Below are 56,525 nucleotides of genomic sequence, written 5' to 3' on the forward strand. Positions count from 1 at the left end.
GGCGCCCGCGAGGGTGCCCACCCGGACCCGGGCGTCCCCGGGTCCGGGTGAGGGACCCTCAGGCCGACAGCTCGGCGACGACCTTCGGCAGCTCGTCCGCGAGCTCGCGGGCGAGGTAGCCGAACGCGCCCACCGCCGAGGTGAGTCTGTCGCCCGCGACGGCGTGCGCGTGGGTGCCCCACGCCGTCGCACGGTCGGGAGCGACCCCGCGCGCGCAGATGCCCGCGACGGCTCCGGCGAGGACGTCGCCGGAGCCCGACGTCGCGAGCCCGCCGGTGCCCGTCGTCAGCTCCCACCCGGCACCCTCCGGGGGGACGACGAGGCCCTGGCACGAGACGACCGCGCCGTATCCGTCCGCCACGCCGCGCAGCGCGCGGTGCAGGGCGGCGGGGTCGTCGAGGTCGGCGTCGTCCTCCTCGAGGAGGCGAGCGGCCTCGGACGGGTTGGGGGTGAGGATGAGGCGCCCGCGCAGTCCGCTCGCCGCGTCGCGCACCCGCGGGAGCACCCCGAGCGCGAACGCGTCGAGGACCACGCGGGTCTGCTCGCCCAGGAGCGGCAGGACCGTCTCGAGCAGAGCCACCGCCTCCTCGGGGTCGTCGAGACCCGGACCGACGACGACGACGTCGGACGAGCCGAGACTGTCGGCGAGCACGTCGCCACCGGACCCCCGGACGCTGCCGGAGCTCGTCTCCGCCAGACCGACCACGCCGGCCTCCGGGACCGCGACAGCCAACGCCGGAGCGACGGACTCCGCGACCGCCATCGTCAGCCGGCCCGCCCCGACCCGTAGGGCGGCCACCCCCGCGAGGAGGACCGCGCCGGGCGTGCCACGGGCGCCCCCGACGACGAGCACCTGACCGCGGTCGTACTTGGACGCCACCTGCGTCGGCAGGCCCCAGTCGCGCAGGAGCGCGGGGGTGAGCGGAGCGGGGCCGGTCTGCGGCGCGGCGGGATCAGGCGACATCGGTGCTGCCCTTCTGGTCGGTGTGCGCGGCGCCGTGCTCGGTGAGGTGGTCCTCGTCGTTCACGAGGTCAGCGGTCCACCGGAACGGGTCGCCCCCCTCCTCGCGGCGCAGCCGGGTGACCGAGGCGTTGGCCACGCCCCGGGTGCGTCCGAGCTCGAGGACCTCCTGCTCGTTCATGCCCTCGCAGACGTACCGGAACACCATGATGACGGCGTCGTGGCACGTGATGAGGATGCGGCGCGGGGACTGCGGGCCGAGCCGGTCGAGGTCGGCGAGGAACGTCCGTACGCGCAGGGCGACGTCGGTCCAGGACTCCCCGCCCGGCGGCCGGTAGTAGAACTTCCCGTGCCACTGCCGGCGCTCGGCCTCGTCGGGGAACTCCTCGCGGATCCCCGCGAGCGACAGTCGGTCGAGGACTCCCAGGTCCCGGTCCCGCAGGCGTTCGTCGAGCCGCAGGGGCAACGCCATCCCCGCCTCGTCGAGCGCCAGGCGCGCGGTCTCCTGCGCGCGCACGAACGGTGAGGACCACACCGCCTGGGGTGACTCGTCCTCGGGCAGGTCCCGTAACCAGCGGCCGAGCGCACGGGCCTGCTGCTCGCCCGTGGCGGACAGGGGGACGTCGGCGTCCCGGAGGTCGATCGCGATCCGCGGGAGGCCGTCACGGTCGGCGGACGCGCTCGCCACGTTCCCTGTGCTCTGACCGTGCCGGACCAGCACCAGCTCGAGGGGTCCACAGTGCTCAGACATGCTTGCCACTATCCGACGAACAGCCGCGTTCCGCATCCGAAGCCGCGTGGAACCCGTGCCCGGACGCGACGAAGGCCCCGGTCGCACGCGACCGGGGCCTTCGGGAGGTCATCACGTCAGCGACGTGACTCGCATCAGATGGGGCGGATGTTCTCCGCCTGCGGGCCCTTGGGGCCCTGCGTGATGTCGAACTCGACCTTCTGGTTCTCGTCCAGCGAGCGGTAGCCCGAGCTCTGGATCGCCGAGTAGTGCGCGAAGACGTCAGCACTGCCGTCCTCGGGTGCGATGAAGCCGAAGCCCTTTTCCGCGTTGAACCACTTCACGGTTCCAACTGCCATGGTGATACTCCTCCAAGAGTACGTCGGACGACCCCCCCTGTGAGGGCCGCTCGTCACGGTGCCGTCGTCCACTCCTGAAGAGGACCACCCCAGCTCGCGCCGGTGCGGGTGAGACGTGCGAGTCACTGCAACTTCGCGGCTAACTCTAGCCATATCGGGGCCATCGTCGCTAGATCCACAGGAGGAAAGTGTGACGTGGCCCACGAGGGCGCCCGGCGGGGGTCAGCGGTAGGTCTCGGTGCCCTCCCAGGCCCGCCGTCGCTCACGCCCCGGGTCGCTGATGACGCGGTCCCGGGAGTCGAAGATCATCGTCGGGCGGTCGTCGGAGTCGTATGCGGGCCAGCGCCCACCGGGAGCGCCGTGACGGGCGAAGGTGAGCCACTCGTCCTGCATCCGCTCGCGCAGCGCAGCGAGCTCCTCGGCGCCACCCAGCCATGTCGCCGAGCGGGTCTCCGGCGAGGACGGCGCGACGAGCACGGGGAGCAGGTCCGTGCCGTGCGCACCGCCGAGCCCGCGGAGGTTGAGGGCATGCGTCGTGAAGTCGTAGCGGTAGACGAACGTCGGTGCCTGTGCCGCGTGGGCCTGGGCGGCGCGGACCGCCGGGATCCAGAAGAGCGCGTCCCCGCCCAGCTGGGCGCGGGCGCGCGGCGACGGGTAGCCCGGGTAGGCGGACAGGACGCGCAGCTGGGCGGCGGGGTCCGTGATCTCGAACATGAGGTCGATCGCCGCGGCGCTCGTGGGCACCTCCGAGTGGCGCCGTCCGAGGAAGGCGAGGCCCTCGTGCTTCGTCGACCCGACGAGCAACGGCACCGGGTGCGCACGCCCGGCCGCGAAGACGTCGGCGGGGTGCTCGGGCAGGAAGTCGCCGTCGACCACGGGGCTCATGCACCGTGCGCCCGGGGCCTCCCGTGCGGCGAGCGCGCTCAGCCGTGTCCCGGCGGCGACGAGCTCCGCCGGTGGAGCTGCGAGGAGCGCGTCGACGGCGAGGCTCTCCGTCGTGTGCAGCCAGGTGATGAAGTCGCTCGCCCACCCCGCGGCGCGCTCGCGACCGTTGACGCTCGCGACGGCCGGGCTCTGGGCGATCACCCGGTGGAACAGGCCGGCTGCGCTGGGCACGCACATGAGGGTCGTGGCGGCCGTCGCCCCGGCGGAGTGGCCCATGAGGGTGACGTTGCCGGGGTCGCCGCCGAAGCCGGCCACGTTGTCCCGGACCCACTCCAGCGCGGCGACGACGTCCCGGAGCCCGACGTTGCTGTCGAACGTGCGACGAGGCGAGGAGAAGCGCGAGAAGTCGAGGAACCCGAGCGCCCCCAGACGGTAGTTCACGGTGACGACGACGACGTCACCCCGTGCCGCGAGGGTCTCGGGCGACAGGGCGGGCATCGAGCCGGCCCCCGAGACGAACCCGCCCCCGTGGATCCAGACGATCACGGGCCGGGCGTCACCGACGGCGGCTGGGTCCTCCGGGGCGTGCGGGGCGGCAGGTGTGCCCGGGGTGAGGACGCTGAGGGTGAGGCAGTCCTCGGACTGCTCGACGTCTGCCCCCACCCGCCACGGCGAGTGGGCGGGGCGCTGCGGTGCGACGGGGCCCTCGTGCACGCACGTGCGGGTGCCCGTCCACGGCGTGGCGGGCCGGGGCGCACGGAACCGGAGGTTGCCGACGGGCGGCGCTGCGTAGGGGATCCCCCGGAAGACGTGCACGCCGTCACGGGCGACTGCCCCGCGGACCATGCCTGCCAGGGTGCGGACCTCGGGTCCCGGGCGCAGCGGTGCGCTCGTCGGGGCCTGCGGGGTGGTGGGGCCGGGTGTCACGGTGAGCTCCTGACGGTCGACGGCACGGTGAGGGGGTTCACTCATGAGGCTAGCCCGCGACGAGCGCCCGCGGGGCGGACCTGCGTCCTGTCGGGTATGAAAGACGGATGAGCACACACGTTCCCACCATCACCCTCAACAACGGCGTCGAGATCCCTCAGGTGGGGTTCGGCACCTTCCAGATCTCCGAGGAGGACACGCAGCGCGCCGTCGAGTCGGCGTTCGAGGCCGGGTACCGCCACATCGACACGGCGGCCGGCTACTACAACGAGGCCGGCGTCGGCGCAGCGGTGCGGGCGAGCGGGCTCGCCCGCGAGGACGTCTTCGTCACCACGAAGCTCCGCAACGGCGACCAGGGCTACGACGCGACGCTCAAGGCGTTCGAGGCGAGCCGGTCCGAGCTGGGTCTCGACTACGTCGACCTGTACCTCATCCACTGGCCGGTGCCGAGCAAGGACCTGTACGTCGAGACGTGGCGGGCGTTCGAGAAGCTCTACGCGGACGGCCTCGTGCGGTCCATCGGCGTGTCGAACTTCCTCACCGAGCACCTCGACCGGTTGCTCTCCGAGACGGAGGTCGTCCCGGTGGTCAACCAGATCGAGGTGCACCCGACGTTCCAGCAGGCCGAGCTCGCGGACGCGTGCGTCGCGGCGTCCGTGGCGGTCGAGGCGTACAGCCCGCTCGGGCGGGGCGACGACCTCCGGGCGCCCGAGGTCGTGTCGATCGCCGAGGCCCACGGCGTGACGCCGGCGCAGGTCGTCCTGCGGTGGCACGTGCAGAGCGGGCACATCGTCATCCCGAAGTCCGCCACCCCGGAGCGCATCGTCGCGAACCTCGACGTCTTCGGGTTCGAGCTCGACTCGGACGAGATGGCTCGGGTGACCGGCCTCGAGCGGGGCGGCCGCACGGGGGCCGACCCCGCGACGGCGTCGTTCACGCAGTTCCGCTGAGCGGATCTCCGCAGACGCACAGCCGCGGACGCGCAGGACTGCAGACGCGCAGAACTGCAGACGCGCAGGACTGGAGACGCAGTGAGAGCCCGAGACGCACAGACGCCCGCCGCCAGGGATGGCGACGGGCGTCTGTGCGTGAGGACGATCCGCTGGCGGCGTCCGGCCGGAGGTCAGCGGTACGCGGCGACCAGCGGGCAGGTGAACGTGTCACGGTCACCGAGGCCGACGCGGTTGAGGTAGCGGATGACGATGCCGTAGCTCTGGAAGAGCCCCGTCTCGGTGTACGTCACGCCCTTCTCGGCGCAGAACTCCGAGACGATCGGCTGGGCGTGGCGCAGGCTGATGCGCGGCATGCTCGGGAAGAGGTGGTGCTCCACCTGGTAGTTGAGCCCGCCGAGCGCGACGTCGATGAACCGGCCGCCGGTGACGTTGCGGCTCATGAGCACCTGGCGGCGCAGGAAGTCGATCTTCATGTCCTTGGGGACGATCGGCATGCCCTTGTGGTTGGGCGCGAAGGACCCGCCCATGTAGAGGCCGAAGAGGGCGAGGTGCAGCGCCATGAATGCGACGGCCTTGCCGGGGGAGAGGACGAGGAAGACGAGGGCGACGTAACCACCGAGGCGGGAGCCGAGGAAGAGGATCTCGGTGCCACGACGCGCGATGGGCTCGCGACCGAGCACGCGCTTGAGGCCCTGGTAGTGCAGGTCGAGGCCTTCGAGGAGGAGCAGGGGGAAGAAGAACCAGCCCTGGTGCGCGGCGAACCAGCGTGTCACGGGGTTGCGGCGCGAGGCGGCCTGCTCGTGCGTGAACGCGAGGATGGGGAGGTCGATGTCGGGGTCGACGGTGTCCTTGTTGGGGTTGCCGTGGTGCTTGGTGTGCTTGTGCTGCCACCAGCCGTAGCTCAGGCCGACGAAGAGGTTCGCGACGACGAGGCTGACCCACTCGTTCCACTTGCCGGACTTGAACATCTGGCGGTGCGCTGCGTCGTGACCGAGGAACGCGGCCTGCGTCATGACGACGGCGGCGACGACGGCGGTGACGAGCTGCCACCAGGAGTCACCGATCATGATGAACGCGGTGATGAGGGCCGCGTAGACGGCGACCATGCCGACGAGCTTGGCCCAGTAGTACCCGTAGCGGCGGCGCATGAGGCCGGCTTCCTGGATACGGCGGCTGAGCTCCGCGAAGTCGCTCACGGCGCGGACGCGCGGGGACTGTGCGGACGGGCTGGGCGGGGTGAGCGTTGCGCTCATGGAGTCTCCGGGGGGAGTCGGTGAGCGCAGGGTGGTGCGTGTTCAGCCAACCGGTGAGTTTCGCTCGGGCTCAAGGGTGGTCGGCGTACGGCTTCGTGGAGCCGGGAGGATACACAAATGCCCCGGGCATGGCGCCCGGGGCATCTGTGGAGGACTCAGATTGCGATCACGTGGTCGAGACCGCCGTGATCAGCGAATCAGAATCAGAGGGGGCGGATGTTCTCAGCCTGCGGGCCCTTGGGGCCCTGCGTGACGTCGAACTCAACCTTCTGGTTCTCGTCGAGGGAACGGTATCCGCTCGAGGCGATCGCGGAGTAGTGCGCGAACACGTCGGCGCTGCCGTCCTCGGGTGCGATAAAGCCGAAGCCCTTTTCGGCGTTGAACCACTTCACGGTTCCAACAGTCATGGTGATCTCCTTCAAGAGTGATCAGTCGACCCCGCCTGTCGGGGCCGTACGTCACGGTGTTCCGTCGTCAACTCTTGAAGAACAAGATCCGCGGGCATTGGCCCGTGTGCGGCAAAGACATAAGAGGCACTGCAACTTCGGTCCTGACACTACACAGGATCGGGCGACAGCGCTAGTGCTCGGCCGCAGGAGTTTCACCAGAGGTCAGAGCCCGTCACCGCCGGGTCACGGAACCGGTGCCGGGTCGGCGCCGGTCCGTGCACCCCGGCCGGCCGCGCACAGCCCGATGAAGGCGCCGAGCTGGCACAGGTCCTCGGGCGTCGCGGGCAGGTAGTCGGTGAGCCGCGGGGACCGCACGACGACGGACGCCCACTGCCCGCGTGACACAGCGACGTTGATCCTGTTGCGGGAGAGCAGGAACCCCATGCCCCGTGGGACCTCCGCGACGTCGGACGCGGCCATGCTCACGATGACCACGGGCGCCTCCTTGCCCTGGAACTTGTCCACGGTCCCGACGCGGACGCCACCCAGCCGCGCCGCGCGCAGGGCGCTCTCGATGAGCGCACGCTGGGCGTTGTAGGCGACGACGACGAGGATGTCGTCCTGGGTGAGCGGCCGCGCTCCCGCGTCGGGTCCGCCGGTCCACGGCAGCCCGAGGAACCGTCGTACCTGCTCGACGACCTCCTCGGCCTCCTCCACGGACTCGACGGAGTTCCCGGTGTGCTCCACCTCGACGAGGTGCACCCCGGGCGGCACACCCTCGAGGTGGCGCGCAGCGGTGACGGTCTCCTGCGGCTGCAGCGCGCCGTCGTAGGACAGGCGGGAGACGGGTCCGCAGAGGTCGGGGTGCATGCGCCACGTGCGCTCGAGGAAGTAGCCGCGGTCCGCGGGCAGGGCGTCGTGCCCTTCGGCGACCCAGCCCAGCGCGGACCCGTCGACGGGCTCCGGGTGGCTGCCCTGGCTCACCTGGGGCAGCTGCTGGGGGTCGCCGAGGAGCAGGAGGTTGTGTGCCGCGACGGACACCGCGAGGGTGTTGGCGAGCGAGAACTGGCCGGCCTCGTCGACGACGAGGAGGTCGAGCTCTCCGCGCTCGACCTTCTTGAGGTTCGTGAAGTCCCAGGCGGTCCCTCCGACGACGAACCCGTGGCCGCGGTGGTCGGCGATGAACTTCGCCTGCTTCTTGGCGCCGATCACGGTCCACGTGCGGGGGTCGTCGTCGCGGATCTCCTTGCCGACCCGGTACGGCGGCACCCCGGCCTCGACGACCTTGTCGAGGAGGTGCTCCACCGCGGAGTGGGACGGCGCGACGACGCCGACGCGCCACCCCTTCTTCACGAGGCGCTCGATGACGCGCGCCCCCACGTACGTCTTGCCGGTGCCGGGGGGACCCTGGACCGCGAGGTAGGAGCGGTCGAGGTCGAGGACCGCGTCGGTGATCGCGCTGATGTATGCGCTCGGACCCTCGCCGACGGCGGGCAGCGGCGCGTCGACCTTGAGCTGCGGTGGCAGGCGCCGCAGGATGTCCAGCCCGGGGTGCGCGGTGAGAGCATGCGCGTCCCGCTCCCCGGTGTGGCCGAGACGCCGGACGACGTCGGAGGCGATCTCGCGCACGGCGACCTCGAGCGGCCCGGTGGGCACGGGGCTGCCCGGCCCGATCGCCATCGGGAGCTCGGAGTAGGGCTCGAGGCCCTTCTTGAGGACCTCGGCCACCACGACGACGTCGCGGCCCTGCTCGTCGGTCTCCACGACGACGACGGTCGAGGACCCGGTCACCTGCCGGACGGCGCCCGGCGGCACCTCGAGGCCGTCGGGGACGGGCGCGTCGTAGATGCACCAGACGCTCGCGCCCGGCCCGATGGTGCTGCCGGTCGCGAGCCTGCCGACCATCCGCAGCTCACGGCGCAACGACCGCTGCGAGCCCTCCTTGAACCAGTCGCGGCTCACGCTCGCGTCCTCGGCGAGCAGCACGTCCCGGGTCTGCGCCCACTCGTCCGGCGGTGCCGTGAGCCGGTCGAAGTGGGCCCACCAGAACGGCTTGTCCTCGCGCCGGTGGTAGCCCAGGGCGGCCTCGAGCATCGCGAACGCCTGCTGGTCGTAGGTCCGGGCGCCGTCGTCCCGGGTGGGCGCGGCTGCGGCGAGGAGCGCGGTGCTCACCGGGTCGGGCTCTTCCACGGCGACGGGCTCGGCGCCCGTGTCAGTCACCCCGACGGTGATCCCGTGCGCCACGGCCTGCTCGAGGAGCCAGTCCCGCAGGCCCCGCGTGGACCGGCAGTCGTAGGCGTTGTACTCGGCGATGAGGTCGAGCACCTCGCGGTACTCGGTCTCCCTGCCGCGGTCGCGCAGGTCGCAGGCCCGTGCGTACTCGGTGATGGAGTCGGCGGCCGTCGCGAGCTCGGCGTTGCGCAGGTCGTCGCCCATGTACAACGGCTCGAGCTTCTTGAGGGAGTACGACGGCTGGGACACCCTGATGCCCTGCCGGACGGTCGAGTAGAGGTCGACGAGCACCCCGTGGCGCAGCAGGTCGTCGAGGTCCGTCTCGCCCACGCCGTACCGGCCCACGAGGCGGCCGAGCGCCGTCTTCTCGTAGGGCGCGTAGTGGTAGACGTGCATCCCCGGGTGCGCGGCCCGGCGCTCGCGGACGTACGCGAAGAAGTCGAGCAGCGCCTTCTCCTCCTCCACGCGGTCGTGCGCCCAGAACGCCCGGAACTCCCCGGTGTCGCCCTCGACGAGCCCGAAGAGGTACTCGAGCCCCCACTCCCCGGACCCGGGCGCAGCCCACAGGGGGTCGCCCTCGAAGTCGAAGAAGATGTCGCCCGGGTCGGGTGCCGGCAGGGCGGCGAGCGGGACCGTGCTCACGACGACGGCGCGGACGTCCGGGGTGCCGTCGGGGTGGGGTGGCCGGCCGTCCTGCGCGACCTGCAGCTGCGCCTGCCGGCGCAGGGTCGCGAGCGTCCGGGAGGGGATGCCCGCGACCTCCAGGTCGCTCGCGGCGAGGTCCTCGATCGTCCGGAGGCCCGGGATCAGGGTGCCGTCCGGCGTGACGACGTCGGCACGCAACCGTGTGCGCTGCACCGTGGTCAGCCCCGCGACGAGCAGCAGGTCCCGGTGGGCCTCGACCTCGACCTGGCACACCTCGCACCGCCCGCAGGCCAGATAGCGCGGGTCGTCCCAGCGCACGGGTCCGCTCGCGGCACGGTGCTCGTCGAGCAGGGCCTCGAGGCGGGCGCGGCGCTCGCGGTAGACGGGGACGACGTCGGCGAGGGCGTGCTCGGACACGCTCGTGTCACCGAGCACGAGCCGCACGTGCGGCGAGACCTCGATGCCGGCGGCGCCGAGCTGCTCGGCGTACGCGGCGATCTGCAGGAGCGCGGTGACCTTGGCGCGGCGCGCGAGCTTCGTGTCCTCGACGGTGTACGAGCCGTCGGGCTCCCGGACGAGGAAGTCGGGCCGGCCCATGAAGCGGCCGTCGAACAGGAGTCCCTGGTAGACGACGTCGGCGCCGTCGTGCAGCAGCGCGACGGTGCGCTCGTGCGCACGGTGCAGGGCCGCGACGGACTCCGGCGCGCCACCGCTCTCGAGGACGACGACCCCACGGCCTGCGACCACGCCACGCCCAGCGCCGGCGTCCCCGGCCGGTTCGACGACGGCCTCGCCGGGCACGTGCGGACCGAACGTCTCGAGGTGGCGCTGCAGCACGCGCTTCTCGTGCGCGAAACCCAGCGCCGCGGTGCGCTCGAGCATCGCGTCCACCGCGCGGACCGTGGCGTCGGTCGACCGTCCCAACCGCTCGTCGAGGGTGCGCAGCAGCGCGAACTCGCACGTGGCGGCGAGCGCCAGGTCGGTCGCGCTGCACACGAGGACGTCATCCAGAACGAACACGAAAGGGCCTCTCAGGTCGGCGGGCTGCCGTTCCCCGAACCATACGGGGGCGGTCCGACACCGCTGTACCGGCACCGCTGCGCCCGCCCCTCGGCGCCTACGGCCCGAGCGCCGGCCCGAGCCGAGCGCCTACGGCCCGAGCCGAGCGCCTACGGCCCGAGCGCCAGGCCGAGCAGCGCCCCGTCCACGTCGGACTCGAGGACCTCGAACCCGACCCGCTCGTAGAAGCGCACCGCGCGCGGGTTGCGGGCCGAGACACCGAGGTGCACGCCGGGCACGCCGAGCCCGCGCAGCGCGTCGAACAGCGCCGTGAGCAACCGGTACCCGTGACCGCCGCCCTGTGCGGCGGGGAGGAGGTCGATGTGCAGGTGCGCCGGGTAGCGGTCGAGAACCGTGGGCGGCGGCTCGTCGCGGTGCAGGGTCGCGACGAGGTCCGCGTCGAAGGCGGTCCAGGTGCCCGACGCCGGGTAGCGCTCGCGGACGCCCGGCCACCATCGCTCGACCAGGAGGTCGTGGAAGGCCGCCGAGTCCCGCGCGCCGACGACGTACCCCAGGACCTGGTCGCGCCCGCCCCGCTGGGCGACGAGCACGAACGCCAGGTCGGGCTCGAGCGCGAGGTACTGCCCGAGGTAGACGTCGCCGACGAGCCGCGGGTGCTCGGTGAGTGCAGTCGCGTCACCGCCGTGGGCGCCGGTGCGCAGGCAGATCTCGTACAGCCGGTCGACCTCGGCGGGGTCGCTCGTGCGGGCGGGCCGGATGGCCAGGTCACGTGTGGAGGAGGGCACGTGTCCAGGGTAGGTGCGCCGGGGTGGCGACACGCAGGCCGGCCGCTGCCCCGTCGTCGCGCTGCCTCGTCGTCGCGCTGCCTCGTCGTCGCACTGTCCCGTCGTCCCCCTGCCAGACGCTGCTCACCCTGCGTTCATCCACGCGTCGTTCGTCTGGGTTTGTCTGGTCCGGGCCCCAGATGCGGCCGCTACGACCACGCTTCGGAAGGAATCATGGCTATTACTGCTGGCAAGAGGGGGCGGGCCGTCCGGCTCTCCCTCGTCGCCGTGAGCGCGCTGAGCCTCGTGTCCGTGCCGTCCCTCGCCCTCGCCGCCGAGAGCGACCACGGAGGTGCCGTGCGCAACGACGGGGACAAGACCGACGCGGTCCGGGCCGCGCTGCTCGACGGCCCCGCCAAGAACGTCATCCTCATCATCGGTGACGGCATGGGTGCGTCGGAGATCACCGTCGCCCGCAACTACGCCCGGGGTGCGGCAGGGACGCTGCCCGGTCTCGACCCGCTGCTGGTCACGGGTCAGAAGACGACGTTCGACCTCACGCCCGAGGGCGACGTCCACTACGTGCCGGACTCCGCCTCCACGGCCAGCGGCTGGGCGACGGGGACGAAGACGTACACGGGCGCGCTGTCCGTCGACGTCGCGAACACACCCCAGGACACGCTCCTCGAGATCGCGAAGGCGAACGGGCTGCGGACCGGGAACGTGTCGACCTCCGAGATCCAGGACGCGACGCCCGCCGCGCTCTTCGCGCACGTGAACAAGCGCGGGTGCTACGGGCCGACCGCCACGACGAAGAACTGCCCCTCCTTCGCGAAGGAGAACGGGGGCCTCGGCTCGATCACGGAGCAGCTCCTCGACGCACGTGCCGACGTCGTGCTCGGTGGCGGCAACGCCACGATGAGCGAGACCGCCGCGGGCGGCCCGTGGACCGGGCAGACCCTCGAGGCGCAGGCGGCCGACCGTGGCTATACGTACCTCACCGACCCGGCGGCGCTCGCCGGCGTGACGGCCGCCGACCAGACGGCTCCCGTCCTCGGCCTCTTCACGGGGGGCAACTTCCCCGTGCGCTACGTCGGACCCGCCGCCACCGAGGGCGGCGGCGACCTGCCCGCCGTGAGCTGCACCGAGAATCCCGACTGGAACCCGGCGACGGCGCTCGGGACCATGACCGACAAGGCCATCGACCTGCTCGACGCCGGCGACGAGGGCTTCTTCCTCCAGGTCGAGAGCGCGAGCATCGACAAGCGCGACCACGCCGCGGACGCGTGCGGGCAGATCGGCGAGACGCTCGAGCTCGACGAGGCCGTCCAGGCAGCGATCGCGTTCGCTGAGGCCGACGGCGAGACGCTCGTCGTCATCACCGCCGACCACTCGCACTCGAGCCAGATCGTCGGCTCCACCCCGCCCGGGCTCAGCACCCACCTGCTCACCGAGGAGGGCCAGGAGATGATCGTGGCCTACGGCACCTCGCCCGAGGGCGGCTCGCAGCAGCACACCGGCGCCTCGGTGCCGATCGCGGCGTACGGGCCCGGGGCTGCGAACGTCGCCGGCCTCACGGACGACACGGACACGTTCTTCACGACGATGAACGCTCTGGGGCTCGACGGCGACCTCGCGGCGCTGAGTGCAGCGGCGACGATCGCGGTCGACCCGTCGCCTGCCGCCCCCGGCCAGGCCGTGACCGCGTCGACGTCCGCGCTCAACGGTGACCGGCAGGTGGTTGCGACGATCGGTGGCGAGCCGATCGGGCAGGCCGACGTCATCGACGGCGTCGCCACGTTCGACCTCACGGCGCCGGGCGTTGCCGGGGAGTACCCGGTGGTGCTCACGGGCCTGCAGACGGGGACGCAGCTCACCGCGTCGCTCGTCGTCTCCGAGACGCCGGTCGCCCCGGCTCCCGGCACGGGCGGCGGCACCGACGGTGGCGCAGGCGCTGCCCCCGGCGCGGACGTCGACGCCCCCCTCGGCGCGGGCGTCGGTGCCTCACCGGTCACCTCGGACGGCGGGTTCCTCGCGTTCACCGGCGCCGAGGCAGCACAGGCCGCGCTGCTGGCGCTGCTGCTGACCGGTGGCGGCGCGGCGCTCGTCGCCCGGCACCGCCGGCGGTCCGCGACGCTGTAGTCGCCTGGGAACAGCACGAGACACAGCACGAGGCCGTCGCCCGGAGGGGCGGCGGCCTCGTGCTGTGTCCGGCGGCCGCTGGTGCGAGACCGTCGACCGGGGACTGGAAGCGCCTCCGGTTATATCCATGGGCGATTTTTGCTGTTAGCGTGCAGATGTTCTGTTCTCCGCCGTGCGACGATGCCCGGCCTGGGAGCGCTCTCATCATCGTTTGGAGACATCGTGGTTTCCCTGCCCCAGGCGCTTCGCGCGCACCCCGCCCGGATCGGGGGTGCCTCCCTCGCTGCACTCGTGCTCGCGACGCTGACGACCCCCTCAGCCCTCGCGAGCCCCGTCGAGTCGGTCCACGACTTCGCAGGTGGTGACGCCCAGGGGTGGTTCACGTACGCGAACTCCGGGTCCGCGCAGGCGTCCGTCGTCGACGAGGAGCTCTGCGTCGACGTCGCGGGCGGTGAGAACCCGTGGGACATCGCCGCCCAGCACGACGGCGTGACCTACGACCGCGACCTCACCTACACGGTCTCGTTCGACGCCCACGCGAGCGCCGCCGTGACCATCCCGCTGCAGGGTGGCCCGGCGTACCCCGCCGTGTTCCAGAGCCAGGTCGTCCTCGACGGAACGCCGACCCCGCAGCCCGTCGAGGTGACCTTCTCGCCCGCGGACTGGCCGGTGGCGAGCGAGGACGCACAGTCGCCGCTCGCCGACGACTGGACGACCACGACGGGGAACGTGGCTCTCCAGCTCGGTGCGCAGGCCCAGCCGTACACCCTCTGCATCGACAACTTCTCGATCACGAGCGCGTCCACCGAGCAGGTCGTCGGTGGTGACTTCGAGGACGGGACAGCCGAGCCGTTCTACGTGACCGGCACCGGCGCGACGAGCCGCGGTGTCGTCGACGGCGCCCTGTGCGTCGACCTCGAGCCCGGCACGACGAACCGGTGGGACCAGATCGTCGGTGTCAGCGGCATCACCATCGAGCCGGGCACCACCTACACGGTGTCCTTCGACGCAAGCTCGTCCACGGGACGGCCCGTCCGGGTCGTCGTCGGTGACGACGACCCGCCGTACGACATCATCAACGAGCAGAACCCCACGCTCACCGACGAGCTGACGTCGTACGAGTACACGTTCACCGCCGCGGCCGGTTTCCCGGAGGCGGAGGGTGAGGACCCGCCGACGGGCGAGGTGGCCTTCCAGGTGGGCGGCGCATCGGCGCCGTGGACGTTCTGCCTCGACAACGTCTCCCTGCGCAGCGGGACCGTGGCGGAGCCCTACACGCCCGAGACCGGGCTGCGCGTGCGCGTCAACCAGGTCGGCTACCTCCCCGAGGGGCCCAAGCATGCGACGCTCGTCACCGACGCGACCGAGGCGCTCGCGTGGGAGCTTCGCGACGACGCCGGAGACCTCGCCGGGTCCGGCACGTCGACGCCGGCCGGCGTCGACGAGACCGCGGGCCTCAACGTCCACGAGATCGACTTCAGTGCGATCAGCGCTCCCGGCACGTACACGCTCGTCGCGGACGGCGAGGAGAGCTACCCGTTCGTCATCGACGCGGACATCTACCAGCAGCTGCGGTACGACGCGCTCAACTACTTCTACCCCGCGCGCAGCGGGATCGCGATCGACGGCTCGGTCATGGTCGGGCAGCCGGACGCCGAGGAGTACACCCGCCCCGCGGGTCACGTGGGTGCACTGGGCGCGGGCAGCGCCAACCAGGGCGACGTCGGCGTCCCCTGCCTCACGCCCGCCACCGAGGGTGAGTACTGGATGTACGGGGACTGGACGTGCAACTACGTCGCGGACGTCACGGGCGGCTGGTACGACGCGGGCGACCACGGCAAGTACGTCGTCAACGGCGGCATCGCCGTCGCCCAGGTGCTCAGCACGTACGAGCGCACCCTCTACAGCCCGACCGGGGCTGATGCCGACCTCGGCGACGGCACCCTGAACATCCCGCTCGACGAGAGCAGCAACGGCGTCCCGGACCCCCTCGACGAGGCCCGCTGGGAGCTCGAGTGGATGATGAAGATGCAGGTCCCCGCGGACGCCACGATGTACGCCGGGATGGTGCACCACAAGGTCGCCGACGCCGACTGGACGGGCCTGCCGCTCCTGCCGTCCGACGACCCGCAGGCGCGCTACCTGCACCGCCCGTCGACCGCAGCGACGCTCAACTTCGCCGCCGTCGCCGCGCACGGTGCGCGGCTCTGGGCGGACTACGACGCACAGTTCGCGGCGGACCTCCTCGCCGCGGGCGAGGTCGCGTGGGACGCAGCGCTGGCGGCCCCGGACCTGTTCGCGCCCGCGCCCAACGCGGACCCGAGCCCCGGGAGCGGCCCGTACGACGACGACTCCGTCGGTGACGAGTTCTACTGGGCCGCAGCCGAGCTGTTCCTCACCACCGGTGACCAGGAGTTCGAGGACCACGTGCTCGCCAGCGAGCACAACACCGCGGACATCTGGACGGCGGGCGGGTTCAACTGGTTCGAGACCGCGGCGCTCGGGCGCCTCGACCTCGCGACGGTCGAGTCCGACATCCCGGGACGCACCGAGATCCGCCAGAGCGTCGTCGACGCAGCCGAGCGGTACCTCGCCTGGCAGCAGGACGAGCCGTTCGGGACGGCGTACCCGGGCGTGGACGGGATCTACGACTGGGGCTCCAACAGCGCGATCCTCAACAACCAGGTGGTCCTGGGTACCGCGTTCGACCTCACGAGCGACCAGCGGTTCGCCGACGGCGTGCTCGAGGCCATGGACTACCTCCTCGGGCGCAACGCCCTGAACACGTCGTACATCACGGGCTACGGAGACGTGTACTCCCAGAACCAGCACAGCCGGTGGTTCTCCCACTCGCTCGAGCCGTCCCTGCCGAACCCGCCTCGCGGGTCCGTGTCCGGTGGGCCGAACTCGAACGCCGGGACGTGGGACCCGGTGATCAGCGGCCTGTACGGGCCGGGCCGCATGTGCGCCCCCCAGGCGTGCTACGTCGACGACATCCAGTCGTGGTCGACGAACGAGATCACCGTCAACTGGAACTCCGCGATGTCCTGGGTCGCGTCGTTCGTCGCCGACCAGGCCGCCGGCGACGAGTCGGCGGCCGGGACCGTCGTCCAGGTCGTCACCCACCCGGAGGACACCACCGTCGTCGCAGGGGCCGACGCGAGCTTCCTCGCCGCGGCCACGGGCGACCCCGCTCCCACCGTGCAGTGGCAACGGAACGTCGACGGGGTGTGGACGGACGTCCCGGGGGCCACGTCCCCGGTGCTCACCCTGACGGCTGCGGTCGGGGACGACGGGAGCGTCTACCGGGCGTTCTTCAGCAACGCGTTCGGGGGCTTCTACACGGACGCGGCGGTCCTCGGGGTCACCGCGGCCGTCGTCCCCGTCGAGACGACGCCTGTCGCGCCCCTCGACCCGCCACCGGTCAGCACGGCTCCCCGGCCGCAGGCCGAAGCGCCCGTGGTGAGGACGGCTCCCTCGGGCCCGCTCGCGTTCACGGGCGTCGAGGCGAAGCTGCTCCTCGCCGCCGGTCTGGCCCTGCTCGTCCTGGGTGTCGGCGCGGTCGTCGTGGCCCGCCGTGGGCGCCGCAGGCCCTAGCGCGGGACCAGGCGCGAGGAACGCGAGCCCGTCGCAGGTCGTCCGTCCGACGGCCCCGGCGGGCCGCGGATCCTCGTCGTCCGGCTGAGACGAGTCCCCCCAGAGGACTACAGACAGTGCGCTGCGCCCGTCGCTAGGCTCCCACTGGCACGACGGTCAGCGGCGCACTGGCGCGGCGGCACGTGCCGCTGACCTGGGAGAACGCATGAGGACGACGTTCGTGGCGCCTGACGTGGACCCGGCGACCCTCGCCGTGAGCACGCGCGGGCTGCGCAAGACCTACCGCACGAGGCACGGCCGGCAGGTCGCCGTCCAGGGCCTCGACCTCGATGTGCCGCTCGGGGGTGTGCACGGGTTCCTCGGGCCCAACGGCTCGGGCAAGACGACGTCCATCCGCATGCTGCTCGGACTCATCCGTGCGGACTCGGGAACCATGACGATCTTCGGCGAGCAGGTGCCCGACGCGCTCCCGGCGGTCATCGACCGGGTCGGGGCGATCGTCGAGCAGCCCAAGTTCTTCCCGACGTTCAGCGCCCGCAAGAACCTCGAGCTCCTCGCCGGCGCCATCGGTGCGCCGTCAGCGGCCGTCGGGAAGGTGCTCGACGACGTCGGTCTCACGGACCGTGCGAAGGACACGTACCGGACGTACTCGTTGGGCATGAAGCAGCGCCTGGCGATCGCCGCGACCCTCCTCAAGGATCCCGACCTGCTCATCTTCGACGAGCCGACCAACGGCCTCGACCCTGCGGGGATCCGGGAGATCCGCACGACGATGCGCGGGCTGGCGGAGCGGGGCAAGACGGTGCTCGTGAGCAGTCACATCCTCGGCGAGGTCGAGCAGGTCGCGGACACCGTGTCGATCATCGGCCGCGGCCAGCTGCTCGCCAGCGGCACCGTCGCGGACATCATCGGTGCCGGAGCGCACGCCGCGCTCACCGTGCGGGTGGGTGTCGCTGATCTCGCAGCGGCGTCGCGCGTGCTCACGGATGCCGGGCTGACGGTCCGCGCGGACGGCGGGCTGCTCGTCGTCGACGGTGCGTCCGACGCCGCGGACATCACCCGGCGCCTGGCGCACCACGAGCTGTACGTCAACGAGCTCGTGCCCGTGCGCGCCGGGCTCGAGTCCGTGTTCCTCGACCTCACCGCGGGCCAGGGTCCCGGCACGCACCTGCCGCACGGTGCGGGCACCGGGTCGCCGCCACCCCCGGGCGGCCCTGCGCCGAGGCACTCCGAGACCGAGGGGGGTGCGCTGTGATGCGGCTCCTGCGGGTCGAGACGAACCGGTTCCTCAGTCGTCGTCTCACCCGGGTCGCGGCCCTGGGTGTGCTGGCGGTCGTCGCCCTGGCGGTCTTCAGCCTGTGGGAGGGGTCCCGGCCCGTTCCTGAGGCAGACCTGGCGATGGCGCAGGCCCAGTTCGAGCTGGACCTCGAGGACTGGGAGGAGAACAAGGACGAACGGATCGCCGACTGCCGGGAGCAGGAGGAGCTCACCCAGGAGGTGGACCCGTCGGCGGACTACGGGTGCGACGACATGGAGCCCAGGCTCGAGTACTACACGTGGCAGCCGCCGACGTTCGCCGAGGAGGCACCCGGGATCCTGCCGATCCTCGCGCTGCCGATCGCCTTTGCAGCGTTGCTCGTGGGCGTGGGCTTCGTCGCCGCGGAGTTCACGACGGGCTCGATCGGGAACTGGTTGACGTTCGAGCCGCGCCGCACCCGGGTGTTCTTCAGCAAGATGGGCGCGGCGGCGGCGGCGACCCTGCCCGTGGCGTTCGCGCTGCTCGCGGTGACGATCGGGGCGGCCTGGCTCGCCTACTCGCTCAACGGGCATGTGGGGTCGATGACCTCGGACGTCTGGTCGGAGGTCGCCGCGAGCGGGCTGCGCGTCCTGCTCCTCGTCGTCGGGAGCGCCGTGATGGGTGCCGCGCTCGGGGCGCTGGTGCGCAGCACCGCCGCGGCGATCGGGATCGTCATCGGGTACGTCGTGGTGGTCGAGGGCCTGCTGGGGTCGCTCGTCGACAGTCTCCAGCCGTACCTCCTGCGGCTCAACCTTATGGCGCTGGCCGAGGGCGAGGCCCGGTACAGCACGGAGGACTGCAGCGTCGTCGCCGGGGAGCGTGTGTGCGAGTGGGTCGAGCGGTCCGTGTCGCTCACGCAGGGTGCGGTGACGCTGACCGCCATCCTCGTGGTCCTCGTGACGATCGCGTGGCTCGCGTTCCGTCGCCGCGACGTCGTCTGACACCGCCCGTCGGGGAGCGGGGCCCAGGCGCGTGGAGCCCGTTCCCCGGCGGGCACGTCACTCCGCTGTGCGGGCGACGGCCTGGACGACCGTGTCGATGAGGAGGGGATCCGCGAGCGGCCGGAAGTGGCCGGCGAGCGGGAGCTCGACGTTCGTCGCACCGGCCAGGGCGCTGCCGTCGGGGATGTGCGGGTCGAACTCCGCGTAGACGGACGTGATGCGGGCGTTGGCGTCGGCCTGCGCGGCGAGGTCGAGCAGGTCCGGGTTGTTGGGCGCGAACGCCCGCAGCGTCCGGCCGACGAGGTAGGTCGCGTACCTCGACCCGCCGAACGGCGTGTTCACCGCGACGAGGCCGCGGATGCGCCGCGGCTCGCCCTCGCGGACCATCATGAGCTTGCCGATGAGCCCGCCCTTGCTGTGGGCGACGAGCACGACGTCGTGCAGGTCCAGCTCGTCGAGGAGCCGTGCGGCGACGGCTGCTCCGTCGGCGACGGGGAGCCGGTTGATGCCGAGCCCGGGGACCGCGTGCACGGGGTGCCCGGCGTCGTGCAGCGCGCGGGCCACGGGGGCGAGGAACGTCCACGTCTCGTAGACGCCCGGGAGCAGGACGACCGGTGCCCGCGTCCCGGAGGTGAGGTCCTCGTGACGCCGCCGCCGGCTCCGCCCGGGGAGGCGCGGGCTCCGCGCGGGGAGGCGCGGGCTCCGCCCGGGGAGACGCCGGCCCAGCGCGGCGACCTGCGCCGCCACCTGGCCGCCCTGCACGGCGAGGGCGTACCGGTAGTCGAGCGCCCACGAGCGGAGGTGCGAGACGGACCGGGGCCGCCCGCGCCACCTCACGGCGTGCTCCGGCTCCGCTCGAGGACGATCCGGGTGAGCTCCTCCGTCGCGGAGGACATGACGACGTGCGGGCCGGGGACCTCGAGGACCTCGCCGCGGGGCGCGGCGTCGGCCAGACGGCGGACCCAGCGCAGGGGAGCGACGGGGTCCCGGTCGCCCCGCACGACGACGAGCTGCGCGCGCACCTGCGTCGCGCGCTGCTCCGTCTCGTGCCGGAGCAGGTGCTTGAGCTGCCGGCCGTAGTGGAGGACCCCGCAGCGGACGACGTAGTCGCTGAGGATCGTCAGCGCGACGCGCGGGGGTTCGCGCAGGAAGTCGAGGCCGAGGCGTAGGCCCTGCTGGAGCATCGTGTCCGCCTCGGGGTCGACGGTCGGGCCGAGCAGGATGCCGAGGTCGGAGATCGTCGGGTCGCTGGCGAGGAGCTCGACGACGACCTGCCCGCCCATGGAGTGACCGACGAGCACCGGCTGCTCGAGCCCGTGGTGGCGCGCGTACGCCCCGACGACGCGCGCGTGCGCGGCCATGTCGACGTCCCGCAGGACGCGGGGCGAGGAGCCGAAGCCGGCGAGGTCGATGGCGTGCACGACGCCGTGCCGGGCGAGACGGGCGGCGAGGGGGCGGAAGTAGCGGGCCGAGACGCCGAGACCGTGCACGAGGAGGAAAGGACGTGCCGTGGGCGTGTGGCCCGGGTCGGGTTCCGAGCACCACGACGCGATGGTCAGGCCCTCGATCCGGGTGACACGGCGCCGGAACCGAACCTCTGCGTCAGCGGAGCGGACCGTCCTCGAGCGGGGTCCACGGAGGTTGTCCGGCACGTCCTCGACGATCGGGGGGGTGCTGTACGCCACGGGTCTCCGTTCCTCGGGCCCGGCCGGGTGGCGGGCGCTGCGACCATCATGGCCGCGGACGCCCGCCCCGGCGAGCGGTCAGAACGACTGCTCGATGGATCTCAGAACGGCTGCGCCGTCGATCCCATCTTCCAGCCGACGATGTTCAGCGCGCGCAGGGCGCTGATCGGTGGGCCGTCGGTGGGCGTGAGGGTCTGGAACTCGGCCCAGGTGTCGAACTGGCTGTCGAGGTCGCGCTGCACGGCGCGCAGCCACAGCTGGGCGAACGCGGCGAAGGAGCGGTTGTCGTCGCGGGTGATCGGCGCACCGTCGAGGTCGACGTAGCAGCGGGCGATGTGCTTGTCGTAGAGCGGGATGAGGCGCGGGCGCTTGCGGTGCAGGATCGTGGAGAAGAGGGCCATCCGCACACCGGGCATGGCGTGGGTGTCGAGGAACGCGAAGACGTCGACGACGAGGCTCATCTCGTCGTACGTGGCGCCGGCGAGGGACGTCTCGAGCGGGATGGCGCCGAGGACGGCGTTGATCGCCGGGAGCTTGGCGACGAGCGCGTCGTAGGCCGCGATGTTCGGGAGCGCGTTGCCGAGGAGCGACGGCGCGAGGAGGTCGGGCTCGGTGATCGCGTCGGACGGCCCGCCGGGGTAGGCGTCGTACGCGGGGTAGGCCCAGTGGTCCTGCGGTGTGTTGAGGTACCGGTGGACGAACGTGCGTGCCGTCTCGAAGGGGACGGCGCCCCCACCGATCCGGACATCTGGGCGGGACATGGAGCCTCCGACTGCTCGTGGTGTGCGGACGGCGCCGGACCACGGGTCCTGGAAACCGTCCTTGACTTCCCCCTGGCCCTTCCGATCGGCCAGGTGGCGGCGGACTATGAGGGGTCTGGGCAGCCAAGACTGTGACGTGGGAGACATGGCGCGCGATTAGTTGAACTCTCAACTACTCTGGGGTGAGGCGACCGATGAGGGAGAGCACCATGAGCACAGGACTGCAGTTCGGCATCGACACGTTCGGCGACACCACCTTCGCGCCCGACGGCACACCGCACAGCCATGCCCGGGTGATCCGGGACGTCGTCGAGCAGGGGGTCCTGGCCGACGAGGTCGGCATCGATGTCATCGGGATCGGGGAGCACCACCGCGCCGACTACGCGATCTCCACCCCCGACGTCGTCCTCACCGCCATCGCCGCGAAGACCGGACGCATCCGGGTCGGGTCCGCCGTCACCGTGCTGAGCTCGGACGACCCGATCCGCGTGTTCCAGCGCTTCGCGACGCTCGACGCCGTCTCGGACGGGCGCGCCGAGGTCATCCTCGGCCGTGGGTCGTTCACCGAGTCGTTCCCCCTGTTCGGCTTCGACCTCGCCGACTACAACGAGCTCTTCGCCGAGAAGCTCGACCTCTTCATGGCCGTCCGAGCGCAGCAACCCGTCACGTGGGAAGGCAGCACGCGGCGGCCGCTGGAGCGCCAGGAGGTGTTCCCGCACGTCGAGCACGGGCTCCTGCCCACGTGGATCGCCGTCGGCGGCAGCCCCGAGAGCGCCGTGCGCGCCGCCGGGTACGGCCTACCGCTCATGCTCGCGATCATCGGGGGTGACCCCGTCGCGTTCCGGCAGTTCACCGACCTCTACCGACGCGCCCTGGGGGAGTTCGGCAAGGAGTCCCTGCCCGTCGGCGTCCACGTGCCCGGGCACGTCGCGGAGACCGACGAGCAGGCCCTCGCCGAGGCCTGGCCGACGATGGGCAAGGCCTTCAACACCGTCGCGAGCGAGCGGGGTGGACGGCCCATGAACGAGGGGCAGTTCCGGGCCGCCGCCGGACCGCAGGGCGCCTACTTCGTCGGGTCGCCCGAGACCGTGGCGCGCAAGATCGTGCGCAGCGTGCAGGCGATGGACCTCGACCGCCTCGACATGAAGTACGCCAACGGCCACATGCCGCACAGCCAGCTCATGTCGAGCCTCGAGCTGTACGGGACCCAGGTCATACCGATGGTGCGGGACATGCTGGCCTGACGGGCGACGACCCGGCTCGGCGGGACCCGGAGGTGCGCCTTCAGTGCGGCTTCAGGCCCGTCGCGGCAGACTGGAACGCATGAGAGTCCTGGTGGTCGACGACGAGGTGCGCCTCGCGGAGGGCATCCGGCGCAGCCTCGAGGCCGAGGGCTTCGCGGTGGACCTCGCGCACGACGGCGTCGACGGCCTGTGGTTCGCCGAGGAGAACACGTACGACGCCATCGTCCTCGACGTCATGATGCCCGGGCTCAGCGGCACCCAGGTGTGCGAGCGGCTGCGCGCGCAGGAGAACTGGACGCCGGTCCTCATGCTCACCGCGCGCGACGGTGACGACGACCAGGTCACCGCGCTCAACACCGGCGCCGACGACTACCTCACCAAGCCCTTCGCGTCGGCGGTCCTCGTCGCCCGGCTGCGCGCGCTCGTGCGACGCGGAGCGCGCGACCGCCCGACCGTCCTCGAGGCCGGGGACCTGCGGATGGACCCCGCCGCCCGCCGTGTGTGGCGCGGCGACACCGAGGTGGAGCTCACCTCGCGGGAGATGGCCGTCCTCGAGTTCCTCCTGCGCCACAAGGGTGACGTCGTGAGCAAGCGCGACGTGCTCGGCAACGTGTGGGACTTCGACTTCGAGGGCGACCCCAACATCGTCGAGGTGTACGTCCGGCACCTGCGCAACAAGCTCGACCGCCCCTTCGGACGCTCCGCCATCGAGACGCTGCGCGGCTCGGGCTACCGGTTGGCCGCCGACGGTGGGTAGGAGCCCGCGGCGCCCCGCGTCCGTGCGGGCCCGCGCCACCCTCGGCGCCGTCGCCGTCGTGGGCGTCTCGTTGCTCGCCGGGTCGTTCGCGTTCGTCGGGCTGCTCGGCTCGACCCTCACCGACGGCGTGGCCACGACCGCCGAGGCGGACACGGAGGTGCTCGCCCAGCAGCTCGAGGACGCCGCCGACCGACGCGGTGGTGGTCCCGACCGGGAGCGGGACGCGGCCGGCGAGTGGGTGCAGGCGGAGAACGAGGACGACCGCCTGCTGCAGCTCCTCGACGAGCGGGGCCGGGTCGTCGCCCAGACGGAGGACACCACCGGCCTCACCCTGCCGCGCACCGGCCGCGAGCCCGCCCGGGCAGAGCTCGACGGCGACGAGTACCTCGTGGTCACCCAGCGCGTGGACGTCCCCGGTGGCCCCTACGAGCTGCGGGCCGCGTACTCCCTGGACAGCGTCGAGGACGCCGTCGACGCGACGACGGGCCTGCTGCTCGTCGGGGTGCCGCTCGCGCTCGGCATCGTCGCGCTCACGACGTGGCGGATCGTCGGCCGTGCCCTGTCTCCCGTGGAGCAGATCCGCAGCGAGGTCGACTCGATCGGTGGCGCCGACCTCGACCGGCGCGTCGCCGTCCCCGAGACGGGTGACGAGATCGACCGGCTCGCGCGGACCATGAACCGCATGCTCGAGCGCCTGGAGCGCTCCCACCGCCAGCAGCGGCAGTTCGTCTCCGACGCCTCCCACGAGCTCCGCTCGCCCATCGCGGCGATCCGTCAGTACGCCGAGCTCGAACGCGACCACCCGGACGCCCTGCCCGAGGGTGAGCTCGCGTCGGTCGTCCTCGCCGAGGGGATGCGTCTGCAGGACCTCGTCGAGTCGTTGCTGCTCCTCACCCGCCTCGACGAGCGGACGGCGGAGCTCCAGCGCCGCCCCGTGGACCTCGACGACGTCCTGCTCGCCGAGGTCAGGCGCCTGCGGGACACGGCCTCGCTCACGGTCGACGCGACCGGCATCGAGCCGGCGCGGGTCGAGGGGGACCCGCGGATGCTCGCACGGCTCGTGCGCAACATCGTCGACAACGCCGCGCGGCACGCCCGTGAGCGGGTGGCGCTCGCCGTGGGGCCGGTGCCGGGAGGGTCCGCCCACGAGGTCCGGCTCGTCGTCGACGACGACGGTCCCGGCATCCCGGAGGAGGACCGGGAGCGGGTGTTCGAGCGGTTCGTGCGGCTCGACGACGCCCGGGCGCGCGACGCCGGTGGCAGCGGGCTCGGGCTTGCGATCGTCGCCGACATCGTCCGGGTGCACGCCGGGACGGTCACCGTCGCGGACTCGCCGCTGGGTGGGGCGCGGTTCGTCGTCACGCTGCCGGCGCTCGGCGAGGACTAGCCCGCGACGACCAGGCCCGCGACGACCAGGCCCGCGACGACCGGGCCCGCGACGACTGGGCCCGCGCCGGGCTGTGGCCCACCTCACATCGGGAGCCGACGGGCGTTCAGGTTGGCTTCAGCGACCCGGAGAGACGCTGGAGCCATGAACGAGAACACCACACCCCAGAACCCGACCACACCCGAACCGTCGGCGCCGGTCCCTGCGGCGTCCGACCCGACCCCCGCAGCCACCTCTGGTGGTCCTGCTGCTCCCGCTCCCGCCGGGTACACGCCCGCAGGCTCGGTGCCTCCCGGCTCGACCCCTCCGGGCACGCCGCCCGGCCCGGGCGCCCCGCACCCGCAGGGTGACGGGAAGCCGGACTGGCGGACCAAGGGCACCCGCCAGCACCGTGCCGCCCTCATCGGCGGCACCGCCGTGATCCTCCTCGCCGTCGGTGGGATCGGCGCCGCTGTCGCCGACGAGGTCCTCGACAACGACGACGACCGTCCCCACAACCGCTACGACGACCGCGACGACTGGTACGAGCACCGCGGTGACGACCGGAACCGTGGCGGTCAGGACGAGGGTCGTCCCGGCCCGGACGACCGTGGTTCGGACGACCGTGACATGCAGGAGCGTGACTCGGACGACCGTGACATGCAGGACCGTGACAGCGACAGTGACGGCGACACGGGCCGCGACGGAGGGGGCGCGTCCCCTGACGGCCGCGGGGGCCCCGACGGGGCACCACGTGGCGACGACGCGGCCCTCACCGCCGACGAGCGCACCCAGGCCAGCGAGGCCGCGCTCGCAGAGACGGGCGAGGGCGAGGTGACCGACATCGACCGCGACCGCTCCGGGTACGAGGTCGAGGTGCGCCTCGTCGACGGCAGCGAGGTCGACGTCTACCTCGACGAGGACTTCATCGTCCTCGACGTCGAGCAGGACGACGCGGCGAGCTAGTCCTGGTTCGCACCGACGGGCCGGCCCCGGAGCTCCTCCCAGCGGGAGGGGCGCCGCGGGTCGGCCCGTCGTTCGTTGCCGCACGGGAGGGCGACCGGCATGTCGCGCGCGATGGTCGGTGCCCGAGCGGGGAACCGCTCACGGATCCGTACCCGGGGGGCCGCGGCGCCCTGGACGGCGGACGGGTCTCGCTCAGCCCTCCGCGGAGAGGATGGCGTCGAGGTCGTGCGCGGCCTGATCGGCGTCGTAGTCCGTGCTCCGTTCGTCGGAGTCGGAGACCTCGAGGCACGCCCGCGTGCGGGCCTCCGGCTCGAGGTGGCAGGCGACGAACATCGTGCCCGCTGCGGGATTCGTCGGGTACTCCCAGGTGACGGTCGTGTAGGTGCGTTCCCCGACGGTCACCTCGTCCTCCACCTGCTCGTTCCCCGGTTGCTCGAACGCGCCCGTGGCGTCCTCGAGGTCGGCGTAGGCGGCGTCGTCGGTCGCCTCCGCGTAGCGCAACGACACCGGGGTCGGTGGGTAGAACGCGCACTCGATCTCGTGGACGCCCTCACCGAGCTTCCAGAACGCCGTCGTGCTCTTCTTCATCGTCGTGCCGTCCACGTCGATCCGGTCGACGATGGGGCACTCCCAGTCGAAGCTGCTCATGCCCGTCGACCCGATGTCGGGGTACCGCGCGAGGCCGTCCTCGATCCCCTCCGACCACTGCGCCGGGATGCCGGTCGTCTTGCCGGACGGGCTGTCCGCAGACGGGTCCTCCTGCGGTTCCGTGTCCTGGGAGCACGCGGCGAGGACGAGGACGACGGTCGCGATCATCGCTGTCACGCCGGAGCGCGGAGGGGATGTGCGGCGGGCGGGGACGGTACGTGACGGCATGGGATCTCTCGGTGGGTGACGGGAGGTCCCAGGATGACGGGCCGGCCCCGGGGGGCGCGATGGGGAGACGTCCCCCTGCCGACGGGACCTGGGGGGTGTTGGAGACGGGGCCACAACCTGACAATGGACGCATGACCTACGACCAGCGGGTGCCCTACGACCAGCGGGTGCCGACCACCCCGCACCCGGCGATGCCGGGTTCCGCACCGTCGGCCGACGTCCCGGCCGCGCACCTGCACGCGGGCATGGCCTCGGGCGCACCGAGGGAGGCATCGCCCGGGGAGGTGTTCCGCGCGGAGCTGCGGGAGCTGCCGCGCCAGCTGCGCCGCGACCTCACCGACGCGTTGCTCGAGATGCTCCTCGCGGCTGTCGCGGCTGTCGTCGTCGTCGCTGTGTTCGCGGTGCTCGGGCGGCTCGTCGCCGGGCCGACCGGGGGCCTCGTGGGCGCCGTCGTCGGCCTCGCGGTGTTCGCGGTGCTGCGCGTGACGCTCCTCGCGGGTGCGCTCGCATACTTCGCGCACATGGTCGTGGGTGGGCGCCGGTCCGCCGGACGGGCGCCCACCCACGACCGCTGAGGGTCGCTAGCTCGCGGGCTGCGTCCCGCGTGCGGCCGGGGTCCCGACGGTCGTCCAGGTGCTCTCGTGCTCCGCGCTGTCCTCGATCGCGGCGAGGACCTTCTGGATGGCGAGGCCGTCCGCGAAGGACGGCGCCGGTGCGACGCCGGACGCGATGCCCCCGACGAGGTCGACGACCTGGTGGGTGAACGCGTGCTCGTACCCGAGGCCGTGGCCGGTGGGCCACCAGTTCGCCATGTAGCTGTGCTCGGGCTCGGTGACGATGATGCGTCGGAAGCCGGTCTGGCCTGCGGGGTCGTTCGCGTCGAAGAAGTGCAGGACGTTCATGTCCTCGAAGTCGAAGGCGAGCGAGCCGTTGGACCCGTTGATCTCGACGCGGATGGCGTTCTTGCGGCCCGCGGCGAACCGGGTCGCCTCGAAGATGCCGACCCCACCGCCGGACATCTTCGCGAGGAAGACGGCGGCGTCGTCGACTGTCACCGGGCCGCGCTCGCTGCCCGCCGTCCCGGACAGGCCGGTGAAGCTCTCCGCGACGGGGCGCTCGGGCACGAACGTCTCGAGGAGCGCGGAGACGCCGGTGATGTCCTCGCCGGTGATGAACTGCGCGAGGTCGATGACGTGGGCACCGATGTCGCCGAGGGAGCCGGAGCCGGCCTTCTCCTTGTCGAGGCGCCACGAGAGCGGTGTGTTCTCGTCGGTGAGCCAGTCCTGCAGGTAGTGGCACCGCACGTGGCGGACGGTGCCGATGCGCCCGTCGGCGACGAGCTGACGCGCCAGCTGGATGGCGGGGACGCGGCGGTAGGAGAACCCGACCATCGAGATGATGCCGCGCGTCGCGGCGTCGGCGGCCGCGGCGGCCATGAGCTCGGCCTCGGCGACGGTGTTGGCCAGCGGCTTCTCGCACAGCACGTGCTTGCCGGCCTCGAGGGCCGCGATGGCGATCTCGGCGTGGGTGTCTCCGGGGGTGCAGATGTCGACGAGGTCGACGTCGTCGCGGGCGATGAGCGCGCGCCAGTCGGTCTCGACGGACTGCCACCCGAAGCGGTCGGCGGCCGCGCGTGCCGCGGTCTCGTTCCGGCCGCCGAGCACCGTGAGCTCGGGGTTCATCGGGAGGTCGAAGAAGCGGGGGGCGGTCTGCCAGGCGTGGGAGTGGGCGGCGCCCATGAAGGCGTACCCGATCATCCCGACGCCGAGGCGGGGGCGTGCGTTGTCAGCCATGGCTGATGGTCCTTCCGGAGGGTGGGGGTGGTCAGTCGCGGGCGGAGAACGCGGCGTCGAACGCGGCGTCGGGGGCGTCGAGAGCGAGGCGCTTGACGAACGCGAGGGCCTCGGGGGCTCCGACGAGCCGGTCCATGCCGGCGTCCTCCCACTCGACGGAGATGGGGCCGGTGTACCCGATGGTGTTGAGCATCCGGAAGGCGTCCTCCCAGGGGACGTCGCCGTGACCGGTGGAGATGAAGTCCCAGCCGCGCCGCGGGTCCGCCCACGGCAGGTGGGAGCCCATCCGGCCGTTGCGACCGTTCGTCATCCGCTTCTTCGTGTCCTTGCAGTCCACGTGGTAGATGCGGTCCTTGAAGTCCCACAGGAAGCTCACGGGGTCGATGTCCTGCCACACCATGTGGCTGGGGTCCCAGTTGAGGCCGAACGCCTCGCGGTGGCCGATGGCCTCGAGCGCGCGGACCGTCGTCCAGTAGTCGTACGCGATCTCGCTCGGGTGGACCTCGTGCGCGAACTTCACGCCCACCTCGTCGAAGACGTCGAGGATGGGGTTCCAGCGGTCCGCGAAGTCCTGGTACCCGGCGTCGATCATGGCCTGGGAGGCGGGCGGGAACATCGCGACGTACTTCCAGATCGACGAGCCCGTGAAGCCCACGACGGTCTCGACGCCGAGGCGGGCGGCGGTGCGGGCCGTCATCTTCATCTCTTCGGCGGCACGCTGGCGCACGCCCTCGGGGTCGCCGTCGCCCCACACCTGGTCGGGGAGGATGTCCCGGTGGCGCTCGTCGATCGGGTCGTCACAGACGGCCTGGCCCTTGAGGTGGTTCGAGATCGCGTAGACCTTGAGGTCGTACCGCTCGAGGATGTCGAGCCGGGACTGGATGTACGCGTCGTCCTCCGCCCCGCGCCAGGGGTCGAGGTGGTCGCCCCAGCAGGCGATCTCGAGGCCGTCGTAGCCCCAGCCGGAGGCGAGGCGCGCGACCTCCTCGAAGGGCAGGTCGGCCCACTGGCCGGTGAACAAGGTGATCGGACGAACCATGTCAGTCTCCTGTGATCGACGAGGTACGGGCAGCGCCCGTCACGCGGTCAGCGTGACGGGCGCTCGTGGTGCTCGGTTCAGCGAGGCAGCTGCACCTGGGCGGTGCTGGCACCGATGGTGTCGAGGGTGACGGAGGCCGTCGTGCCGCCTGCGGTGACGTCGTAGTCACCGAGCCAGCCCTCGACCTGCACCTGACCCTGCGCGTCGGTGCGCAGCGTCGTGGGTGCGTACCACCACTCGCCCTTGACGAGGTCGCGGAGCGCGTCGTAGCTGGGCTTGGGGGTGCCGTCGGCGCGGATGAGGCCACCGGGGGCGCCGAGCCACATGCCCTCGTCGGACAGGCCCCAGTACGTCATGGCGTGCACGGACGGGTGGGACAGCAGGTTGCGGTAGTGACGGATCATCTCGTCCGCCTGGCGCTCCTCGCCCTCGGGCGTGGAGGGCCAGCTCTCGACCTGGTAGTCGTTGAGGTCCACGTACTCCGCGGGCATGATGTCGCCCGAGAGCAGGGTGGTCTCCGTGAAGTGCAGGGGCAGCCCGAACCGGGAGAAGCGGTCGAGGACGTTGAAGGTCTTCTCCTCGCCCCAGTAGCCCTTGTGCATGTGGCTCTGCAGACCGAGGGCGTCGACCTTGATGCCCGCCTCGAGGACACCCTCGATGAGGCACTCGTACGCCGTCGACATGTCGAAGTCGTTGAGGAGCAGCTTGACGTTCGGGTTGACGGCCTGGGCCTCCTCGAACGCCATCCGGATCATGTGGATGCGGCCCTTCTCGCGGGCGAGGTTCGTGATGCCGTTGTCGCCGTTGGTGAACACCGGCATGATCACGACCTCGTTGATCGCGTCCCACGTGTCCATGACACCCGCGAAGTCCGCGACGTCGCGGCGGATGCGCTCACGCTGGAGACGCTCGATCTCGTCCGTCGGGAGGTCGAGGAGCCAGTCGGGCTGCACGGTGTGCCAGACGAGGGGGTGTCCTTTGGTGCGGATGCCGCGGTCCTTGAACCACTGGGCCGTCTTGAGCAGCCGCGCGGTGTCCGGCTTGCCGCGCTCGTGCTCGAACCGACCCCAGTAGAACGGGAGGGTCGCGGAGTTGTAGATGCCCAGCCACTGCTCTGCGAGCTGCTCGAGGTTGTTCGTCGCCCCGCCGAAGTTGATGGCCCCGCCGTCCTCGGCGTTGGCGAGCGCCACCATGTCGAAGCCGATGTTGCCGAACCCGAACGCGTGGTCCCGCTGCGCGACCGTCACCTCGGTGTCGGCGAGCGGAGTCCCGTCCGGACCGAGAACCGTGAGCGCCGTCTGAGTGCGGCGGTGGCTCAACGTGGGGTCGGGTGCGGGGCTGGAATGCATGTGTCCTCCTTGACGGGTGCGCCCGTCGTCGGTGACGGCGCGCTGACTACAAGCCGAAACGATTTGAGTCGCACGACTTGCGTGGTTGTTAACGATACACAGCGGGGTTGCTATGAGGTGGGAGCCGGCGGCAGCTGATCGGGTGCGGGCGGCGGTGGACCGGGTGCCGGAGGGGTGGAACCCGGGCTCGGGGGAGCGACGGTTGACGTCAGACTGGCGGAAAATGCTTGTGCGAGCCCGGTGACGACGGTCGGGCCCCAGACCATGATCGCCACGATCACGGCGGCCTTGATGAGCACACGTCGGACCCGGCGTGTCCCGCCGGTCCGGCGTGCCGGACGTGCGCCGGCGCGCGCCGACGTCCCGCGTGCCCCGGTCGGGCGGCGCACTGGCCGGTTGACCGTGGGCGTGCCAGCGCCGTCGGGAGTGCGCGGGAGAGGCCGACGTGACGGTCGCTCAAGGTCTGCGGTGCTGAGCACCGTGGGGGAGCGGGCCCCGGCGAGCGTCGCGGTGAGGTGCCGCGCGACGTCGGCAACCTCGTACGCCGAGAGCCGGGGCGGGAGCGAGACAAGGTGTCGGAGGAGCTCAGACCGCCCGACGACGATCGTGCGACCGACGTCGACCGGCTCGACGTCCTGGCCGACGAGGCACAGCACGGCACGGGTCGCCGTGCGGTGCTCGGGTGCGAGGAGCGAGGCGACTGCGCTCGTCGCTTCCGCCACGGCGGCGGTGTCCCGCGCTCGCGAGTACCCGTTCTGCCGCAGGATGGCCCCCTCGACCACGACCTGGCCGGTCCAGTTCTTCGCGTCGATGATGACGACACCACCGGGACCGACAGCCACATGGTCGATGTTCGCCTGCGGGCGGCCGGGCCAGTGGATGTCGTGCAGAGCCACCCATCCGTACCGCTCGAGGGCCCCCAGGGCCTGGGCGACGAGGCGCTCGCCCTCTGCGCCCTGCGAATAGTTGCGCTGTCTGCGGACCGCATGAGCGAGCTGTTCCTCGACGGCGCTGTCCGCGCCTCGCGCCACCGCCTGGTCCTGCCGCAGTTTCGCGGCTCGGCGTGCCGCGCGGGACGCCAACTGTTCCGCGCCCAGTCCAGGCAGGTTTGTCAGGTCCTCACTCATGCCAGGAGGATCGGCAGGAAGAGGATGACCTTGAGTCACGAGGCGGCGACGCTCGCCTCCATGAACACGTCGGCGGGCATCGGTACCTCGAGCTCCCACGTGATCGCGATAGGACGGCTCCCCCGATGCTCGAGGTACCGAGCCAGACCGAGGCAGAGGTACGGCGCGGCGCCCAGCTCGTTCGACGAGGTGATTCGCGTGAAGATGAGGACCGATGTTCCACGTTGCGTGTGGTGGGTGTAACGCTGACCAGGTGCTGAGTCGATGCTCGTCGCATGCTGGGATTCCCAGTGGAAGCGGGTCAGGCTGATCGGATAGTCGCGGTACATGGTCTGAGGCGAGAAGTCCTTGGCATCTTTTCGGATCGTCGCAAGAAAGACATCAGTCTGGATGTCTGGGACCCAGACGACACCAGCGGCATGGCCTTTGGGGGAGCGCCCCGTCTCGGAGAACTCCGCCCAGCCTGTGGCAATCAAGATCTCTTCCCGGTGATACGTCGCATGTGCGTAGAGGGGAACGCCTGCGAGGTCTCCACGAAGGGAGCTCGTCAAGCGACGGCTGGCTTGAGTCACATGGGTGAGAAGCTCGCGGATCTCCGTGCAGACGGCAACGTTGGCCCGCAATCGGGACAAGCCATCAGCCAGGTCGGCCAAGCCCGTCCACGAAGGCCAGAGGATCGCCAGCAGCATGGCCGCGTATGTCCGCCCCCTGTCATCTAGCTCATCGACACGCGGGCCGTCAGGTGTGGCCAGGAGCGAGTAGTGGTGCGCGCGGTCGAGGTCGTCGACGAACGTCAACCGCCACAGCTTCTTGAGGAGGAGCGTCTCCTCCTCATTGCCTCGGGATCTGTCGAACCCGGCAGCCCGACGCAGGCCGGTCCAGGAACCCCCCTTGGCATACACATCAGCAACGGATCGTGCTGCGCGGGCTAGGTACTCGGAGAGACCGACGTCTCCGACATCCTGCAGCTCCCGGATCCGCTCCGCCTTCAACCCTCGCGTCGCCTGCCGGATGTTCGCGAGCACGACATCGCGACTCACCTCGTCGAGGACGATCTGAGCGCCCGACGGAAGATAGGCGAAGCCTTCTTCGACCTGTCGCTCGACGTCGCGGGCGGAGGTGCCGGTGAGGGCACGGAACTTGTCCGCAAATCGGAACTCACGGCGTTGCTGACCGATGAAGTCGAGCACCGTCAGGAGCGCCTTGCCATCGGTCCTGCGGAGGCCGCGCCCAAGCTGCTGCTGGAAGAGGATCGAGGATTCCGTCGGCCGCAGGAGAAGGAGCGTGTCGAGGCTTGGTATATCGACTCCCTCGTTGAACACGTCCACGGTGAAGATCGTCTGCACCGAACCTTCAGCAAGGCCGGAGAGGGCATCTGTGCGCTCTTCCGCCGGAGTCTGTCCTGTGACGGCGCGAGCACTGATTCCTGCAGTGTTGAACACGCCGGCCATGTAGTGCGCGTGCGCGACCGACACGCAGAAGCCGAGCGCCCGCATCGTTCGAGGATCTGCGACTCGATCGTGAAGCGCTGCGATGACGATTCGTGCTCGGGCATCATTCCCTGTGTAGACCTTGTCCAGTCCTCCTGTCGCATAGCCGCCTCGACGCCACTCGATGCGGGACAGATCGACCCCGTCAGCGACGCCGTAGTAGTGGAAGGGTGCGAGCAGGTCCTGGTCCAAGGCGTCCCAGAGGCGCAGCTCGAACGCCGATCGGCCGTCGAAGAAGTCCCTGACGTCGAAGCCGTCGCTACGTTCCGGCGTTGCCGTGAGCCCCAGGAGCTCCGTGGTCTCGAGGTGGTCGAGGATTGTCCGGTAGCTGGGTGCGGCGGCGTGATGAAACTCGTCGATGACAACGACCTCGAACGCGTCAACCGGCAGAGCGCGTATGGCGGCGGCAGACAGCGACTGCACCGATGCAAACACGTGCTTCCAGCGAGTCGGCTGCTTCCCACCCACGAGCAGCTCCCCGAAGCTGCCGTCTGCGAGCACCTCGCGGTAGGTGCGCAAAGCCTGTTCCAGAATCTCCTTGCGATGCGCCACAAACAGAAGCGTGGGGCGCTCGTGCCCATCGGAGCAGAGATTCCGGTAGTCGAGCGCAGCGACGACCGTCTTGCCCGTTCCGGTGGCGGCGACGAGGAGGTTCCGATGACGGTTATGCAGAGTGCGTTCGGCAGCGAGCGCTTCCAGCATCAAGAGCTGATGCGGCCGGGCGTGTACGTCGAGCCCGGAGATGATCTGGCCTGACGGCTCGCCCTGGGCGCGGCTCACCGCGGCATCGAAGCGCGCGCCGTCACGGTCAGGGTCGTAGCTTTCGAAGGACGGGTCGTTCCAGTACGTCTCGAACGTCGCCTCGAACTTTCTCACGAGAGCAGGAGTTGCCACGCTGGAGATGCGGACGTTCCACTCCAGACCATCGATCAGCGCGGTACGGGACAAGTTGGAGGACCCGATGAAGCCGGTGTCGTACCCAGACTCTCGTTGGATGAGCCACGCCTTGGCGTGCAAGCGTGTGCTGAGCGTGTCGTAGGAGACCTTGACCTGCGCACCGAGCTCGCGAACCAACAGGTCGAGAGCGCGCCGCTCGGTGACTCCTCGATAGGTCGTCGTGATGATCCTGAGAGGCACGTCGTTCTCTGCGAGTTCCGCGAGCTGATCCTTGATCACCCTGACGCCGGCGAAGCGGATGAACGCGCACAGCAGATCGACCTTGTCGGCACTGACGAGCTCAGTCTTCAGCTCGAAGCTCAGGCTTGGCTCCCCGGGAGAGTTGGTGAGGAGTGCCGTTTCGGAGAGTGGCGTGTGCGGCCGGCGATAGGTGCGTGACCGGAATCCCGTTCCTCGCTCAAGACGAACGAGTCGGTCCAGAGCAACCACGACATCCGCTTCGGAGCCATAGGTGCTCAATATCGAGTTGATCCACGACGCCTGGGACGCATGCTCCATCGCCGAAAGCTCGCGCTCAACCACTGTGGCGACGTGCCGTGCGAGTACCGCGGGCACCTCGGCCTGAGGAATGCTCTCGTACTGCGGGGACAGATCAAGTCCTGCGGCGATGAGTTCCTCCACACGGCTGGTGTGGACGGCATCATGGAGTCCTGGTGCAAACGGCTCGATCACCGGGCGAGCTTCGCACAGGCTCGGGGGAAGCATGAGGGTTCGCTGGCTTCTTCACCCCTGAGGAGAAGTGTCGGTGATGTGGGGAGACGTCGCCCTGGGCGGCTCTCACGCCTCCGCCGTGCCCCCACGCCTCCGCCTTCTTCAACCTCTCCCGCACCCAGTGGACGTCGTGCAGTGCCACGCACCCGTGCCGTTCGAGGAGGCCCAGCGTCTGCGCGACGAGGCGCTCACCTTCTGCACCGCGGACCTCCTTCAGGAGGTCGATGGCCCCGTGCTCAAGTACGGACTTCAGGAGATGCACGGAATGGCGCTGAGCCTGCCGGCCCGCCGAGCGGACCGTCCCGATCAGGAGCTCCTCGCCTGGCGCTACGAGCCCTTCGCGGCTCGCGCTCGCCAGCTGCGGTTCGCTGAAGCGCGGTTGCGCGCACCGTGGGGAGTTCTCCCCACGGGAGACTCTCCCCGTGACTGTTTGCTCCCGTACTGTCAGTGACTGACCGCTCGGCCGGATCGCGAAGAAAGACCGATAACGCACACCACAATACGCGGGACCACGGCGCGTGCTACGTGCGCCGCGGTGCTCACCGTGTGCGCGGTTGTCGTGCTGGCTGGGTGCGCCGACAGCGACACGCCTGCTGCCGCGCCGTCGCACCAGGTCGACAGCTCCGAGTCGCCCGACGACGTGTCGTCGAGCATGCCAGCTGAGGACCCGACGGTGGCCCCGACCATGCCAGCCGAGGACCCGACAGAGGCCCCGACCGTGGAGGGCGCAGACGGCGTCATCGACCTCACAGACGAGGCGAACGGGATCTACTTCAGCGATCTCCCCGACCTCGTCGGGGAGGAGGCCGCTGCGATGAACGCCGCGAACACCTATAACTACGACGACTGGCGGGCACTGCAGACGAACTCCGTGCCGGCGGAGCTCGCCCAGACGGTCGCTCCGCCTGTCCTCGCCTATCTCGAGGCGCAGGTCAACCGCCAGGTGTCCGAGGGCTACATGCTCTCGGGCACTGTCACGTTCACCTCCTCCCTGGTCGAGTACGGGGAGGACGTCGCTGTCGTCGAGACGTGTGTCGACCAGACCAAGGTCATGATTGCCGACGCGGACGACGGCATGATCACGGCTCCGGGAGGAGGCGCACCAGCCACCGCCCTAATCACGTTGGTGCTGACGAGAACGGCAGGGCCGTGGTCGGTCGCCCAGTACTCCGAAGCGGCTGAGCCATGCTGACGTCTCGGCGGTTCCGGTATTGCACACTGCTCGTCGCGCTCACGTAGTTGCTCGCGGGGGCACTGGTCGTACTCGTGCCCCCAGCGGCGATTGCTGGCGACTGCCGTCTCAAGGGTTGCCCACCTGCTCTCACGCCTCCGCGGTGCCCCACGCCTCCGCCTTCTTCAACCTCTCCCGCACCCCGCCCCCACCGATCTCCTCGATGACCCCGCGCGGCCCGACCACCACGAGCAGCGTCCGCGCCCGGGACAGCCCGGTGTAGAGCATCCGCTTCGCGCGCTCCATGTCCCGGAACCCGTTGACGGCGAGCACCACCACCGGCCGCTCCAGCCCTTTGAACCCGAGGACGTGGCCGTAGAACACGTCGTCCTCGGCGAAGAAGGCGTCCCAGTAGGCGGCGGTCCCGCCGGCGTCGACCTCGAGGACCTGCGCGGGGTGCCGGTGGTGGGTCGTGAGGAGGGCGATCTGCCCGGGTTGCCAGCCCTCGTCGAGCAGGGCTTCCACGGCGTCGTCGGCTGCGGGGACCGCGGCGTCGAGCGGGACGTCGACGAGGCGGACGGGTGGACCGTCGAGGCCCCGGGGTCGGACGTCCTCGTCAGACAGTGACCCGAACAGCTGGGCGATCTGCTTCGTCGAGCGGAGGTTCTCCTCGAGGCGCAGGGGCGGGAGGTCCACCGGCGCCTGGCCGTCACGGGCGAAGACCCGCTGAGCGTCGTCCATGAACACGAACAGGCCCCCGTGCTCCGGGTCGCGCATGCACCGCAGCAGCGACGGCCACCACAGGTCGCCGAAGTCCTGGGCCTCGTCGACCACCACGGAGTCGAAGAGGTCCGCCGCGCTGCGGCCCCCCGCCAGCTCACCGAGTTGGCGGGGGAGGTCCTGCTCCCAGTACACCGGATCGTCGTCGCAGCCCGGCTGCGCGCCCCAGGCGAGGGGCAGGTCGTGGAACAACCCGACGAATGACGGGCGCTCGCGTACTGGCCAGGTCTCGGTGATCCGTTGCAAGTACCGGCCGAGGCCGCGGGAGTAGCACAGCAGGGCGACACGGTCGCCCGCCCGTGCGCGCCGTCGGGCCTGCTCCAGTGCCAACCATGTCTTGCCGCTTCCGGCCCCACCGACGATCCGCATCCGCGGTAAGTTCGCCAGCATCGACAAAATTTTGGCCTGGTCACGCGTCATCTGCTCCAACCGCGTCTCATGCGTCGCCGCCAGGACCAGGCTTTCTGCCTGGCTCGGGAACCCGCCCGCCAGGAGGTCGATCAGCTCGACCATTCCCTCCGCCGTCAGGGGTGCCTGCCCCTGACCGTGATCCTCGATCGCCCTCTTGACCCGGCTCGCCACCGCGAACGGCTCCTCGAGCGTCGCACGGTCGACCATCGCCGTCCGGGGTAGGTCGAGCCCCAGCCAGGTGTCGCTCACATAGACGTGGGGGAGTGCCACGAGATGCGCCGTCCGAGCGGGCGCCGCCAGGCTGCCATGCTGGCGGAACAGGTTCTGCAGGGCGTGCCGCGCCGACTGCACCTGACCGACAGGGTCGATCCGGTGCCGCTTGGTGCCGCTGCCCTGGAACCACGCACCGTCCGCCCGCGTGACGTGCCCGCCTTTCGTCTCGACGGCCGCGATCCCGACCCCGGGCCACGCGACGAGGAGGTCGAGCTCGTGCTCCGACGCGCCGTCGAGCAGACGCACGCCGACGAAGAGCGCGACGTCGTCGGGCAGCTGCTCGCACAGCGCCTCCCAGACGGCACGCTCGGCTCCACCGTCGTCGGGGAAGTCGGGCTCGGCGGGGTAGAGGCGGGGCATGACGCCATGCTCACAGGCAGACCGGGCCCGTGGGAGGACCGCGCGGGTGAACTCTCACCGCCGGAGGAGGGAAGTTCTGCCCATCAAGCGCTCTCCCGTGCGAGCAGCCGCTCGCGTACTCTCGGCACAAGAACTGGGTCGGACCAACGGGAAGAGACGGACGATGCGGACCACCACAAGCAGCAGTGTGCATCTGGCGCGGGCTGCTGTCCTCACCGTGGCCGCCGTCCTCGCGATGACCGGCTGTGCCGACAGTGCGGCGCCCGATCCGGCGCCGTCGTCCACCCGGCCCAGCAGCGACGAGGCGGATGACAGGCCGACGGCGGAGCCGGCGACCGAACCGACACCGACCGCCGAGCCGAGCGACGCAGGAGGCGTCCTCGACCTCTCGGACGACGCGAACGGCATCTTCTTCGCGGAGCTCCCTGACGTCACGGGGGAAGAGGCAGCCGTGCTCAACGCCGCGAACACCTACAACCTCTTGGACTGGCGCGCGCTGCAGGCCAACGCGATCCCGGCCGAGCTCCCCGGCACCGTGGCGCCGCCGGTCCTGAGCTACCTTGAGAGCCAGGTGACCCGGCAGGTCGAGAACGGGAGCCACCTCGGCGGCGAGGTCACGTTCACCTCGGCGGTCGTCGAGCTGGCGGCCGACGTCGCGGTCGTGGAGACGTGCGTCGACCAGACGGGCATGACTGTCGTCCGGGCCGACGGCACCTCGATGACGTCGGCCGAGGCCGGGTCGCCGGGGACGGCTCTCGTCACGCTCACGCTGGCCGGCGGCGCCGGCGCCTGGGCCGTCAGCGGGTACTCGGATGTGGCGGCCCCGTGCTGACGGCGCCAGGACGACGCGCTCGTCTCCGGGCAGCCGTGCTCGTCGTCGGCGACCCACGGCATGGTGTTCGTCCCTGAGGGTCAGGAGCCGCCGGCCCCGGAGGTCTCCGTCGAGGTGCTGCGAGACATCGCACAGAATGCTCTGAGCCTCCCGCCGCCCACGGTGGACTGGAACCCCCGCCTCGAGGGGAACGCCGCGACGATCGTGAACCTCGACAGCTGGGTGTGGCTCGAGGACCCCACGACGGAGTACTCCGTCACAGCATCGGCGGGCGAACGCCGCGATGGTCGCCGCCGCCCTGCGGGACATGACGCTCAGTGCGCCCTACGCCGACGGCACGACCTGTGCCGGGACGGGGATCGCGTGGACCCCGGGTGCGACGTCGGACTGCAGCATCGTCTTCACCCGGTCCAGTGCGAACCAGCCCGACCCCAAGACCACACTGACCATCGCCACCGGCTGGGACACGACGTGGTCGGCGAACGGCGTCGACCAGGGGGCGCTCGACGGCCAGGTGATGACCACCCAGGTCGGCATCCCCGTGGCCGAGGCGCAGACCATCATCACCACGAGCTGAGCCGTCCGCACCGCCTCTAGCCGGCGGTTCCCGACGCTGCGTCGGCGGCCACCGACTCCATGGCCCGCAGCAGCGCGCCGATCCCCCGGGTGAGCATCCGCAGGTCGTCGAGCGCCATGCGCTCCAGCGGGGCACGGTCGATCTGCGGCTGGGCCGCGAGGAGGCAGCGGACCGTCGCGCGTCCCTGGGGGGTTGCCAGGACCCGGCGCACCCGCTGGTCGTCGGGGTCCTGGGTCCGCGTCGCCATGCCCTGGCTCGTGAGCCTGTCGAGGATCCCGGACATGGTCGCGACCGACACCCCGAGGGTCCCCGCGAGACCGTGGACGGTGTTGCCGTCCGTCTCGGTGACGAGGATGGCGAGCACCTTGAGCTGCTGCATCGTCAGGGGGATCGTCAGCAGCTGCTCGGTGACGCTCGGCATGGCCGTCGTCTCGAGTACCTCCTGCAGACGGGCCATCTCGGCGACGAGGTGCTCGCGCTCGTCGCCGCCGACGAGGTCTGCGCGCGTGTCTGTCATGTCTGTCCGTACCGTCCCTTGTCGCCCTATCCTTAGCCTCACCCTAACGTTCGTGTCAGACTAACCATCGAACGCTGGCAGTCTCTAACCCCCTGGTGGTCCCGCATGTCTGCACTTGCCCGACTGAGCCTCGCGAACCGCGCGCTCGTCGCCCTCATCACGCTCATGATCGCGGGGCTCGGCCTCTTCTCGGTGACGAACCTCAAGCAGGAGCTCATCCCGTCGATCGAGTTCCCCGCCACGGCCGTCATCACGCCGCTGCCGGGCGCGAGCCCCGAGATCGTCGACTCGGAGATCGGCGAACCGCTCTCGCGGGCGATCGCCACGCTGCCCGACGTCGAGGAGGTCGTCGCGACGTCGTCCAGCTCGCTGTCGATCATCGCCGTGACGTACACGTTCGGGGTCGACGCCACCGAGTTCAAGCGGTCCCTCGAGAGCGCCATCGACGTCGCCAGCGCCTCGCTGCCCGACGACGCGGCCCCGGAGGTCATCGCCGGCAGCATCGCGGACCTGCCGATCATGGCCATCGCCGCGTCGTCCGACGCGCCCGTCGCGGAGCTCTCCGCCGCGCTCGAGACCATCGCCGTCCCCGCCCTCGAGGACATCGACGGCGTCCGCGCCGTCACCGTGACCGGGGCGCAGACCGAGCGCATCGTCATCACGCCCGGACCGGGGTTCCTCGCCGCGGGCATCGGACCGCAGGACCTCACCGCCGCCCTCGAGGCCAACGGCATCACCCTGCCGGCCGGCACGATCTACGAGGACGGCCAGGAGATCTCCGTCCAGGCCGGGACCGCGCTCACGAGCCTCGAGGACCTCCAGGCGCTCCCGCTCGCCACCCCGACCGGCGTCGTCACGCTGGGTGAGGTCGCGGACGTCGCCGTCGTGCTCGAGGACCCGACCTCCATCACCCGGACCAACGGCGTGGAGAGCCTGTCGCTGTCCATCACCGCGACGGCCGACGCCGACCTCGTCGGCGTCTCCCACGAGGTCGAGGACGTCATCGCCGAGCTCACCCCCGAGCTGGGTGAGGGCGCCGAGCTCTCCATCCTGTTCAGCCAGGCCCCCTTCATCGAGGAGTCCATCGAGCACCTCGCCATCGAGGGCCTCCTCGGCCTGCTGTTCGCTGTCCTCGTCATCCTCGTGTTCCTCATGTCGGTGCGCGCCACCCTCGTGACCGCGATCTCGATCCCGCTGTCCGTCCTCGTGACGTTCACCGGCCTGTACGTGGGCGGGTACAGCCTCAACCTGCTGACCCTCGGCGCGCTGACCATCGCGATCGGGCGCGTCGTCGACGACTCGATCGTCGTCATCGAGAACATCAAGCGGCACCTCAGCTACGGCGAGCCGAAGATGTCCTCGATCCTCACGGGCGTGCGGGAGGTCGCTGCGGCGATCACGGCGTCGACACTCACGACGATCGCCGTGTTCCTGCCGATCGCTCTCGTCAGCGGCGTCGTCGGGGAGCTCTTCCGCCCGTTCGCGCTCACCGTCGCGATCGCCATGACGTCCTCGCTCGTCGTCGCCCTGACGATCGTGCCCGTGCTGTCCTACTGGTTCCTGCGCAGCCCCGCGCTCACCGAGCGCGCCGAGGGCGCCACGGACGCGGAGCACGCCGAGGCGCAGGCGCGAGCCGCAGCCGAGGCGCGCACCGCGGCGGAGGACAAGGAGCACAACGACGTCCTGCAGCGCGGGTACAAGCCGATCCTGCGTTCCACGCAGAAGCACCCCGTCATCACGGTCGTCGCGTCCGTGCTCATCCTCGTCATCACCGTCTCGCTCGTCCCGCTGCTCAAGGTCGACTTCCTCGGCAGCAGCGGGGAGAACGCCCTGAGCGTCACCCAGGAGTTCGAGCCCGGCACCGACCTCACGTCCGTGAGCGAGGGCGCCGCCGTCGTCGAGGACGCGCTCCTCGGGATCGACGGCGTCGAGCAGGTGTCCATGACCGCGGGCTCCAGCGGCGAGGGCTTCGCGGCCCTCCTCGGTGGCGGACCCAGCACCGCGACGTACACGGTGACCACGGACCCCGACGCCGACCAGGACGCGCTCGGCGCGGAGGTGCGCGAGAAGCTCGCGACCATCACCGACCAGGGGACCATCACCGTCCCCGAGGGCGGCGGCACCGCCGGGTTCTCGTCGACCGTCGACGTCACCGTCACCGCCACCGACGAGAGCGCCCTCGGCGACGCCGCAGACACCGTGCTCGCCGCGCTGCAGGACACCCCGGGTGCCACCGAGGTCGTCTCCGACCGTGTCGCCGAGCAGCCCACGCTGCAGATCGTCGTCGACCGGCCCGCGGCCCTCGAGCTCGGGCTCACCGAGATCCAGGTCGTCGGCATCGTCGCCGGGACGCTCTCCCCGCAGCCCGCGGGGTCCCTGCGGCTCGACGGTGACGACTACAGCATCTACCTCGAGACCGGGGCCGCTCCCACGACCACGGCCGAGATCGAGCAGCTCCCGCTGCCCACGGCCGCCGGCCTCGTGCCGCTCTCGCAGATCGCGTCCGTCGAGCAGGTCGACGTCGCCGCGGCCATCACCCGCCAGGAGGGTGACCTCGTCGCGACGATCTCCCTCACACCCGAGGAGGGTGAGCTCGGTCAGGTCACGCAGGAGGTCAACGCGACGCTCGCTGACCTCGACCTCCCGGCCGGTGTCGAGGCGAAGGTCGGTGGGCTCGCCGAGCTCCAGGGCGATTCGTTCAGCCAGCTGGGGCTCGCGATGCTCATCGCCATCGCGATCGTCTACCTGCTCATGGTCGCGACGTTCAAGTCCCTCGTGCAGCCGCTCATCCTGCTCGTGTCCATCCCGTTCGCCGCGACCGGCGCGATCGTCCTGCTGCTCGTCACCGGCAAGCCGCTCGGGGTGTCCGCGCTCATCGGTCTGCTCATGCTCATCGGGATCGTCGTCACCAACGCCATCGTCCTCATCGACCTCGTCAACCAGTACCGGCGACAGGGTCAGAGCGTCGAGGACGCCGTGTTCAACGGGGCGCGACAGCGTCTGCGGCCCATCGTCATGACGGCCCTCGCGACGATCTTCGCGCTCATCCCCATGGCGCTCGGGGTGACCGGGTCCTCCGGGTTCATCTCCCAGGACCTCGCGATCGTCGTCATCGGCGGGCTGCTGTCCTCCACCGTGCTCACCCTCGTCCTCGTGCCGGTGCTCTACCGGCTCGTCGAGGGTCGCCGCAGGAAGCGACCCACGGAGGAGGCCCCGGCCGATGCTGTCAGCGGCGGGACCGACGGGAGCCTCGCCACCGCGAAGCACAGCGCGTGACGACCACGGCGGGCGGGCCCAGCGGCCCGCCCGCCGTGCTCATTCGTCGATCGAGGACATGTCGCTGTACCGGGCGCCCTGCACCGAGCCCCGGGGAACGGCCTCCTCGATCGCGACGAGGTCGCGCTCGGAGAGCTCGACCGCGGCCGCTGCGACGTTCTCCTCCAGGTACCGGACCCGCTTGGTCCCAGGGATCGGGACGACGTCGTCGCCCTGCGCCAGCACCCACGCGAGGGCGAGCTGGCCGGCCGTGAGGCCCATGACGTCCGCGATCGCGGCGAGCGCCTCGACGAGCCGCATGTTCGACGCGTACGCCTCCCCGTGGAACCGTGGGAAGCGTGCCGAGCGTCGGGAGTCGTCCTCGGTCAGCGCCTCGGGCTTCAGGGCCCCCGTGAGGATGCCGCGACCGAGCGGGGAATAGGGGACGAGCCCGATCCCCAGCTCGCGGAGGGTCGGCAGGATCTCGTCCTCGATGTCCCGCGTGAACAGCGAGTACTCCGTCTGCAGCGCGGTGATCGGGTGCACCTGCTGCGCGGCGCGGATCGTGCGGGCCGACGCCTCGGAGAGCCCGAGGTGACGCACCTTCCCCGCAGCGACGAGCTCCGCCATGGCGCCCACCGTCTCCTCGATCGGCACGGTCTTGTCCACGCGGTGCTGGTAGTACAGGTCGATGTGGTCGACACCGAGCCGGGCGAGCGAGGCGTCGCAGGCGGCCCGCACGTACTCCGGGCGGCCGTTGATCCCCAGGCGGGTGCCGTCGGGCAGGCGCTCGTTGCCGAACTTCGTCGCCAGCTGCACCTCGGCGCGTCTGCCGGCGATCGCCGTGCCCACGAGTCGTTCGTTGGTGAACGGCCCGTACATGTCGGCGGTGTCGATGAACGTCACCCCGAGGTCGAGCGCGCGCCGGATCGTCGCGACGGCGCCCGCCTCGTCGGCCGTGCCGTAGAACTCGGACATCCCCATGCAGCCCAGCCCGAGGCTGGACACGGTGAGGGACGACGTCGTGCCCAGGGTGCGGGTGCCGACGCTCGCGCCGGGCGCCGCAGCCATGTCAGCGACGCCGGCCGACGGCGTTCAGCGCCTGCGACAGGCTCGTCGGGCGACCGCCGTTGTTCTTCTCGGAGGAGGCGGCGACGCGGCGGGCGACCCACCGACCGGCCATGGCGACGAGCCCGACCACGGCGAAGGAACGAACTCTGCGGACGAGACCCATGCTGACTCCCGGGGGGACGGTGCGGCTCCTGAGGACGGGGCCGGCTGTCCCCCTAGTCTCGGTCGTCGCGGGCCCGCGTGCCTCTCGGCGCGCTGGGCACGCGCGGCCCGGCGCTCCGCCCGGGGGAGGAGGCCCTCCACGATTCATTCACCCTGAGGGGGTTCCTCGGAGGAATGTCCAGTTCGTACGGTTGTCCCACCGGGAGGGCGCCCTGCCTCTCCGTGCCGCAGCCTGCCAGGAGCCGCCATGCCGTTCGTCGCCGTCGGGACCGAGAACCTCGCCGACATCCATCTCTACTACGAGGACCACGGCCCCCTCGACGCTGCACCGGTCGTCCTCATCCATGGCTACCCCCTCGACGGGCGGTCCTGGGAGCACCAGACCCGCGTCCTGCTGGAGGCGGGCCACCGCGTCGTCACCTATGACCGACGAGGGTTCGGCCGCTCCGGGCACGCGGCCACAGGGTACGACTACGACACGTACACGGCCGACCTCGCGGTGCTGCTCGAGCACCTCGACCTCCTGGGGGTCACGCTCGTCGGGTTCGCCATGGGTGCCGGAGAGGTCGCTCGGTACGTCTGCGCGTACGGCACGCGGCGCCTGAGCCGGCTCGCGTTCCTCGCCGGTCTCACGCCGTACCTCCTCGAGACGCCGGACAACCCCGGGGGTATCCCGCAGGACGTGTTCGACGACATCGCCGTGACCGCCCGCGCCGACCGGTTCGCGTGGTTCACCGCGTTCCTCGAGAACGTCTACAACCTCGACGAGACCCTCGGGAGGACGGTGAGCGAGGAGGCGGTCCGTGCGAGCTGGGCGACCGCCGCGTCGAGCGCGCCCGACGCCGCCTACTCCGTGGTGCCGGCCTGGCTCACCGACTTCCGGGGTGACATCGACGCCGTCCGTGACGCCGGCCTCCCCACGCTCATCCTGCACGGGACGGAGGACCGCATCCTCCCGATCGAGGTGACGGCCCACCCGTTCCGGGACGCGCTGCCCGAGGCGACGTACGTCGAGATCGAGGGCGCTCCGCACGGCCTGCTGTGGACGCACGCGCGCGAGGTCAATGCAGCGCTCACGGCCCTCCTCGCCGAGGAGCGCGCGCCGGTCCGCTAGATCGGTGGCCGTTCCGGCTCGCCGTCGGGCCGCAGCGGCACGCTGCCCGTCCCGCGACCGCTGGCGATGCCGTCGAGCACCTCGCTGAGCGTGACCTCGGCGCTGCGGGTCGGGCGCCATCCGAGCTCCCGGCGGGCACGCGAGGTGTCCATGAGCGGGGCGCCCATGCCGAGGTCCACCCAGCCGGGGTCGGTGGGGATGAGGTGGGCCGCGTAGGCCGCCCAGACGGCCCGCCGCACGAGCCCCGGCGGGACCTGCACGAAGGGTCCGCGCCCGACGACCCGCGCGAGGTCCTCGGCGTGGAGCACGGGGTCCGTCGCGATGTTGAACGCTCCCGGGGCCTGGTGGAGGATCGCCTGCAGGTACGCCTGCGCGACGTCGTCGGCGTGCACCACCTGCAGCCGGATGCCGGTCGGCAACGGCACCACGGGCAGCGATCCCGGTCGCAGCAGCCCGCGGGGGACGATCCCGCCGAGGAAGTAGCGGCGGATCCCCGAGCCCGCGTCCTCCTGGAAGATCAGCGCGGGCCGCACCCGGGAGACGACCATCGTCGGGTGCACGCGCTCGAGGTCGTCGAGGATCTGCTCCTGCGCCACCTTGTCCACGCTGTAGTGCGAGGTCGGCATGCCGTGGCGGTCCCACGACTCGTCGCGCAGCACGTCGTCGTCGACGGCCGAGTACACGCCCACGGACGATGCCACGACGAGGTGGGGGACGTTGACCTGTGCGGCGGCGCGCGCGACGCGCGCGGTGCCACCGACGTTCGCGCGCCGCAGCAGGTCACGGTCCCGGTTGGGCTGGATGAGCCACGCGAGGTGCACGACGGCGTCCGCGCCCGCGAGCAGCGCGGCGAGCTCGGTGACGTAGGCGTCCTCGTCGGCGGTCGGCACCTCGCGGGCCACGTCGAACGTGGCCCACCCGGCCGAGCCGTACGGCTCGACCGAGAGGTCCGGCACCCTGCGGGCCACGCCGAGCACGGAGGTGATCCGTGGCTCGGCGGCCAGGGCCCGCAGGAGCGCCGTACCCGAGTTGCCGGACGCACCGACGACGACGACCCTCACGTCATCAGACCCCGGTCACCGGGGCAGTCTCGGCCGGTGCCTTCGTCGCGGGGAGCGACGGGTCGAGCACGACCTTGATGCAACCGTCCTCCTTCTTCTGGAACATCGAGTACGCGCCCGGTGCGTCCTCGAGCGGGAGGCGGTGGGTGCGCAGGTCGAGGACACCGAGCGGGTCGGAGGAGTCGCTCACGAGGGGCAGCACGTCGTCGATCCAGCGACGCACGTTGGCCTGGCCCATGCGCATGGTCAGCTGCTTGTCGAACATCTCCATCATCGGCATCGGGTCGACCGCGCCGCCGTACACGCCGGACAGCGACACGGTGCCGCCGCGGCGCACCACGGAGATGGACGCGTGGAGGGCTGCGAGCCGGTCGATCCCGAGCTTCTTGATCATCGGCTTCGCGATCGCGTCCGGCAGGAACCCCGCCCCGAGCTGGACACCCTTGGCGATCGGCGACCCGTGGGCCTCCATCCCGACGGCGTCGATGACGGAGTCGGTGCCCCGGCCGGACGTCAGCTGGCGCACGGCGTCCGGCAGGTCGGAGCACTCGCGCAGGTCGATCGTGTCGATGCCGTGCCGGCGCGCCATCTCCAGGCGTGCGGTGACCCGGTCGACCCCGATCACCTGGCTGGCGCCGAGGTGCCGTGCGATGCGGGCGCTCATCTGCCCGATCGGCCCCAGGCCCATGACGGTCACGGTCCCGCCGGCCGGGATGTCCGCGTACTGCACGGCCTGCCAGGCGGTCGGTACGACGTCGGAGAGATAGAGGTAGCGCTCGTCGGGCTCGCCGTCGTCGGGCACCACGACCGGGCCGTAGTGCGCCTGCGGGACCCGGAGGTACTCGGCCTGTCCGCCCGGGACCTGCCCGTAGAGCTTGGTGTACCCCAGCAGGGCGGCGCCCTTGTCCTGGCTCCGTGTCTGCGTCGTCTCGCACTGCGACTGCAGGCCGCGCGTGCACATCCAGCAGGACCCGCACGAGATGTTGAACGGCACGACGACGCGGTCGCCGGGGCGGATGTGCGTGACGTCCGGTCCGACCTCCTCGACGATGCCCATGGGCTCGTGACCGAGGACGTCACCGACGTCGATGAACGCCCCCAGGACGGAGTACAGGTGCAGGTCCGACCCGCAGATCGCCGTCGAGGTGACGCGGACGATCGCGTCGGTCGGCTCCTTGATCGTGGGGTCGGGGACCGTCTCGACAGAGACGTTCTCGGTGCCTTGCCAGGTGAGTGCGCGCACTGGGTCCTCCGGGGGTCAGTGGGTGGTTCAGATCGTCGCGAGGCCTCGGTGCGGCTGAGCACAGAGGTCGGTGCCCGCCACGCGGGCGGGCACCGCGGGGTCAGTCGGAGGTCTTGGCGGGGTCGTCCTCGCCCTCGGCCTTGTCAGGCTGCGTGGTGTGCGCGGAGCTGAGGCTGGCCGGGTCGGAGTCGGGGTCCTTCGACGGGTCGTACGGCTCCTCCGAGGGGACGTTCTGGGAGCTGTTCGCGTCCGTGCTGGTGCTGTCGGTCATGGGATCGCCTCTCGTCAGGTGGAGTCGTCGCGAAGGGATCACGGACGACGTCGGCTGGTCCTCCACCGTGCCTCGTCGTGCGGGTGCTCGCATCTCGAGCCTCTGTGTGTGTCCCTCGACCATGGCTGCGTGCGGGTGGGCTTCGCACGGGCCTGCACCGTTCCGGGACGCGCTGCACGTCCGGAGGGTGAATCTCGCCGACAGGTTCGTCGGTGGCTCACGGCGACCGACGAAGCTGCCGATGGTCCTGATGTGACGCACGGCACGCCGAGCAGCCTCCGGCCCGTCTCCGAGCAGCCGGCCGGGACTCCCCCCACCCCACCGGTGCGCAGGAGCGTGCGGCGGGCCGTGCGTCATTGGACGGCGATGGTCTTCGTCGTCGAGGTGGGGATCGTCGCCGTTCTCCTGCTGCGGTAGGAGGCCTTTGCCGCGCTGCCGCCGTCCGGCGTCGTCGCGGCGGGGCTGGTTCCGGGACGCCGGGCCGAGGAGATCTCCGGACGCCCTGCACCGGGAGATGGCCCCGGGAGATGGGCCGGGAGATGGAAACGACGCGAGCCCCAGGGGGAGTGGCTCGCGTCGTTAGGTCAATGATGACGTTTCACATACCCGCGGTCAACTCGGTGGGCGTGATCTCACCCACGGTCGCGGGAGCCCGGCGACCTGCACCGGTTCGGCCCGTATCGACAATTTCGCGCAGAGCACCCGGTAGGACCGGGTATGCGAACGTGAAACCCGAGTCCCGGAGAGCTCCCGGATCGACCCAGCGGCTCTTGCGCACGAGCTCCGCCTCGGTCCGGACGAGCCTCGCCCCGAGCTCGAGCAGCCACGCCGGGGTCGGGATCCCGACGCGACGACCGACGGCAGCGCGGACCTCGGACATGAGCTCGGCGTTGGTGACCGGGTGGGGAGCAGCGACGTTGACCGGCCCCGAGATCTCCTCGTGGGTGTAGAGGTGGCTGATCGCGTCGACGACGTCGTCCACGTGCACCCAGCTGAAGACCTGGTCGCCGTCGCTCATCCGTCCTCCGAGGCCCAGTCGCGCGAGAGTGAGGACCGGCGCGATCGCGCCCCCGCCCGCGCCGAGCACGATCGCGATGCGCAGCGCCACCTTCCGCACGTGGGTCGGTGCCGAGAAGAGCTCGTGCTCCCACGCGCGGGCGACCGCGACCGACAGTCCCGTCCCGAGCTCGCCGGTCGTCTCGTCCATCGGGCGGTCGCGGGCGTCACGGTAGATGGTCCCGGTGCTCGCGTTCGCCCACAGCCGCGGCGGCTCCTCGATGCGGGCGAGTGCGCGGCCGAGCGCTGCCGTCGTCTCGACGCGCGACGAGAAGATCTCGTCCACCGTGCGCTTGGTGTACCGGCAGCTCACGGACCGGCCCGCGAGGTTGACGAGGAGGTCCGTGCCGGCGAGCACGCGGTCCAGCGCGGCGTCGTCGTGCCAGTCGGCGTCGTCCGACGCGCGGCGCCCGATGGTCCGGACGTGCGTGCCGGCGGCGCGCAGCCGCGCGACGAGGTGCTTCCCGATGAAGCCGGACGCCCCGGCGACGACCGCGACGGCGGGGGTGGGGCTCGTGCTCATGAGGACTCCGAGGAGGTGAGGTCACGCGTGGGCGGTACGGTGAGGGTGGTGACGAGCTGGACGACGTCGTCGACGAGGCCGCGGGCGACGGGGAGCCGGGAGAGGTTCACGGCCCGCGCGACGAGCGGCGCCAGGCGGTCGACGAGTGTCCGTGTCCGGGCCTGCCCGGCCGAGGGGTCCATGACCCAGTGCAGGGTGACGCCGAGGTAGGTGAACCACAGGAGCGTCGGAAGCTGCTTGCGCAGGGCCGCGGAGGGGTGGTGCCGGGACAGGGCCACTGCCTCGCCCATGAGGTCGACGGCCATGGTGCGGGCCTCGCTCGAGCCGGCGGCGAACGGGCTCGTCCGGGACGCCGTGGGCAGCGCGATCTGCACGAACGACGTGCCGAACCCGTGGTAAGGCGCCATGACGTCGAGGCCCGTGTGCAGGACGGTGCGCAGGTTCGCGGCCAGCGGCGCGTTGCGGCGCAGGGCCGGGACGGCGAGAGCCCGGTGCTCGCGCTGGACGGTGAGGTAGAGCTCGTGGACGAGCTCGTCCTTGCCTGCGAAGTAGTAGTAGGCGTTGCCGAGCGAGACGCCGGCCTCCGACGCGATGCGCCGCATCGTCGTGCCCTGGAAGCCTTGCTCCCGGAAGAGCCTGAGCGCCGTCGTGACGAGGACCTCCCTCGTGCTGGTATCCGCACCTGTCATCGGGACCTCCGAGTTGAACGCGTTCAAGAAACCTAGCACGCACGGTTTGAACGTGTTCAGGGGACGCGGGTCCGCACGCCGCCGGCCTCGAGCACCACGCGCCCCGCACGGGACATGGTCGGTGGGGTCAGACGACGGTGACGGTGAGCTCGAGGGTCGACGGCCCGCCCTCGTAGTCGGTGTCCGTGGACCCGCGGTAGCTGTACTGGAAGGTCACCGTCGTCGTGCCCGGCCCGACGGCGTCGAACGCGTACTGCAGGGCCGTCCGGTGGCCCACCTCGCCGTCCTCGCCGAGGTAGTCCGCCTCCTCCTCGGAGGGGCTGAGCACCGCGGGGTCGGGCTCGGTGGTCACCTGCCAGTCGTCCCCGACCGAGGTGTTGATCTCACCGAGGTCGACGACGAGCGTCTGGCCGACCGCCATCTCGACGGACCCGTCGGTGACCTCGACGACGACGTCGTCGTCCGCGGCTGCCGTCGTCGCGGCGGACGTCGGCCCGAAGGGCGGCCACGGTGCGGGCTCCTCGCCGTCCCCGGAGCACCCGGCCAGGGTTGCCGCGACGAGGAGGGCGGCTGCGAGCGCGGCCGCCCGCCCCGGGGCGACCCCCGTCACTGCTGCTGGCTCAGCCGCGCGCCGATCGACCGGTGGAGCTGCTGCAGGCCCACCTGCCCGAGCTGCACGGTCTCGGACTCGATGTGCTGGAGCAGGTGGTTGTCGTCGATGACCTTCTCGCTCGACTGGATGAGGACCGTGCCGGTCCCCGTGAAGTCGAACTGGCGCTCCTCGCCGGACGTGACGCCGAGCAACCCCGACACCGCACCCAGGTGGTGCTCCATCCAGGCCGCGTCGAAGTGGTGCGACGGCGACGGGCAGTCGGCCCAGCCGACGAGCGCCTCCGGGTCGATCCGCAGGGGCGGCTCGGCGAACATCACCGGGCCGTTGGAGGAGGCGAGGAACTTCCCGGTGCCGAGGAGGGTGAGAAATCCCGGGACGATCGACTGCTTGAGGTTCAACCCCGGCTCGAACGCGAGGAGGTTCGCGGCCCGGATCGTGAGGTTGGCGTCCTCGAGGTCGTAGGAGTTGATGTTGTAGCCCCGGTCGCCGAGGATGAGCTTGCCCCGGCCCTGGGCCAGCACCCAGTCGTTGGCGTAGAGCGGCGAGGAGAACCGGCTGGCGACGAGGGCCGTGAGACTCGTCCTGCTCAGGGGCTCGAACCGCACGTCGCCGTAGTACGCGATCATCGCGCCCTTCGACGTGAACCACGGGTCGCCGCCGAGCTCGACGCAGAAGGCGTAGTCGTTGCCCGGGAGGTTGTCGTTGACCGGCAGGGTCGTGGGGTTGTGGATCTCGATGGTCATGATGTGCCGTCCCTAGAACTTCTGCTCGGACGCCTGGACCCACACGGTGCCCTGTCCGGTGAGCTTGAGCTGCATGGCTTCTCCGGACCCGCGCCCGACGACGTCGCGGAAGCCGACGTTCGCGGACAGGTCGACGGTGATGTTCCCGAGGTGTCCCACGTAGGCCTGCGGGTCGACGACGACCTCGCCGGAGTAGCCACCGACCTGCAGCGGGATGCACCCGCCGTGGGACAGGACGGCGACGGTCCCGTGACCCGTGAGCTGGGTGGTGAACAGGCCCTGCCCGGTGACGGCGCCCCGGACCGCACCGCGCACCCCGCCCTGGGAGGCGATGGGCACGATGGCGGTCTGCAGGTTGCCCTCGTAGGCGAGGAGGCGGTCGGCCTCGACCGTGAGGACGGACGAGCCGTCCATCGGGATGAGCTCGATGTACAGGCCGCGGTGGCCGTAGTACACCTCGCCCGCGCCCTGTGCTGCCATGAGGGCGACGTGCTCACCCTGCATCATGCGTCCGGCGATCCCGGCCATGCCGGAGACGGCGCCGCCGAAGCCTCCGCCGCCGTACCCGCCGCCCAGGCTGTGCGGGGCGAACATGACGTCCCCGGTGTAGTAGAGCATCGCGCCCTTGCGGGCGAGGACCGCCTGGCCCGGCTGCAGGACCGTCTTGAGGACCTTGCCGTTCTCGAGCTCCATCGTCATCTCATCGCTCCTCGGGCTGGATGTACACGACGCCCTGGCCGTCGAACCGCAGGGAGAACGCCTCGCCGTTGCCGCCGCCGATGGCGGACCGCCACGTCACGTCCGTGACGAAGCTCTGGTTGAGGTTGCCGCGGTAGGCGACGAACGCGTCCGGGTCAGCGACGAGGGGGTACTGCGGGCTGACCTCGAGAGCGATGATGGGCCCGCCCGCGGACAGCAGGGCGACGGTGCCGCTGCCCGTGACCGTCGTGGTGAACAGGCCCTGACCCGACGTCGCGCCGCGCAGCCCGGAGAACTTCACGTCGGTGCGCAGGGCGCCGGCGAGGGCGAGGAGCTGGGACGCCTCGACGTGCAGCGCGTCGTTGGTGAGCTCGACGATCGTGATGTCCTGGGCGTCGACCGCGAAGTACACGGTGCCGCTGCCCGTGACCTCCATGAGGGAGATCGACTCGCCCGTCACCTTGCGCTTGAGTGCGGCCTTGAACCCGTCGCCGCCGCCCATCCCGGCGTTCTTGAAGGCGACCTTGCCCTCGTAGGCGACCATCGACCCGGTGATCGCCCGGATCGTGTCCCCGGCGAGATCCGCCACGAGCACGCGGTGCCCCTGCATCCTCAGCTGTGCCACTGACTGTCCTCCTGGCCGTGTCCCGCCCCTGCCGCGACAGATCCTGCCAGACGCGGGTGCGTCCCACGAGGTCAGCGGACGTGTCGGGGAGTTGTCCCCATCCGGCGGCCTGAGGTCCGACCGGTCCGCGCGGCCGAGTGCGCCCGGACGACTTCAGCCTTTCGTGGTCAGCTCGTCGCCGAGCCGGCGCGTGACCTGTCGCGGGGCCATCCGACGATGAGCAGGCCGATGCCGTCCACGAGCGTCTGCACGCCGACGAGGATCCCCAGGAGCGTGAAGGTGGCGTCGAAGACGTTGAACAGCACGATCAGTCCGAGCAGCGTCGAGGCGAGCCCGCCGATCACCAGCACGACCCGTTGGCTGTCGTTCTCGACGGCGGCGATGAGCCGGGTCAGGCCGATGGCCAGGAAGAGGGCGCCCGCGACGAGGGTGAGCGTGAGGGCTGCGGCAGCGGGATTGCGCAGGAACACGAGCCCCAGGACGATGAACAGCCCGCCGCTGAGCGCGGTGGACCAGAAGCCCCCTTTCCCGATGCGGAACAGTGCGGCCACGACGGCCACGATGCCCGAGAGAAGGGCGGTCCAGGCCAGCAGGTACACGGAGACGACGGTCGCGATCACCGTGTGCCCGAGGATGAAGATCCCGGCGAGGACGAGGAGAGCTCCGAGCACGAGGCTCCCGACGTTGCTGCGGCTTCCCGTGGTGGTTCCGGTCATGGTTCTCAGCCTTTCCGATCAAGCGTTCGAGAGCCCGGGAGGGCAGGAGAGAGCCGGGGGACAAACTGGACACCTCAGACGTTAGACCCCGAGGTGGACCGCCGCGAGGTCGGCGAACAGCGCGGTGTTGAGGTCGAACGCGACGCGGGCCTCCGCGGCGACCCGCTCACGCTCCTCGGCGTCGAACGGCAGCGCGTCGAGGCGGGCCCGGTACTCGTCCTTGAACACCTTGGGCTTGGGGATCCCGGGGAACGTGTAGAAGCCCACCGCCTCGTCCGCCACGCCGTACGAGCGCTGGAGGATCGACTTGATGATGAGCCCTCCGGACAGGTCGCCGAGGTACCGGGTGTAGGCGTGGGCCACGTAGCCACCCACCCACGTGGACGCGACGGCGTCGAGCCGCTCGACGTACGCGAGCGTCGCGGGCAGGAGCCGCACCTCGTCCCGCCATCGCGGTCCCACGAGCACCGTGAGGTCCGCCTCGAGAGCCGGGACGCGGCGCAGCTCGTCGAACACGATCCCCGCACCGGCGGGGTCGGCCCGGACGAACGGCTCGGCGCGCTCGAGGGCGCTGTAGATCGCGTGGTGCTGCGCGGCGAGGTCGGCGTACGCCCCCACGTGCAGCCGCCCGTCCATGAGTGCACCGACGAACGACGTGCCCTCGGCGCGTGCGTGCTGCGTGCGCGTCGCGCTCTTGAGGTGCTCGGACAGGGACGGGGTCGTCGCGTTCTCGACGGTGGTGGTCATGCGAGCTCCTCGGTGGGCAGGTCAGCGGTGCGCGGGGACGGGGCGGTGCACGGTGCCGGAGGGCCGACGCCGTGGGCGGACCGGGTCGGCAGGATGATGGGCGCCCCGGTGCGGGGGTGCAGGAACACGTCGACCGGGCAACGGTAGACCTCACCGAGCAGCTGCTCCGTGAGGACGTGCGCCGGAGCCCCGTCCGCAGCGACCTCGCCAGCCGCCAGGACGACGACGCGGTGCGCCCAGGCGGCTGCGAGCGTGAGGTCGTGCACGACGACGACGACCGCGCGCCCGGAGTCGGCGAGCCGGCGCGCGTGAGCGAGGATCATCTCCTGGTGGTGGAGGTCCAGCGCCGCGGTGGGCTCGTCGAGCAGCACGAGCGCGGTGTCCTGGGCGAGGACCCGAGCGAGCGCGACGCGTGCACGCTCACCTCCGGAGAGCGTCGGGAAGGGCCGCTCGGACAGGTGCGCGACGTCGCACGCGGCGAGCGCTGCTGCGACCACCTCCTCGTCGTCGTCCTGTGCACCGGTGCCCGACCACGGTGCCCGCCCCATCGCGACGATCTCTCCGGCGAGGAACGGGAAGGACACGGTCACCTGCTGGAGCAGCACGGCACGACGACGCGCGAGCTCCTTCGCGGTGTACCGGCGCAGGGGGACCCCGTCGACGAGCACCTCGCCTGCCCCGAGCGGCACGTCCCCGCACAGCGCCGCGAGCAGCGTCGACTTCCCCGCACCGTTCGGACCGACGAGCGCGACGAGCTCACCCGGGCGCACGGCGACGTCGACACCGTGCAGGATCGGTGTCCCGCCGAGCGTCACCGTGAGGCCACGCCCCTCGAGCGCGGGTGGGACGACCGCCCTGGCGTGCGGCTCGCGTGCGGGTGTCGCCGTCGCGCGCAGCAGGGGGCCGGCGCTCATGCCCAGCCACCCTGGCTCGCGCGCGTGCGGCGCAGCAACCAGAAGAAGAACGGACCGCCGACGAGCGCGGTGAGCATGCCGAGCGGCAGGTCGGCGCCGGCGACGGCGGTGCGCGCGACGAGGTCGGCGATGACGAGCACCAGCGCCCCACCGAGCGCCGAGGCCGGCAGGAGGACCCGGTGGCCCGGCCCGGCGACCATCCGGACGAGGTGCGGGACGACGAGACCGACGAACGCGATGATGCCCGTGAACGCCACGCTCGACGCGGTGAGCAGCCCGACGAGGACGATGGCGACCTGGCGCAGCCTCTCCACCTCGACGCCCAGGTGGCGAGCGGCGCGCTCGCCGAGCGCGAGCAGGTCGAGCCGGCGCGCGAGCAGCGCGGAACCCACGAGCCCGAGCACGGCGAACGGCAGCACCACCCGGACGGCGGACCACGTCGCCCCGTTGAGCGACCCCAGCTGCCAGAAGACGATCTGCTCGCGTGCCCCGGTGTCCGCGACGAAGGTGAACAGGGCGATGAGCCCACCGGCGAACGCGTTGATCGCGACGCCGGTGAGCACGAGGGTGACGACCTCGGTGCGCCCACCGCTGCGGGCGAGCACGTAGACGGCGGCCGTCGTGCCGAGCCCGCCGACGAAGGCCGCCGCCGCGACCGGCCAGCCGCCGGCGGCCGCCCCACCGAGGACGATGACCGCGCTCGCACCGACGGCTGCGCCCGAGGAGACGCCGATGACGCCGGGCTCGGCGAGCGGGTTGGCGAACACGCCCTGCATGAGCGCCCCCGCGCACCCGAGGCTCGCACCGACGAGCACGGCGAGGATCACGCGGGGCATCCGCACGAACCACAGGACGCTCTCGCCCTGCGCGTGGCTGGGGAGCGGGC

General features: G+C 71.3%; 51 protein-coding genes (1 of these 51 running past the window's edge). 17 read left to right on the forward strand and 34 right to left on the reverse strand.

The features are described 5' to 3' along the window. Positions 1-58: 58 nt before the first annotated feature. The 4 genes from AC54T1_RS04525 to AC54T1_RS04540 all read right to left on the reverse strand — a co-directional run bounded on the left by AC54T1_RS04525 (position 59) and on the right by AC54T1_RS04540 (position 3,907). Positions 59-964, reverse strand: a complete 906-nt coding sequence (locus AC54T1_RS04525; protein ID WP_496911179.1) for an NAD(P)H-hydrate dehydratase — start codon at positions 962-964, stop codon at positions 59-61. Beyond that, complete coding sequence (locus AC54T1_RS04530; RefSeq protein ID WP_496911180.1) at positions 954-1,712, reverse strand: histidine phosphatase family protein; 759 nt, start codon at positions 1,710-1,712, stop codon at positions 954-956. The genes AC54T1_RS04525 and AC54T1_RS04530 overlap by 11 nt, the downstream gene beginning before the upstream one ends. Before the next feature lie 134 nt (positions 1,713-1,846). Then, complete coding sequence (locus tag AC54T1_RS04535; RefSeq protein WP_066460786.1) at positions 1,847-2,050, reverse strand: cold-shock protein; 204 nt, start codon at positions 2,048-2,050, stop codon at positions 1,847-1,849. Between the two features lie 222 nt (positions 2,051-2,272). Beyond that, positions 2,273-3,907, reverse strand: a complete 1,635-nt coding sequence (locus AC54T1_RS04540) for a carboxylesterase/lipase family protein (protein ID WP_496911181.1) — start codon at positions 3,905-3,907, stop codon at positions 2,273-2,275. A gap of 62 nt (positions 3,908-3,969) precedes the next feature. Between AC54T1_RS04540 and AC54T1_RS04545 the strand changes: the two genes are divergently transcribed. Beyond that, complete coding sequence (locus tag AC54T1_RS04545) at positions 3,970-4,812, forward strand: aldo/keto reductase (protein WP_484344137.1); 843 nt, start codon at positions 3,970-3,972, stop codon at positions 4,810-4,812. Between the two features lie 173 nt (positions 4,813-4,985). Here the strand turns inward: AC54T1_RS04545 and AC54T1_RS04550 are convergent, their stop codons facing one another. The 4 genes from AC54T1_RS04550 to AC54T1_RS04565 form a co-directional block, all read right to left on the reverse strand. Next, positions 4,986-6,068 (reverse strand): fatty acid desaturase family protein, encoded by a 1,083-nt coding sequence (locus AC54T1_RS04550; protein ID WP_496911182.1) that lies wholly within the window; start codon positions 6,066-6,068, stop codon positions 4,986-4,988. Between the two features lie 203 nt (positions 6,069-6,271). Then, entirely contained in the window at positions 6,272-6,475 is a 204-nt protein-coding gene (locus AC54T1_RS04555) for a cold-shock protein (protein WP_042437666.1), read from the reverse strand. A gap of 225 nt (positions 6,476-6,700) precedes the next feature. Beyond that, positions 6,701-10,354, reverse strand: coding sequence for a TM0106 family RecB-like putative nuclease (locus AC54T1_RS04560; protein WP_496911183.1), 3,654 nt, complete (start codon positions 10,352-10,354; stop codon positions 6,701-6,703). A gap of 149 nt (positions 10,355-10,503) precedes the next feature. Next, a complete protein-coding gene (locus tag AC54T1_RS04565) occupies positions 10,504-11,139 on the reverse strand; it encodes a GNAT family N-acetyltransferase (RefSeq protein WP_496911184.1) in 636 nt (211 codons plus the stop codon). 213 nt (positions 11,140-11,352) lie between these two features. Here AC54T1_RS04565 and phoA point away from each other — a divergent pair, with 213 nt between their 5' ends. The 4 genes from phoA to AC54T1_RS04585 all read left to right on the forward strand — a co-directional run bounded on the left by phoA (position 11,353) and on the right by AC54T1_RS04585 (position 19,095). Beyond that, entirely contained in the window at positions 11,353-13,260 is a 1,908-nt protein-coding gene (phoA, locus tag AC54T1_RS04570) for an alkaline phosphatase (protein ID WP_496911185.1), read from the forward strand. A 222-nt stretch (positions 13,261-13,482) separates the two neighbouring features. Beyond that, the gene (locus AC54T1_RS04575; protein ID WP_496911186.1) at positions 13,483-16,857 is read left to right on the forward strand and encodes a glycoside hydrolase family 9 protein; all 3,375 of its coding nucleotides are present in this window, start codon (positions 13,483-13,485) and stop codon (positions 16,855-16,857) included. Positions 16,858-17,062: 205 nt separating this feature from the next. Continuing rightward, the gene (locus AC54T1_RS04580) at positions 17,063-18,112 is read left to right on the forward strand and encodes an ABC transporter ATP-binding protein (RefSeq protein WP_496911187.1); all 1,050 of its coding nucleotides are present in this window, start codon (positions 17,063-17,065) and stop codon (positions 18,110-18,112) included. After that, a complete protein-coding gene (locus AC54T1_RS04585; protein WP_496911188.1) occupies positions 18,112-19,095 on the forward strand; it encodes a DUF2705 family protein in 984 nt (327 codons plus the stop codon). The genes AC54T1_RS04580 and AC54T1_RS04585 overlap by 1 nt, the downstream gene beginning before the upstream one ends. A gap of 57 nt (positions 19,096-19,152) precedes the next feature. On the opposite strand, the gene AC54T1_RS04590 is transcribed toward AC54T1_RS04585, so the two are convergent. From AC54T1_RS04590 to AC54T1_RS04600, 3 genes are all read right to left on the reverse strand, one after another. Beyond that, the gene (locus tag AC54T1_RS04590; RefSeq protein WP_496911189.1) at positions 19,153-19,932 is read right to left on the reverse strand and encodes an esterase/lipase family protein; all 780 of its coding nucleotides are present in this window, start codon (positions 19,930-19,932) and stop codon (positions 19,153-19,155) included. After that, a complete protein-coding gene (locus AC54T1_RS04595; protein WP_496911190.1) occupies positions 19,929-20,780 on the reverse strand; it encodes an alpha/beta fold hydrolase in 852 nt (283 codons plus the stop codon). Before AC54T1_RS04595 ends, AC54T1_RS04590 begins: the two co-directional genes overlap by 4 nt. 101 nt (positions 20,781-20,881) lie before the next feature. Beyond that, the gene (locus AC54T1_RS04600; RefSeq protein ID WP_484344146.1) at positions 20,882-21,541 is read right to left on the reverse strand and encodes a DUF6308 family protein; all 660 of its coding nucleotides are present in this window, start codon (positions 21,539-21,541) and stop codon (positions 20,882-20,884) included. Positions 21,542-21,750: 209 nt separating this feature from the next. Here AC54T1_RS04600 and AC54T1_RS04605 point away from each other — a divergent pair, with 209 nt between their 5' ends. The 4 genes from AC54T1_RS04605 to AC54T1_RS04620 all read left to right on the forward strand — a co-directional run bounded on the left by AC54T1_RS04605 (position 21,751) and on the right by AC54T1_RS04620 (position 25,874). Continuing rightward, positions 21,751-22,785: an LLM class flavin-dependent oxidoreductase gene (locus AC54T1_RS04605; RefSeq protein ID WP_496911191.1), complete on the forward strand. Its 1,035-nt coding sequence runs from the start codon at positions 21,751-21,753 to the stop codon at positions 22,783-22,785. A 79-nt stretch (positions 22,786-22,864) separates the two neighbouring features. After that, positions 22,865-23,542 (forward strand): response regulator transcription factor, encoded by a 678-nt coding sequence (locus AC54T1_RS04610; protein WP_496911192.1) that lies wholly within the window; start codon positions 22,865-22,867, stop codon positions 23,540-23,542. Further along, positions 23,535-24,929, forward strand: coding sequence for a sensor histidine kinase (locus AC54T1_RS04615; protein WP_496911193.1), 1,395 nt, complete (start codon positions 23,535-23,537; stop codon positions 24,927-24,929). The genes AC54T1_RS04610 and AC54T1_RS04615 overlap by 8 nt, the downstream gene beginning before the upstream one ends. 144 nt (positions 24,930-25,073) lie before the next feature. Continuing rightward, a complete protein-coding gene (locus tag AC54T1_RS04620; RefSeq protein ID WP_496911194.1) occupies positions 25,074-25,874 on the forward strand; it encodes a hypothetical protein in 801 nt (266 codons plus the stop codon). A gap of 192 nt (positions 25,875-26,066) precedes the next feature. Here AC54T1_RS04620 and AC54T1_RS04625 read toward each other — a convergent pair whose 3' ends face one another. Further along, positions 26,067-26,699 carry a hypothetical protein gene (locus AC54T1_RS04625; RefSeq protein ID WP_496911195.1) on the reverse strand — a complete coding sequence of 211 codons (633 nt, stop codon included), beginning with the start codon at positions 26,697-26,699 and terminating at the stop codon, positions 26,067-26,069. 182 nt (positions 26,700-26,881) lie between these two features. On the opposite strand from AC54T1_RS04625, the gene AC54T1_RS04630 reads away from it, so the two are divergent. Further along, positions 26,882-27,325: a hypothetical protein gene (locus AC54T1_RS04630; protein WP_496911196.1), complete on the forward strand. Its 444-nt coding sequence runs from the start codon at positions 26,882-26,884 to the stop codon at positions 27,323-27,325. Between the two features lie 6 nt (positions 27,326-27,331). Here AC54T1_RS04630 and AC54T1_RS04635 read toward each other — a convergent pair whose 3' ends face one another. From AC54T1_RS04635 to AC54T1_RS04655, 5 genes are all read right to left on the reverse strand, one after another. Next, positions 27,332-28,543, reverse strand: a complete 1,212-nt coding sequence (locus AC54T1_RS04635) for a Gfo/Idh/MocA family protein (RefSeq protein WP_496911197.1) — start codon at positions 28,541-28,543, stop codon at positions 27,332-27,334. 31 nt (positions 28,544-28,574) lie between these two features. Beyond that, the gene (locus tag AC54T1_RS04640; protein ID WP_496911198.1) at positions 28,575-29,582 is read right to left on the reverse strand and encodes a sugar phosphate isomerase/epimerase family protein; all 1,008 of its coding nucleotides are present in this window, start codon (positions 29,580-29,582) and stop codon (positions 28,575-28,577) included. A gap of 77 nt (positions 29,583-29,659) precedes the next feature. Then, positions 29,660-30,931 (reverse strand): endo-1,4-beta-xylanase, encoded by a 1,272-nt coding sequence (locus AC54T1_RS04645; RefSeq protein ID WP_496911199.1) that lies wholly within the window; start codon positions 30,929-30,931, stop codon positions 29,660-29,662. Positions 30,932-31,041: 110 nt separating this feature from the next. Continuing rightward, positions 31,042-32,058: a nuclease-related domain-containing protein gene (locus AC54T1_RS04650; protein WP_496911200.1), complete on the reverse strand. Its 1,017-nt coding sequence runs from the start codon at positions 32,056-32,058 to the stop codon at positions 31,042-31,044. Between the two features lie 35 nt (positions 32,059-32,093). Continuing rightward, positions 32,094-35,177, reverse strand: coding sequence for a DEAD/DEAH box helicase (locus AC54T1_RS04655; RefSeq protein WP_496911201.1), 3,084 nt, complete (start codon positions 35,175-35,177; stop codon positions 32,094-32,096). Between the two features lie 187 nt (positions 35,178-35,364). On the opposite strand from AC54T1_RS04655, the gene AC54T1_RS04660 reads away from it, so the two are divergent. Continuing rightward, positions 35,365-35,667: a hypothetical protein gene (locus AC54T1_RS04660; RefSeq protein WP_496911202.1), complete on the forward strand. Its 303-nt coding sequence runs from the start codon at positions 35,365-35,367 to the stop codon at positions 35,665-35,667. A 201-nt stretch (positions 35,668-35,868) separates the two neighbouring features. Further along, the gene (locus AC54T1_RS04665; RefSeq protein ID WP_496911203.1) at positions 35,869-36,408 is read left to right on the forward strand and encodes a hypothetical protein; all 540 of its coding nucleotides are present in this window, start codon (positions 35,869-35,871) and stop codon (positions 36,406-36,408) included. 129 nt (positions 36,409-36,537) lie between these two features. Here the strand turns inward: AC54T1_RS04665 and AC54T1_RS04670 are convergent, their stop codons facing one another. Further along, a complete protein-coding gene (locus AC54T1_RS04670; protein ID WP_496911204.1) occupies positions 36,538-38,211 on the reverse strand; it encodes a nuclease-related domain-containing DEAD/DEAH box helicase in 1,674 nt (557 codons plus the stop codon). A 163-nt stretch (positions 38,212-38,374) separates the two neighbouring features. Between AC54T1_RS04670 and AC54T1_RS04675 the strand changes: the two genes are divergently transcribed. Both AC54T1_RS04675 and AC54T1_RS04680 read left to right on the forward strand, forming a co-directional pair. Next, the gene (locus AC54T1_RS04675) at positions 38,375-39,043 is read left to right on the forward strand and encodes a hypothetical protein (RefSeq protein ID WP_484344167.1); all 669 of its coding nucleotides are present in this window, start codon (positions 38,375-38,377) and stop codon (positions 39,041-39,043) included. 283 nt (positions 39,044-39,326) lie between these two features. Continuing rightward, the gene (locus tag AC54T1_RS04680; protein ID WP_496911205.1) at positions 39,327-39,620 is read left to right on the forward strand and encodes a hypothetical protein; all 294 of its coding nucleotides are present in this window, start codon (positions 39,327-39,329) and stop codon (positions 39,618-39,620) included. 16 nt (positions 39,621-39,636) lie between these two features. Here AC54T1_RS04680 and AC54T1_RS04685 read toward each other — a convergent pair whose 3' ends face one another. Continuing rightward, the gene (locus AC54T1_RS04685) at positions 39,637-40,137 is read right to left on the reverse strand and encodes a MarR family winged helix-turn-helix transcriptional regulator (protein WP_496911206.1); all 501 of its coding nucleotides are present in this window, start codon (positions 40,135-40,137) and stop codon (positions 39,637-39,639) included. Between the two features lie 105 nt (positions 40,138-40,242). Between AC54T1_RS04685 and AC54T1_RS04690 the strand changes: the two genes are divergently transcribed. After that, positions 40,243-43,413, forward strand: coding sequence for an efflux RND transporter permease subunit (locus tag AC54T1_RS04690; protein ID WP_496911207.1), 3,171 nt, complete (start codon positions 40,243-40,245; stop codon positions 43,411-43,413). A 39-nt stretch (positions 43,414-43,452) separates the two neighbouring features. On the opposite strand, the gene AC54T1_RS04695 is transcribed toward AC54T1_RS04690, so the two are convergent. Both AC54T1_RS04695 and AC54T1_RS04700 read right to left on the reverse strand, forming a co-directional pair. Then, the gene (locus tag AC54T1_RS04695; RefSeq protein WP_496911208.1) at positions 43,453-44,463 is read right to left on the reverse strand and encodes an aldo/keto reductase; all 1,011 of its coding nucleotides are present in this window, start codon (positions 44,461-44,463) and stop codon (positions 43,453-43,455) included. 1 nt (position 44,464) lies between these two features. Next, complete coding sequence (locus AC54T1_RS04700; RefSeq protein WP_484344172.1) at positions 44,465-44,626, reverse strand: hypothetical protein; 162 nt, start codon at positions 44,624-44,626, stop codon at positions 44,465-44,467. A gap of 246 nt (positions 44,627-44,872) precedes the next feature. On the opposite strand from AC54T1_RS04700, the gene AC54T1_RS04705 reads away from it, so the two are divergent. Further along, complete coding sequence (locus tag AC54T1_RS04705; RefSeq protein ID WP_496911209.1) at positions 44,873-45,739, forward strand: alpha/beta fold hydrolase; 867 nt, start codon at positions 44,873-44,875, stop codon at positions 45,737-45,739. On the opposite strand, the gene AC54T1_RS04710 is transcribed toward AC54T1_RS04705, so the two are convergent. The 3 genes from AC54T1_RS04710 to AC54T1_RS04720 form a co-directional block, all read right to left on the reverse strand. Next, entirely contained in the window at positions 45,736-46,800 is a 1,065-nt protein-coding gene (locus AC54T1_RS04710; RefSeq protein WP_496911210.1) for an NAD-dependent epimerase/dehydratase family protein, read from the reverse strand. The two genes, AC54T1_RS04705 and AC54T1_RS04710, sit on opposite strands and share 4 nt — an antisense overlap. Positions 46,801-46,804: 4 nt before the next feature. Beyond that, the gene (locus tag AC54T1_RS04715) at positions 46,805-48,043 is read right to left on the reverse strand and encodes a zinc-dependent alcohol dehydrogenase (RefSeq protein WP_484344175.1); all 1,239 of its coding nucleotides are present in this window, start codon (positions 48,041-48,043) and stop codon (positions 46,805-46,807) included. Positions 48,044-48,143: 100 nt separating this feature from the next. Further along, positions 48,144-48,314 (reverse strand): hypothetical protein, encoded by a 171-nt coding sequence (locus tag AC54T1_RS04720; protein ID WP_484344176.1) that lies wholly within the window; start codon positions 48,312-48,314, stop codon positions 48,144-48,146. A gap of 252 nt (positions 48,315-48,566) precedes the next feature. On the opposite strand from AC54T1_RS04720, the gene AC54T1_RS04725 reads away from it, so the two are divergent. Then, on the forward strand, positions 48,567-48,731 hold the full coding sequence (locus tag AC54T1_RS04725) for a hypothetical protein (protein WP_496911211.1): 165 nt from the start codon (positions 48,567-48,569) through the stop codon (positions 48,729-48,731). A gap of 181 nt (positions 48,732-48,912) precedes the next feature. Here the strand turns inward: AC54T1_RS04725 and AC54T1_RS04730 are convergent, their stop codons facing one another. The 10 genes from AC54T1_RS04730 to AC54T1_RS04775 form a co-directional block, all read right to left on the reverse strand. After that, positions 48,913-49,893, reverse strand: a complete 981-nt coding sequence (locus AC54T1_RS04730) for a TIGR01777 family oxidoreductase (RefSeq protein WP_496911212.1) — start codon at positions 49,891-49,893, stop codon at positions 48,913-48,915. Next, positions 49,890-50,582: a TetR/AcrR family transcriptional regulator gene (locus tag AC54T1_RS04735; RefSeq protein ID WP_496911213.1), complete on the reverse strand. Its 693-nt coding sequence runs from the start codon at positions 50,580-50,582 to the stop codon at positions 49,890-49,892. The genes AC54T1_RS04730 and AC54T1_RS04735 overlap by 4 nt, the downstream gene beginning before the upstream one ends. A 127-nt stretch (positions 50,583-50,709) precedes the next feature. Then, positions 50,710-51,192 (reverse strand): protease inhibitor I42 family protein, encoded by a 483-nt coding sequence (locus tag AC54T1_RS04740; RefSeq protein ID WP_496911214.1) that lies wholly within the window; start codon positions 51,190-51,192, stop codon positions 50,710-50,712. Further along, positions 51,189-51,938 carry an AIM24 family protein gene (locus AC54T1_RS04745; RefSeq protein ID WP_484344181.1) on the reverse strand — a complete coding sequence of 250 codons (750 nt, stop codon included), beginning with the start codon at positions 51,936-51,938 and terminating at the stop codon, positions 51,189-51,191. The genes AC54T1_RS04740 and AC54T1_RS04745 overlap by 4 nt, the downstream gene beginning before the upstream one ends. A 12-nt stretch (positions 51,939-51,950) precedes the next feature. Beyond that, entirely contained in the window at positions 51,951-52,637 is a 687-nt protein-coding gene (locus tag AC54T1_RS04750) for an AIM24 family protein (RefSeq protein WP_484344182.1), read from the reverse strand. Between the two features lies 1 nt (position 52,638). Continuing rightward, positions 52,639-53,262, reverse strand: coding sequence for an AIM24 family protein (locus tag AC54T1_RS04755; RefSeq protein WP_496911215.1), 624 nt, complete (start codon positions 53,260-53,262; stop codon positions 52,639-52,641). Between the two features lie 167 nt (positions 53,263-53,429). Beyond that, entirely contained in the window at positions 53,430-53,978 is a 549-nt protein-coding gene (locus AC54T1_RS04760) for an HdeD family acid-resistance protein (protein WP_496911216.1), read from the reverse strand. An 81-nt stretch (positions 53,979-54,059) separates the two neighbouring features. After that, positions 54,060-54,725: a biliverdin-producing heme oxygenase gene (locus AC54T1_RS04765; protein WP_496911217.1), complete on the reverse strand. Its 666-nt coding sequence runs from the start codon at positions 54,723-54,725 to the stop codon at positions 54,060-54,062. Continuing rightward, positions 54,722-55,639, reverse strand: coding sequence for a heme ABC transporter ATP-binding protein (locus AC54T1_RS04770; protein ID WP_496911218.1), 918 nt, complete (start codon positions 55,637-55,639; stop codon positions 54,722-54,724). Before AC54T1_RS04770 ends, AC54T1_RS04765 begins: the two co-directional genes overlap by 4 nt. Then, a protein-coding gene (locus tag AC54T1_RS04775) for a FecCD family ABC transporter permease (RefSeq protein WP_496911219.1) crosses the window boundary here: on the reverse strand, positions 55,636-56,525 show its 3' portion. 244 nt of this gene lie beyond the right edge of the window; the window shows 890 of its 1,134 coding nt (coding positions 245-1,134); its start codon lies off the right edge, out of view — the gene reads right to left on this strand; it ends in the stop codon at positions 55,636-55,638. The genes AC54T1_RS04770 and AC54T1_RS04775 overlap by 4 nt, the downstream gene beginning before the upstream one ends.

This window comes from Sanguibacter sp. Z41_6, assembly GCF_059621145.1.

What these genes read in the sequence shown, in the direction of transcription:
- AC54T1_RS04525 (WP_496911179.1), bottom strand. Translation starts at nt 964, where the DNA reads ATGTCGCCTGATCCCGCCGCGCCGCAGACCGGCCCCGCTCCGCTCACC.
- AC54T1_RS04530 (WP_496911180.1), bottom strand. Translation starts at nt 1,712, where the DNA reads ATGTCTGAGCACTGTGGACCCCTCGAGCTGGTGCTGGTCCGGCACGGT.
- AC54T1_RS04535 (WP_066460786.1), bottom strand. Translation starts at nt 2,050, where the DNA reads ATGGCAGTTGGAACCGTGAAGTGGTTCAACGCGGAAAAGGGCTTCGGC.
- AC54T1_RS04540 (WP_496911181.1), bottom strand. Translation starts at nt 3,907, where the DNA reads ATGAGTGAACCCCCTCACCGTGCCGTCGACCGTCAGGAGCTCACCGTG.
- AC54T1_RS04545 (WP_484344137.1), top strand. Translation starts at nt 3,970, where the DNA reads ATGAGCACACACGTTCCCACCATCACCCTCAACAACGGCGTCGAGATC.
- AC54T1_RS04550 (WP_496911182.1), bottom strand. Translation starts at nt 6,068, where the DNA reads ATGAGCGCAACGCTCACCCCGCCCAGCCCGTCCGCACAGTCCCCGCGC.
- AC54T1_RS04555 (WP_042437666.1), bottom strand. Translation starts at nt 6,475, where the DNA reads ATGACTGTTGGAACCGTGAAGTGGTTCAACGCCGAAAAGGGCTTCGGC.
- phoA (WP_496911185.1), top strand. Translation starts at nt 11,353, where the DNA reads ATGGCTATTACTGCTGGCAAGAGGGGGCGGGCCGTCCGGCTCTCCCTC.
- AC54T1_RS04580 (WP_496911187.1), top strand. Translation starts at nt 17,063, where the DNA reads ATGAGGACGACGTTCGTGGCGCCTGACGTGGACCCGGCGACCCTCGCC.
- AC54T1_RS04585 (WP_496911188.1), top strand. Translation starts at nt 18,112, where the DNA reads ATGCGGCTCCTGCGGGTCGAGACGAACCGGTTCCTCAGTCGTCGTCTC.
- AC54T1_RS04600 (WP_484344146.1), bottom strand. Translation starts at nt 21,541, where the DNA reads ATGTCCCGCCCAGATGTCCGGATCGGTGGGGGCGCCGTCCCCTTCGAG.
- AC54T1_RS04605 (WP_496911191.1), top strand. Translation starts at nt 21,751, where the DNA reads ATGAGCACAGGACTGCAGTTCGGCATCGACACGTTCGGCGACACCACC.
- AC54T1_RS04610 (WP_496911192.1), top strand. Translation starts at nt 22,865, where the DNA reads ATGAGAGTCCTGGTGGTCGACGACGAGGTGCGCCTCGCGGAGGGCATC.
- AC54T1_RS04620 (WP_496911194.1), top strand. Translation starts at nt 25,074, where the DNA reads ATGAACGAGAACACCACACCCCAGAACCCGACCACACCCGAACCGTCG.
- AC54T1_RS04630 (WP_496911196.1), top strand. Translation starts at nt 26,882, where the DNA reads ATGACCTACGACCAGCGGGTGCCCTACGACCAGCGGGTGCCGACCACC.
- AC54T1_RS04635 (WP_496911197.1), bottom strand. Translation starts at nt 28,543, where the DNA reads ATGGCTGACAACGCACGCCCCCGCCTCGGCGTCGGGATGATCGGGTAC.
- AC54T1_RS04640 (WP_496911198.1), bottom strand. Translation starts at nt 29,582, where the DNA reads ATGGTTCGTCCGATCACCTTGTTCACCGGCCAGTGGGCCGACCTGCCC.
- AC54T1_RS04645 (WP_496911199.1), bottom strand. Translation starts at nt 30,931, where the DNA reads ATGCATTCCAGCCCCGCACCCGACCCCACGTTGAGCCACCGCCGCACT.
- AC54T1_RS04650 (WP_496911200.1), bottom strand. Translation starts at nt 32,058, where the DNA reads ATGAGTGAGGACCTGACAAACCTGCCTGGACTGGGCGCGGAACAGTTG.
- AC54T1_RS04665 (WP_496911203.1), top strand. Translation starts at nt 35,869, where the DNA reads ATGCCAGCTGAGGACCCGACGGTGGCCCCGACCATGCCAGCCGAGGAC.
- AC54T1_RS04670 (WP_496911204.1), bottom strand. Translation starts at nt 38,211, where the DNA reads ATGCCCCGCCTCTACCCCGCCGAGCCCGACTTCCCCGACGACGGTGGA.
- AC54T1_RS04675 (WP_484344167.1), top strand. Translation starts at nt 38,375, where the DNA reads ATGCGGACCACCACAAGCAGCAGTGTGCATCTGGCGCGGGCTGCTGTC.
- AC54T1_RS04680 (WP_496911205.1), top strand. Translation starts at nt 39,327, where the DNA reads ATGGTCGCCGCCGCCCTGCGGGACATGACGCTCAGTGCGCCCTACGCC.
- AC54T1_RS04685 (WP_496911206.1), bottom strand. Translation starts at nt 40,137, where the DNA reads ATGACAGACACGCGCGCAGACCTCGTCGGCGGCGACGAGCGCGAGCAC.
- AC54T1_RS04690 (WP_496911207.1), top strand. Translation starts at nt 40,243, where the DNA reads ATGTCTGCACTTGCCCGACTGAGCCTCGCGAACCGCGCGCTCGTCGCC.
- AC54T1_RS04695 (WP_496911208.1), bottom strand. Translation starts at nt 44,463, where the DNA reads ATGGCTGCGGCGCCCGGCGCGAGCGTCGGCACCCGCACCCTGGGCACG.
- AC54T1_RS04700 (WP_484344172.1), bottom strand. Translation starts at nt 44,626, where the DNA reads ATGGGTCTCGTCCGCAGAGTTCGTTCCTTCGCCGTGGTCGGGCTCGTC.
- AC54T1_RS04705 (WP_496911209.1), top strand. Translation starts at nt 44,873, where the DNA reads ATGCCGTTCGTCGCCGTCGGGACCGAGAACCTCGCCGACATCCATCTC.
- AC54T1_RS04720 (WP_484344176.1), bottom strand. Translation starts at nt 48,314, where the DNA reads ATGACCGACAGCACCAGCACGGACGCGAACAGCTCCCAGAACGTCCCC.
- AC54T1_RS04730 (WP_496911212.1), bottom strand. Translation starts at nt 49,893, where the DNA reads ATGAGCACGAGCCCCACCCCCGCCGTCGCGGTCGTCGCCGGGGCGTCC.
- AC54T1_RS04735 (WP_496911213.1), bottom strand. Translation starts at nt 50,582, where the DNA reads ATGACAGGTGCGGATACCAGCACGAGGGAGGTCCTCGTCACGACGGCG.
- AC54T1_RS04745 (WP_484344181.1), bottom strand. Translation starts at nt 51,938, where the DNA reads ATGACCATCGAGATCCACAACCCCACGACCCTGCCGGTCAACGACAAC.
- AC54T1_RS04750 (WP_484344182.1), bottom strand. Translation starts at nt 52,637, where the DNA reads ATGACGATGGAGCTCGAGAACGGCAAGGTCCTCAAGACGGTCCTGCAG.
- AC54T1_RS04760 (WP_496911216.1), bottom strand. Translation starts at nt 53,978, where the DNA reads ATGACCGGAACCACCACGGGAAGCCGCAGCAACGTCGGGAGCCTCGTG.
- AC54T1_RS04765 (WP_496911217.1), bottom strand. Translation starts at nt 54,725, where the DNA reads ATGACCACCACCGTCGAGAACGCGACGACCCCGTCCCTGTCCGAGCAC.
- AC54T1_RS04770 (WP_496911218.1), bottom strand. Translation starts at nt 55,639, where the DNA reads ATGAGCGCCGGCCCCCTGCTGCGCGCGACGGCGACACCCGCACGCGAG.